A 52990-nucleotide genomic window follows, 5' to 3' on the forward strand; every position below is an offset into this window, starting at 1 on the left:
AGGGGCATCAGGTGGCGGACCACGGGCGAGCGGACCAGCCCTCCGGCACGGAGGCCGGCGTACTGGCGGATCGTCTGAAGGAGCGCATCTACGCGACCATCACGATGATCGCCGTGGTGGTCGGTCTGTCGCTCGGTGACGTGGGTTCCCTCGGCGCTGTCGCCACGGTTCTGACGACCGCACTGGGCCTGTGGCTCGCGGCGCTCGTCGCCGACCAGCAGGCGCACCGCACCGTCCACCGCCACCTCGCCACCGGCCGTGAGCTTCGCCGCATGCTGTACGTCAGCAGCCCACTGCTCTCCTGCGCCGTGGGTCCGGCCGCGCTGATCGCCCTGGCGGCGCTGGACGTGCTGTCCTTGGACGCCGCGTTGCTGGCGGCGGCGGGCGTGGGCGTCGTCTCGCTGTTCCTGTGGGGCTGTGTGGGCGGGCTGCGCATGGGAGGCGGCGCCCTGGCGGCGGTGGCGGCCGGCCTCGTCGACGCGGCGATCGGTGTGGCGGTCGCCCTCGTGAAGGTGGCTGCCGGGCACTGAGGGGGCGCGGCCGAGACCGCAGGCGGCCCGCTGCGGCTGACCGGCTCTCAGGACGCGTCGTCGTACCGGGCGGCCATCGCGGCGGCGCGGTCGCGCAGCACGGTACGCAACGACGCCGGGGCCAGGGCCTCCGCGTCCGTGCTCAGCTGCCACAGCGCCCACTCGGCGTGTCGTAGATCTTGGAACGTCACTTCGAGCCGCAACCAGCCGTCCGGGCCGGGTTCCGTCGCGCGGACGGCCACCACGCTGCTGAGCAAGTCCTCGCGCCGCTTGGGATCCACCCGTATCAGCACGGTGATGTGGCCCTCGGACAGGAACCGCGCGCAGCGTTCCCGCCAGACCCGGTCCAGATCGACCCGGTCCGGTCGCTGTGCCGGTTCGGGGAGTTCCTCGGCGGCTGACACCCGCGACAGCCGATAGGTGCGGTCCGCGCCGGATCTCGTGGCCAGCAGGTAGCCACGGTCGCGTACGGTCACCAAGCCGATCGGTTCCACCGTGCGCCATCGCGGTGGCTGGCCGGTGGCCGCGTAGTGGAGGCGTAGCTTGTGCCCGGCGAGCACCGCCCGCCGAATTTCGATCATGACCGTGCCGGGCACCTCCTCGGTGACCGGCCGACGGGAGAGCAGGTCGGTTTCCGGCTCGACGAGAAAGCGCTGGGCCGCGTCGCTCGTGGTGGCTCGATGATTTTCGGGAAGCGCGTCAACCACCTTGCGCATGGCCGAAGCGAGCGCCGAGCCGAGGCCGAATGCCTGCTCGCCGCGCTGAGATCCGGCGGTCAGCAATGCAAGGGCCTCGTCGTGATTCAGCCCGGTGAGCTCGGTGCGGAAGCCGGGCAGCAAGGCGAACCCGCCGTGCCGGCCGCGCTCGGCGTAGACCGGTACACCGGCGGCGGACAGCGCCTCGATGTCGCGCAGCACGGTGCGGGTGGACACCTCGAGCTCGCGGGCGAGGGCGCCCGCGGTCAGCCGGCCGCGCTGACGCAGCAGCAGCACCAGCGAGACCAGCCGATCGGCGCGCATGCGGGAACCGTATCGAATACATGACGAAGGGTGTCGTGCTTTGTTGGAAGGCTGCTGGACACGGACGTCGACGACGACGGCAACCCGATGCTTCGAGGAGCTGATGTGGCAGTGGAACGCACGGCAGTCAACCCGGTGACGTGGTCGGTGGAGAGGGGATTCAACCAGGGTGAGATCGTCTCCGGGCACACCCGGACCCTGTACTGCTCCGGACAGACCGCGATGAGCGGCGACGGCAAGCCGGAGCACGAGGGGGACATGGCCGCGCAGTTGGCGCTGAGCCTCGCCAATCTGGAGGCCGTGCTCGGCGAGGCCGGCCTGTCCCTCGCGAACCTGGTCCGGCTCAACGTCTACACCACCGACGTCGACCTGCTGTTTCCCCACTACGGCGTACTGGCGGGGCGATTGGCCGCGGCCGGGGTGGCGCCCACCACGACGATGCTCGGGGTGACACGGCTGGCGATCCCCGGCCAGATGGTCGAGCTGGATGGAACCGCCGTGGCCTGAGGTGACCTGGCGGCCCGACGACGGGGGGCATGGCCGGAGGCGAAGGGCCAGCCCCTCGACATAGCTGCGGTGCACGGCCGTCAGGTCGACCTGCTCGGGGTCCAGGAGCCACTGCGGATGTGCTCCCTCGATGAACGCCGCCGTCTCCGCGGCCAGAAGCGCCGGGTCCGTCCCGGCACGCGCTGAACCGTCGGCCCTGGCACGGGTGAAGAGGGAGACCAGGTGGATGCGCAGCGCCCGGCCGCGCTCACGGAACCAGGTGTGCGGCGCGGAACCGCCCTGACCCCGTGTTCCCGCCCACGCACGCCGAAGCCACCGCCGCCGCCATCCCCGATGCCCGCCTGACCATGGAGGAGGGGGCGCCCGGGGCACTTGACGGCAGGGTCTTGCGGTCGGGGAACGGGCAGCGCCGGGGCAGTCGAGCAATCACCGTTCCGTCTCCGCATCGCAGGCGTCGAGGAGCTTCCCAGCAGCCTCGGCGATCTCGGGATCCACGGAGCCGGTCAGCCCCTGGACGATCCGGCGGCCGGCCAACACGGCCTCATGTGCGTCGATTTCCCACTGCACCTGGCGGATGTAGTTGTCGGCGTACTTGGGAAGAGCCGCTGCTGCGCAGTGACTTCACTGGTTGGGTTCACCCCACGGGACACGTTGAAGGCCCTTCAAGACGGTTCCCACACCGCTCACCCGCTGCGCATGCGTGAGAGATGCCTGGCCGGCCCATGACGCATGGGCACTGACCAGGTTCGTCGGTGGCGCAGCGGCAGCTACCGAGGTGAGCTGCCGCGTTCGGCGTCAGCGGTCAGTGGTCCGCGACCTCGGTCTGCGCCTGCGTCTCGGGAGCAAGGGCCGGCTCGGAGGCCGGCGCACTGTAGAAGACTGACCTGCCCTGCTTGGTGCGCTCGGCCTGGCTCTTGGCCACGAGTCCCTCGAGCGTGACGCGTACGACCTTGGCGGCGATGTCGCGCTTGGGGTGTGCCTTGCCGAGCGCCGTGGAGATCTCCGCGGCGGATCGGGGTTCCTTCTGGTCGGTGAGGTGTCGCCGAATGAGCTCCACGAGGGTGGGCTGGGCCGCCTTCGCAGCGCCCGTCTTGGCGGTGCCCGCCTTCGCAGCGCCCGTCTTCGCGGTGCCCGTCTTCGCGGTGCCCGTCTTCGCGGTGCCCGCCTTCGCAGCGCCCGTCTTCGCGGTGCCCGCCTCCTCGACCGGGGACTTCTTGGCGGCGCTCTTGCGCGGCGCGGCGGTGGAGGTACGTGCCTTGGCCTTCCCGCCGGATGCGGCACCGGCCTTCTTGCTCCGTGGAGAAGGAACCTCGGCCCTCTGAGGCTCGGCGGCAGGCTCGGCCTGGGTCTCTGCGATGCCGAGTGCCTTCTGCACGTTCACCAGTACGCTGTGGTCGCGCTGCAGCGCGGCGAGTTGCTCCTGCAGAGCGGCGATCTCCGCACCGATGCGTTCCTGCTCCTTGACGTTCGTCTCAAGGTCGCCGGTCACCTGGTTGATGTACTGCGATGCCAGTTCAGTGGCGGGAACTGTTGTCTCGGGCATGGGGGTGAACCTTTCCTGGGCGTGTGGCCGTGCCGCGATGATGCCTGCTCTGGGGCAGGAGTCTCGTCGGCCGGCAGCGACGCCGCATGTGCCGCAAGATGCCTTGGTGTAGTGATGGTACGGACAACACGAGCCGGATGTTCCCGTCGAGTGATGTTCCTTTGCTCGGCACGATCCTCGGGGCTGCCATGTGCGGCGTCCAACGGGTCCGTTGTCGATGGGAGTTGTCTCATGTGACCGAGGCGGGAGGTGCCCGAAGATTTCATGAGACAACTGCGCACCGTTCGAAAGGGTGGTGGGACAGCCTGACGATCACCGGTCGACTCCCTGCCACGCGGGCAAGTGCGCGGCGCCGATCCGAGGCGATGGGTGGCGGCTTCACCGTGCGGTACGCGACCGTGGCAGTCACGCCGCGCGAACAGCGCGCGGCGCGAACGGAAGGACGGACATGAGCGGTCCCACCAGAAGAGCCGAACTGTGGAACGGCGCCGACAGCGCTCGCCGGTTCAGCGGCCCCACGACCGGCGACGAACGGCGCATGCTCATCGATGTCCTGAGTGCCCAGCGCGCCACGCTTCAGTTGAAGTGCGCCGGGCTGGAATCGGAGTTGTCCCTGAGGTCCGTGGAACCTTCCACGCTCTCGCTTCTCGGACTGGTCCGGCATCTCGCGGATGTGGAACGCCGCTGGTTCCGGCGGGTTCTGGCCGCGCAGGAGGCGCCGGCCCTCTTCTCCTCGGCCGCAGACCCCGATGGAGACTTCGACGGCGCCACGGACGACCCCGGCGTGGTCGCGGCGGCATGGAAGACGTGGCGGACCGAGGTGGCCTTCGCCGAACGGTTCGCCGCCGAGGCCCCCGACCTGGACGTCGAGGGTCAGGACTCCTGGCGCGGGACGGTGTCGTTGCGGTGGGTGCTCATTCACATGATCGAGGAGTACGCCCGCCACAACGGCCACGCCGACCTCCTCCGCGAACGCATCGACGGGGCCGCCGGCGTATGAGACCGGCTCAGGTACCGGCTGAGGCGCTCAGGAACCGGTGAAGGGAACTCGTCATGCTGGTGACGAAGGCGTCGCGGGTCCGGTCGTCGACAAGGTCCAGGGACAGGTACGGATTGAGGTCTTCCAGCTCGACCAGGAGGAGGCCGCCCTCCTGGGTACGGCAGGCGTCCACGCGCTGAATGCCGTGATCGAGGGTGTTCCAGTCGATGAACCGGCGGGCGAAGCCGAGGTCGGCGTCCGTGGCCTCGTAGGGCTCAAGGGCCCAGCGCCGGTCGGGGTCGGGGGCGTGGAGGGCGTACTGGAAGGCGTCGTCGACGTAGTAGAACGACACTTCGTAGCGGAAATCGATGCGGGGCTGGACCAGGATGCCGTCATGGATGACGCCGCCCAGCCGGTCCCTGGGGACAAAGGTCAGGCCGATGGAGTCGGCGCCTGCCTTGGGCTTGACCGCGTACTGGTCGGTCTCGGGCAGCATGCCGTGGTCTTCGGGCCTGTCGACGGTGGGAATGACCGGGTATCCCTCAGCCGTCAGGTCCAGCAGATACTGCTTGCCGGCCATGTCGGCCCGGCCGGACAGGGGGTTGTAGACCCTCGTGCCGCGCGCTGCGGCCTGGTTCCGGAAGGCGTCGTACGCCTCCTGGTAATGGAGCACGGGGCCGCTGTTGCGGACCACGACCGCGTCGAAGGCGTCCATGAGAGCGGCGGCATCCAGCGGGTGGCACAACGCGATGTCGAAGTCGTCCCGCAACCGCGACGACAGGAAGATGTCCTCGTCGCAGTAGCGCCGCCCCTGGGCCCGGTAGGCGAGGTCGGTCACGAACAGGACGCTGGGGCGGCCGGGCACGGGCATCTCCTGGGTCGGTGGCACATCTGCTTCCGCGGCCGAGCACCCATCCGCGCCGGGCCCGCCCGCCCCAACCTACGACCTGCCGCTCACCGTAGTAGGAAGGGCCCTCCACACCGAGCGCGACGAGGGGAGACGGCACACCCGGGCACGAGCCCACGGGACCGGGCACTCACCCGCGCCGATGCCGCGAAACCCGGCATACGAGGGTTCGGCACTGCGCCCTCACCCCGACCCCTCGACCCGAACCACCGAGACCAGCGCCAGAGCCTGGTTCAAGTGGTGCTCGGCGATTCCCCGCAAGAAGGCCCGGTGGGGGAAGTCGCCCTCGAGCAGCCGGAGCGGCCCGGCCGTCAGGGACAGCCGCTGGGTGAGCGTGTAGAGCGCGAGCCGGTTCTCGTCGAGGCCCTCGACGGCCAGCCGCCGGTAGTGGTCCTCGGAGTGGCGGAGCCGCAGGAAGGCGTGCTCCCACTCGGCGTCGAAGTACATCAGATCCTCGATGTCGATCAGGACGGGGTTGCCGTCCCGGTCCACCAGCACGTGGTCCAGCCCCAGCTCGCCGTGGACGACCGAGTACTCGGCACGCGGCCGGACTGATGCGGTGAGTTCTCGCAGCCGCTCCTCCAGCCGGTCGCGGGCGTCCGCGATCCTCCGGTCACGCGAAGCCGCCTGTGCCAGGCACACCATCGCGAAGTCGAACGCGGCTTCCTCGCACGACACCGCCCGCGACTCCCCGCCTCCGTCGATGAGAGCGACCTTCCCGAAGGAGGGCGCCCGATGGCGTCGCATCGCTGCCAGGGCATCGGCGAGATGTGCCATCGTCGGCTTCGCCGCGCGCGGGTCGCGGTCGAGCAGGTCCATCAGGTCTTCGCCCGGGAAGTCCTCCACAAGGGCCAGGTCAGCCGGGCAGTGGGTGTGGTCGCGGTCGACCAGATGGACTTCGGGAACCCGCAGGCCCAGCGCGTCCAGCCGCGCATGGGCAGCCTCGAACAGGTCGAGCCCGGCACCGGGCGAGAACGGGTTCGCGAGGTCACCGTCCCCCTCGCCGGTCGGCCAGTAGTTCTCCGACTCCTCCCACAGATAGGCGATAGCCGTCGCGGCGTCGTCCATGGTCAGGCGGTACACACCCTTCCTGGTGCCGCCCGCCAGCCGCTCGACCGACTCCAGCCGCCGCCCGCCCCCCAGCGCGGCCCGCGCCGCCCCGGCCAACTGGTCTCGCGTCACTTTCCGGGGTGCCACGTCTGCGACCCGCCTTTCCAGTCCGGCAACCGGGGCACCATAGCGCCCAGTTACCGGCTGCGCCGCCAACGCACCCGTACTGCCCGGCGCGGACCGCTGACCGGGCGGATATCGGTCAGGGACCACCGGCGGCCGGTGGTCGCGGGCGCAGACGACTCGGAGCCGCGGCAGCCGGGAATGCGCCGCATCGGGTGGTTGGCGAGAGGAGATCCCGCGCGTCGGGGTGGCTCTCGCGGGGTCCGGTGGTCCTACTGTCGCATCCGTTACCGAGGAGGACTGCTGATGCGCAGCGTGACCTATTCGATGAACGTCTCGCTGGACGGCTACATCGTCGGGCCGGACGGCGACTTCGACTGGACGACGCCGGACGACGGCGTCTTCCGCTTCTGGATCGACGAGATCCGGGACGTCGGCGTCCACCTGTTGGGGCGACGGCTGTACGAGACGATGCTGTACTGGGAGACCGCCGATCAGGATCCCTCGCTCGACGACTCCAAGCTCGAGTGGGCCGCGCTCTGGAAGCCGCTCCCGAAGGTGGTGTTCTCCACCACGTTGTCGGCGGTGCAGGGCAATGCCCGTCTGGCTTCCGGCGGTCTGGCGGAGGAGATCGAGCGGTTGCGGGCCGAACCGGGAGAGGGCGACATCGCGATCGGGGGCGCGACCCTCGCCGCCGAGGCGGCCGCACTGGATCTGATCGACGAGTACCGGACCGTGGTCCTCCCGGTGCTGGTGGGCGGTGGCATTCCGTTCTTCCCCCGGCACGGGCGCCGGGTGGATCTCGAACTCGCCGAGACCCGCACCCTCAGTCCGAAGGTGGTCCACCTCCGGTACCGCGTGGTGCGGTAGCACGGGTCCTCAAGACACCGGCCGGCTCGTTCCGACTGATGCCGCACGGAGGGCGCCGAGGACTTGGCGCCCCGTTCGGCCTATGCGTTCTTGGCGCGTTGTGGCCGTGACCTGTAGCTGTACCGGCATGAATCACAGATCAGTCAGGCGACTCGGGGTTGTCGCCGGTGTGGTGGCGCTCCTCCTGGGTTGTGCTGGACCAGGCAACGCCGCGGCGTATGGATCGGCTCGTCCGGCCGTGTCCGCACGGGACACCTATAGCGGTCAGGCCACGTACTACGACGTCGGCCTCGGCGCCTGCGGCACTTTCCACCAGAACACCGACTTCGTCGCGGCCCTCAACATGGCGCAGTACAGCTCGGACCTGTGCGGCAGAAAGATCCGTGTGACCGGCCCGGACGGCCAGGTGGACGTCATCGTCGCGGACAGCTGTCCGGGCTGTGGGCACGGCGACCTCGATCTGTCACCGGCAGCGTTCCAGAAGATCGCTCCCCTCAGCGCGGGGAGGATCGCCGTGACGTGGACCTTCCTCTGACAACCGACAGGCGGCCGGCACGGCCCCTTCACCGTAACGGGGCCGTACGCGACCGTGCACCGGCTCTCAGGGACGGTAGCCGGCGTCGTGCGCGACCGGCGCCGCTCTCGGCCGGATGCAACCCATGTCACCGCTGTGCACACCATCCGTGCGGCATGCGGGGCGGATCAGGGGGTACTGGCACGTCAAGCGGGGAGTGAGGGCGAGGCCAGTGGCATGTGCTGTTGATGGTGACGGATGTACAACGCCGGAAGGGCATCTGACGCGCGTCGGTATCGCCTTGGGCGGTGACGACGGCTGTATCGCGGACGCCCGCCAGCACGCCGTCGCCTTCCTCGACCAAGCCGGTGACGACTATGGACTGCTGGTGCCGGCGCGCGCGATGGATCTCACCCAACTGGTGGTCAGCGAACTGGTCACCAACTCCTGCAAGTACGCCTCCGGCCCGGTCCTCGTGGAGTTCGGTCTCTCCGTGCGAGCGGTGGAAGTCGTCGTGCGGGACAGCGACCCCACGGTGCCTGCGGCCCGAGCCGCGGACCCCGGCCGGATCGGCGGCCACGGGCTGGAGATCGTCGAAGCGGTGACCGACGGCCTGTCCATCGATCGGGAGGCCGTCGGCAAGCGCATCACGGCCCGCATCGCTCTGGCCGAACCCGAGGCCGTTTTTCCTGGAGGCTCGCCGCTGTAGAGGGTCATGCCCCTCGAAGGTCCAATGCAGGACGCGTGCAGGCGCTTCTGCGACGACCTCCTGCCGTCGTCGCTTCCCGCCCCCCCGGGGGTCTGAGGCTGCGGTGAGGGCGCTGCCCGGAGGCGGCACGGCCCTCCAGGACGGTGGCGAGGCCGGTCCCCGAAGGCGGCACGGCCCTCCAGGACGGCGGCGAGGGACACATCCCGTTCGCGCTCGTCTCGGGCCGGGCCGCCTCCTGCCATGGCGGAGCGGATTACCGCCAGTGACGCAGAAGCAGCGCCGGAGCATGTCGCGTGAGCCAGGCGCCGGCCAGACCGATCGCCGCGCCGGCGGCGACGTCGGTGGGGTAGTGGGCCCCCGACTGCACCCGCTCGACGGCCACCATGGCGGCCGGAACGGCGCACATCGCGCCCGCGATCGGCCAGATGGGAGCGACGGCGGCGGTGAAGGCGACTGCGGCCGCGGTGTGCCCGGAAGGGAACGAGGAGGAGTCGGGGCGGTCGGCGACCTCGTCGTGCGGGATCCACTCCGCAGGCGGCCTGGGGCGGTCGGCGAGCTGCTTGCACAGGCCGTTCGACACCAGCTGCGCCACGACCATGGCCCCCAGCCCGGCTGCCGCTGCCCTGCGGCCCCGCCATCCCCCCAGCCAGGCCATGGCCGCGGCGGCCCCGCACCAGAGCTTCGTGCTCTCCGCGCACTCTTCGACCGCGGACAGCGCCTTGGCGACGCTCGGTGGGGTGCGGGAAGCCGCCCGCTGCGTCAGAACCCGATCAGCCTCGAACAAACTCGTCAGCGACGTCATGAACTGCGGTTATCCCGAACGCTGCGAGGTAAAGCAGCCAGACCTTCCGAACCTGTCCGGCATCCGCTGGGCGACGGTCATGTCTCGTCCAGCCGGCGCAGATCCCTCTCGGTCCACTTCCTGGTGTCGCGCGGCTGGGTGTAGGGCTCCTCGTCCGGGCGCAGACCCCCGGCGATCGCCCGCTGCCGGACGATCTCCGCGTCGAATTCCAGGCCGAGGAGAATCGCCAGATTGCTGATCCACAGCCAGACGAGAAAGACGATGACACCGGCCATGGTGCCGTACGTCTTGTTGTACGAGGCGAAGTTGGCGACGTAGAAGGCGAAGGCGCCGGACGCGATCATCCAGATGACCAGGGCGAGGAAGCTGCCCGGCGTGATCCACCTGAACCCCTTCACCCTGGCGTTCGGGCTGGCCCAGTACAACAGCGCGATCATGATCGTGACCAGGACCACCAGGACGGGCCATTTGGCGATCGACCACGCCGCCAGCGCGGTGTCGCCGATCCCGAGGGCCGTGCCGACCTGGCGGGCCAGGGCGCCGGTGAAGACGACGATCAGAGCGCTGACGACGGCGATCACCATCAGCACGACCGTCAGCCCCACCCGGACAGGAAGGATCTTCCACACCGGGCGGCCCTCCGGCATGTCGTAGACACGGTTGGCCGCGCGGATGAAGGCGGCCACGTATCCGGAAGCCGACCACACCGCCAGGACGATGCCGACGATGGCCATGATCGACCCGATACCCGCGTTGCCCTGCAACTGGGTGACGGCGCCGGTGATGATGTCGCGCGCGGAGCCGGGAGTGAACTGCTTGAGATTGTCCAGCACCGCGTCCGTGGCGGACTTGCCGGTGAGCCCGAGCAGCGACACCAGGACCAGCAGCGCGGGGAACATCGACAACAGGCCGTAGTAGGTCAGCGCCGCAGCCCGGTCGGACAGCTCGTCGTCCTTGAACTCACGCAGGCTGCCTTTCAGCACCGCCGCCCACGCCGTCTTCGGCAGCTTCGTGGGCTTGTCCGGGGCGCGCCGCTCCACCGCGGGCCCGGGACCCACTTCCTCAGGCGGAGGGATCTCGCGTTCGGGTGCGTCGTCGCTGCCGTAGTGCTCTTTCCGCCTGGGAAGATGCGGCTTCATGCCCGCCGAGTACCCGCGGGCGACGGCTCAATCGGATGCCGGTGCGGCTGGGGGACAGAGGACGCATGCCTTCAGGACGCACCTCATGCCGTGAGGGGCGCCCCGGGCCGTCCAGTCCTGTGGCTGCGTCAGGCTGCCTCGTCGCGTCGTGCGGAATGCCTGGCCGGACTCCGCTCGGTACGGGACGGACCGGCGCTGTGCACCAGTCGAAGGTGACGCTTACGCGCGTGACGGGCCGCCGACGGGCGGGCCGACAGGCGGTCCTCGACACGATCCATGACATACAGCAGCACACCCAGAGCCGGCAGCAGCAGCACGGCGACAGTGATCACAGCCCAGTTCCCTCCGGTCGGTGACACCCGGGTTCCCGCCCAGGCTCCGTCGGCAGCGGACAAACGTGAAGGTCTGGTGACCGCATGGTGCAGGTGGCGCGTGGCCCCTGAGCTCTGTGTGCCGCCCGCGCATGGAACGCGGCAGCGGAAGCATCCGAGGGGGCATGGAGTGCGCGATCTACCGAGAGCAGACGGGCGAGTGCGAAACGATCGAGTGCCGGCCGAAGGGCGAAGGATGCCAGGTCGTCCTCGACCGCCTGGCCGTGCTGAAGCCGGACGAGTTCGCCTGGATCAGGATGGACGAACCTGACCAGGACGAGCTGCAACGGCTGGGCGAGCACCTGGACCTGCATCCCCTGGCGATCGAGGATGCCGTCCAAGCGCACCAGCGACCCAAGCAGGAGCGCTACGGCGACGTACTGGCAGTCGCCGTGAGGACACTGTGGTTCGTCGAGCAGACCGCAGATGTGGAAACCGGCGAGGTGATGATCTTCCTCGGGCCGTCCTTCGCCCTGACCGTCCGGCACGGTGAGGCCGACCCGACCGTGGAGGCTGCCGACCGGCTGGCAGACGCACCGCAGATGGCGCGGCTCGGACCGGTGAGCGTCCTGCACGCGGTCACCGACGTGATCGTCGACGCCTACGCACAGGCGGCGGCACAGGTCCGCTCGGACCTCACCGACCTGGAACGGTGCGTGTTCTCGCCCGCCCGCGACGACCTGACGGAGCAGATCTACTCACTCAAGCGGGAGGTGGTGGAGTTCCGCGACGCCGTCCAGCCCCTGGTGCCCGTGGTGCACGACTTCACCACACCGCGGGACACCTGGCCGCGGCAGATGGTGCCGTACTTCCGCGACGTCGCGGACCACCTCACCCGCACCGACACCGAGGTTCGCGCCTTGGACGACCTGCTCGGCTCCGTCCTGGACGCCCATCTGGCGAAGGTGAGCACCTGGCAGAACGACGACATGCGCCGCATCAGCGCGTGGGCGGCCATCCTGGCCGTCCCCACTCTGGTCGCAGGGGTCTACGGCATGAACTTCGCCGACATGCCTGAGCTGGACTGGCGCTACGGCTATCCGTGCGCGCTGGCCGTGATGGCCCTCGGGGCCGGACTGCTGTACCGGGCCTTCCGCCGCAACGGCTGGCTGTGACACGCGACCCTCTCCGCACGCCACGGGCCGGTGGAGTTCGGCGCACCGGCACGCCGGCGGCAGCGCCGCCGGCGGCCCCTCCGCCGTGGCGAACGAAGGTCGATATCTCGTCGGCCCGACCCGCCTGACCTCGAAGTCCTCGAACAAGGGCCGAACCTCCCATTCGCGCCGACTTGTTGTCGGCAGCACAACCCTGTGGGTGTGTGGTGAGTCTTCTGACCGATCACGTTGTGATCGGAGCCACGAGGAGACCATCATCAACCCCATACGCAAGACCCTGACCGCCACCGCAGTCGTCGGTGCTGTTCTCGCGGGCGCGGCCGCCTGCGGAACGGTGGAGCAACTGTCCGCCGGCAAGAAGCTCGACCGGGCCTTCGACAAGCTCGGCAAGAAGAACACACTCTCCTTCGAGCTCGATCTGGACACCGATGTCGCGTCCCTGAAGGCCCTGGACGCCAAGTCCGACCCCGCGCCCGGAGAGGAGATCCCGGACGAGGTCGCCGAGCTGCTCAGCGGCGCGAAGATCACTGTGACGGTGCAGTCGAAGAAGCCGCTCGACGAGTCCGGTGAGAAGGACCTCGTCGGCACGGCCATGAAGGTCAGCACCCCGGATGGCGACCTCGCCGAGTACCGGGTGATCGGCGACTCCGCCTACATCCGCGCCGACCTGGACGCCATGGGCAAGGTGATGGGCAGCCCCCTGCCGGACGCCGACGACCTGCCCCCGGAGGCCGGGGCGCTGAAGGACGTCATCGAGGGCAAGTGGGTGCAGTTCAGCACCAAGGAGATGAACGAGGCCGTCGCCGAGGACCAAGAGGCCGAAGGCGGTCCCGCGCCCGCGCCGTCCCTCGATGCCGCAACGCAGAAGAAGCTCGTGAAGGCGCTCCGCGAGGTCGTCGCCCGTGATGTGAAGTTCAAGACGGCCGGCGGCAGTGACGGCACCGAGCACGTCACCGCCACGGCCCCCTTCCGTACGCTGATCACCGACCTGTTCGGCGAGATCCGCCCGCTGGTGAAGGACCTGCCGCCGGGCATGGGCCTGCCGACGGACAAGGACCTGAAGGAAGCCCCCGACGCCAAGGTGACGGCGGACTTCACGCTCAAGAACGGCGAGCTGTCCCAAGTGGACGTGGACCTCGCCAAGTTGGCCGAGAGCGCCAAGGTCAAGAAACTGGGTCTGACCGTGCGGCTGCGCGAGGGCGCCAAGCCCACCGCTCCGGCCGGTGCCACGAAGCTGGATCTGAACGAGCTCATGAACGGCTTCTTCGGGGCGCCGGTGTTGAACGACGCCGAGTTCGGTGAGAGCGGTCCCCGTGACGAGGACTTCCCGATGGACGAGATCTGATCGAGCAGAGCGCGGGTTTCCGCTGCTCGCCCGAGAGGTGAGGACGGAGCGGACCCGTGAGGCGAGGACTCCTGCCGGGCCGACTGCCTGGCAGGAGTCCTCGCCGCGTTTCGGTGTCGTCGCCGCAGGCACTTCTCTGGAGGTCAGCCGGGTCACCTCCGTCGGCGGGGCCGCTTCCCCAGCTGAACAGCAGGCACCCTGGGCCACGCCAACGGTCAGAGCTGCGACAACAGCCCCCGGGCCGACGGTGACGATGATGCAGGTGGGCGCGTGCGGGAGGGGCGTCCTCCTGTCCGTCGGCCTCGAAGCCGCCGACGACCTGACCGCCGACCTCGCCCAAGCACTCGACGCACGCTGACCCACCCCGAGCACCGGCCCGAGCGCTTCCACCCGGCGCCGGGCCGGTGCAACGGCCGCCCCCTCCTGCCGAGACCGGCCAGGCCCTCCCCGCCGGTCCCGCACCGCTGACCGCGCTCCGGGAATGGGACATGACCAGCCCGCGCCCACCAGCACGACGTTCCCCATCCCGACCCCGCCCAGGCCCGGTCCCGGATCCTGCGCACAGGTCACAGGTCACAGGTCACAGGTCACAGGGAGACGGGCCCGAGGTCGACGACGTGGTTGTCGGCGAGGTCCTCCCGGGACGCGGTCATGCGCTCGGCCAGCGGATGGTTCGCCGCCACGGCCAGCACACGGCTTCCGGTCAGCACGGTGGGGCCGACCGTGAGGTCCGGTTCGGCAACGGGCAGCCAGAGCACGTGCGCGTCGTGCTCTCCGGTGCGCAGGGCGGTGAACGGGTCGCTGCCGTTGACCTCGCCGAACTGGACATCGCTGCCGGGGTAGCGGGTGCCCAATGCGTCCACGAGGGGACGTAGTTTGTGTCCGGCATGGCCGAACACACCCAGCCGCACAGACCTCTACCTTCCACCCGGATCAGGAGTACCTCGCGGACCTCGCGTCGTGGATCACGGCTGGGCTGCTGGCCGCCGTCGCCCTGGCCGGCGGCATCACCAAGATGTTCATCCCCAAGGAGAAGCCGGCCGCGCAGCATGGCGGCGAGTGGACCGCACATGCCGGCGTCGGCTTCGTCAAGGCTCTCGGGGTCCTTGAGTCGCTCGCCGCGGTGGGGCTGATCCTGTCCGCCGCCCTCGGCACCGCACCGGTCATGGTGCCGGTGACCGCCCTGTGCTGGATCCTTCTGATGGTCGGCGCCATGGTCGCCCATGGCCGCCTTGGCCAGTACAAGCTCGTCATGGTGAACGTGGTCTGTCTCGGGCTCGCGGCCTTCCTCACCGGGGGACACCTCGCCGCCTGAGCACGGCGCGAGCGATCGGTGGACCTCTTCCCCACTCGCTGACGGCAGCAGCCCCTGGCGACGCCGGCGACCGTGAAGTGAACGCCGATAAAAGGAATGGGGACCAGTTCCCGCGAAGGGAGTGAAGAAACCAGGAAGATCGGTCGTGTTTTCTTCGAATCGCCGGGCACAAGGTGCGACGGAGGTTGATAACTATGGTTCCCCTGCTTCTCGTTCTGCTTCTGGCCCTGATCCTCTTCGGCGCGGGATTCGCGCTGAAGGCACTGTGGTGGATCGCCGTCATCGTGCTGGTCGTCTGGCTGCTGGGCTTCGTGCTGCGCAGCGCGGACACAGGCGGCCGCAAGGGCCGCTGGTATCGCTGGTAACCCACCACACCGCTGTCGGCCTGTGGGCCCCGGGATCACCCGGGGCCCACAGGCATGTCTCGTCCCACCTCATGGCAGGGCCCGGTGAAGCAGCGGAACCCGTGTCTGCGACGACACCGTCCGCAGGCGTTGCAGAGGCGCCCCGAAGGGGCGGGCTCCTTCGGCTGTCCGCACGGCGCGGTCGGCGAATACCACCCGTTCCTGTGGCTGCTGGTTGCGGCCGGCCGTCGTGGTGCACGCCGACGGAGGGACGGCGTCGGTGTGCGGCACGGGTCGCTTCGACGACAGTGTCGGGGTCCGTGGGTTGGTCATGTCCCACAGCCGCAGCGCCCGGTCGCCGCCCGCGCCGCGACCCAGGCGGGTGAAGCCTGAGCCACCGTCACCTTCGCGGGGCATGCATGAGGATCTCCGCCGTATCCGGCTGGGTCGGCGGCATCGATGCGCTGGAGGCGAGAGTGATGAACGAACGAGCCGGACGGACGGGCCCCCACACCATCAGCGTCCCGGTCCTCATCGTGGGCGGCTCCCTGGTCGGCCTGTCGACCTCGCTGTTCCTCGGACGGCTGGGAGTACCGCACGTGCTGGTGGAGCGCCACGCAGGCACCTCCATCCACCCGCGAGGCCGAGGCAACAACGTCCGCACGATGGAACTGTTCCGGGTGGCGGGAGTCGAGAAGGCGATCCAGGAGGCGGCCGCCACCCTGGCCGTCAACCACGGCATTCTGCAGACGCCCACCCTGGTCGGCGACGCGGGCGAGTGGCTGTTCAGGGACATCGACCCGGGTGGTGGCCTGGCCCGCTTCAGCCCGAGCGCCTGGTGCCTGTGCAGCCAGAACGACCTCGAACCGGTCCTGCTCGACCATGCCCGCAAGCACGGGGGTGACCTGCGGTTCTCCACGGAGCTGATGTCGTTCGACAGTGACCGAGCCGGTGTGACCGCGGTGGTCAAGAGCCGGGAGACGGGTGAGCACACCACCATCCGTGCGGACTACCTCGTCGCCGCGGACGGCCCGCGCAGCCCCGTGCGCGAGCAACTCGGTATCGGGCAGAGCGGACCCGGCGACCTGTTCCACAACGTCAGCCTCACGTTCCGCTCCCGCCGTCTCGCCGATGTCGTGGGCGACCGTCACTTCATCGTCTGCTACCTGACGAATCCGGAGGCCGACGGCGCCCTGCTGCCGGTGGACAACCGCGAGAACTGGGTCTTCCACGCCCCCTGGCACCCTGAGCGCGGGCAGGCCTTGGAGGAATTCACCGACGAGCGGTGCGTCGAGCACATCCGCCGGGCGGTCGGGGTCGCCGACCTCGATGTGGAGATCACCGGCAGGGCCCCCTGGCACGCCGCTCAGCGGGTCGCCCGCAGCTATCGGTCGGGACGGGTGTTCCTGGCCGGTGACTCGGCCCATGAGATGTCCCCCACCGGGGCCTTCGGTTCCAACACCGGTATCCAGGACGCCCACAACCTCGCCTGGAAGCTGGCCGCGGTGCTCGACGGCTGGGCGGGGGAGGAACTGCTGGACACCTACGACGCCGAGCGCCGTCCCGTCGCCGAGGCCACCAGCGCGCGGGCCGCGGCCCGGTCCGCCGAGCACAGCCACCCCGGGTTCGCAGCGCCCCCCGCAGCGGGCGGCGGTGGCCCTCAGAAGGGCATCCTCAACGTCGCCCTCGGCTACCGCTACCCGCAGGGTGCCGTCGTCGGCGCCGACCCCGAAGTCCCGGTGGTGCCGGAGCGCCTCGACCTGACCGGCGGCCCCGGCAGCCGGGCCCCCCACCTGTGGGTACGCCGAGGGGACGAACGGATCTCGACGCTCGACCTCTACGAGCGCTCCCTCGTGCTGCTCAGTGACGCCACTGAGCCGAACGAGTGGCACGAGGCCGCCCTGCGCCTCGCCGACAAGCTGTCCCTCCCGCTCAGGTCGTACCGGGTGGGCACCGGAGCTCAGGCCGACCTGGTGCCGGAGGACGCCGCCGACTGGGCGGACCGCCACGGCACGGGTCCCGGGGGCGCCGTACTCGTCCGGCCCGACGGGTTCGTCGTGTGGCGGTCGCAGGGGCCGGACGCGGATGCCGAGGCGGTGCTGCACGAGGTTCTGCGGACCGCACTGGCAGTCGCCTGATCACCCCAGGCATCTGATCGCACGGCCGGGGCCGGCTGCGGCGAGATCGGGTCCCGGTCAGGGCGAGTCGACGGGCGGGATGCCGGCTGCCCCGACCGGGACAGAAGACCAGCGATGCCGTCTCCCGAGATCGGTGTGTGACGAAACCACCGGGACGCGGACAGGTGCTCGTCACCTGTGCGGGGGAGTGCGACCGGCAGTCCGAGGACCGCGCGGATCACCCGCTCCGTCTGGGCACTTCTCGCTCCGGCCGCCCCCGTTCCGTCACTCACCTACTTCATCCGAGTCGCGCGATGTGCGGGGACGGCAACAAGATCGAGGAACGCTGACGTCGCACCACTGCGACCGGCGCTCACTTTCCCCTCCGCGAAGGAGATGTGCGCAGGATGACCACCACGTCCGAACAGGTGGCAGGTTCGCGGGCGCGTCAGGCGTCGCACCATGTCTCCCAGTCCGTGTTCGACGGTTCCCGGCTCCGAGTCGTCCTCCTGGTCGACGTCCACGACGGAGCCCAGCAGGAGTTCCTCGAGGCCTACGAACAGTTGTGCAATCAGGTCGCGTCCGTCCCCGGTCACGTCAGCGACCAGCTGTGCCAGTCGATCGAGAACCCCTCCCAGTGGCTCATCACCAGTGAGTGGGAGAGTGCCCCGCCGTTCCTCGCCTGGGTCAACAGCGAGGAACACGTGCGGATGGTGGAGCCGCTGCACAGCTGTGTGCGCGACACCCGGTCGTTGCGCTTCCACGTCGTCCGCGAGACCGGCGGCCCCGCGGCGGACGCCGACCAGGCGGACCGCCGGCTCCAGACCGCCCCCAGGATCGGCGACGGGGTGATCCGGCACGCGCTCACCTTCACCGTCAAGCCGGGCAGCGAGGAGATCGTCGCCAAGATCCTCGCCGACTACGAGTCGCCCGAGCCGAGGGTCGACGACACCACCCGGCTGTGCCGCACCTCGCTGTTCATGCACGGCAACCGGGTGGTGCGGGCCGTCGAGGTCCGGGGCGACCTGCTGGCCGCGCTGCGTCACGTCGCCCGGCAGCCCGAGGTGCGGGCCGTCGAGGAGGCCATCAATCCCCATCTCGAGCAGGACCGGGACCTCAACGACCCCGAGTCGGCCCGGGTCTTCTTCACCAGGGCCGCGCTGCCGGCCGTCCACCATGTGACAGCGGGAGAGCAGAACCCGCAGGCCGAGCGGTACGCCCTGTACTACCCGGCGCGGCCGGAGCGCGGAATGCAGTTGGCCGAACTCCTGGCCCGTCGTGACGAGACGGCGGCGGACGACCCGCGCAGCCCGGTGCTGCGCAGCACGATCTTCCAGCGTGACGACGTCGTCGTACGGCTGATCGACGTACGCGGCCGACTCCAGGACGCCGACCCCGGCCTCCTCCTCGGACTGTCCGACTCGGCACAGGTGGCCGAGCTGACGACGCTCCTGGAGGACGCCGCGGGCATGGACGCGCCCGTGTCGAAGGGCGGCGACCTCGACCGCCTCCTCGAACTGGCGCGCATGGATCTCGTCACCGACCGCCGGTCGCCCGACGCCTGACTCGTCATCCAGCGGGAGGGGCGCTGCCTGCCTCTCCCGCGTCGGTGCAGCACCCCAACGGAGGAACGCGTGATCACATCTCGTCCCAACATCGTGAGCCTGAGCGACGTCGAGCCCAACCGCCGGCGAGGCGGTGACCTGCGCGCCATGCTCACTCCGGCCGCGGTGGGAGCCACCAGTGGATTCATGGGCGTGGCCCTCATCGAACCCGGTGACCGCATCGGTGAGCACTACCACCCGTACTCCGAGGAGTTCGTGTACGTGGTGTGCGGACAGCTCGAGGTGGACCTGGACGGGGAGCCGCATCCCCTCCAGCCCGAGCAGGGGTTGCTGATTCCCGTCAACATGCGCCACCGCTTCCGCAACGTCGGCAAGGTGGAGGCCCGGCTGGTCTTCCACCTCGGCCCCCTGGCCCCGAGCCCGCCGCTGGGCCACGTCGACACCGAGGAGACGGAAGCCGAGGCCGCGGTGGTGGGAGCGGAGGCGGCCGAGCGACGTCAGGTCCGGTCATGACGAGGCGGGTGGTGGTCACCGGCATAGGCATCGTCGCTCCCGGCGGTATAGGCGTGCCGGCCTTCTGGGACCTCCTGTCGGCCGGGCGCACGGCGACACGGGCCATCACGTTCTTCGACCCGTCAGGGCTGCGTTCGCGGATCGCCGCCGAGTGCGACTTCGACCCCGTGGCCCACGGCCTGGATGTGCGGGACGTGGAACGGTGCGACCGCTACATCCAGTTCGCCCTGGTCGCGGGGGACGAAGCGGTGCGGGACGCAGGTCTCGACCTCGGCGCCGAGGACCCGTGGCGTGTCGGCGTCTCGCTGGGCACCGCGGTCGGCGGCACGACCCGGCTGGAGAACGACTACGTCCTGGTCAGCCACGGCGGGCAGCGCTGGGACGTGGACCATCGGGAAGCGGGCCCGCACCTGCAGCGCGCGTTCACACCCAGCACCCTCGCCTCCACCGTGGCGGAGCGGTTCGGAGCGCGTGGCCCGGTGCAGACCGTCTCCACGGGCTGCACGTCCGGGCTCGACGCGGTCGGGTACGCCTTCCACACCGTGGAGGAGGGCCGGGCCGACGTCTGCATCGCCGGCGCCTCGGACTCGCCGATCTCCCCGATCACCATGGCCTGCTTCGACGCGATCAAAGCCACCTCCTCGAACAACGACGACCCGGCGCACGCCTCGCGTCCCTTCGACGCCGACCGCGACGGGTTCGTCATGGGCGAGGGCGGCGCGGTGCTCGTCCTGGAGGAGCTCGAGCACGCCAGGGCCCGCGGCGCCCATGTGTACTGCGAGCTCGGCGGCTACGCCACGTTCGGCAACGCCTACCACATGACCGGCCTCACCAGCGAGGGCCTGGAGATGGCCCGCGCCATCGAGGACGCCCTCGACCACGCACGACTCGACCCCACCGCGATCGACTACGTCAACGCGCACGGGTCGGGCACCAAGCAGAACGACCGCCATGAGACGGCCGCGGTGAAGCGGGTGCTGGGCCTGCACGCCTACGAGACGCCCATGAGTTCCATCAAGTCGATGGTGGGCCACTCCCTGGGCGCCATCGGAGCGATCGAACTCGTCGCCTGTGTGCTGGCCCTGACCCACCAGGTGGTACCGCCGACCGCGAACTACCAGACACCCGACCCCGAGTGCGACCTGGACTACGTCCCGCGCGTCGCCCGCGAGCGCAAGCTCGACAGCGTGCTCTCGGTGGGCAGCGGATTCGGCGGCTTCCAGTCCGCGGTGGTCATGAACCGGCCGAGGGAGAAGACACGATGAGCGAACCTCGCCCAGGGCGCGCGGTGGTCACGGGAATCGGTGTGATCGCGCCCAACGGAGCCAGTACCGAGACCTTCTGGAAGTCCACCAGGGAAGGCATCAACGTCCTGGACCGGGTCACGCGGGAGGGCTGCGAGCATCTGCCGCTGCGGGTCGCGGGCCAGGTGCGCGACTTCGATCCGTCGGCAGCGATCGAGGAACGCTTCCTGGTCCAGACCGACCGGTTCACACACTTCGCGATGGGTGCGGCCGACCTCGCGCTGGACGATGCCCAGCTCCACCGGTCCGAGACCGACGGCGCTCCGTACTCCGTCGGCGTGGTCACCGCGGCCGGCTCCGGCGGCGGTGAGTTCGGGCAGCGTGAGCTCCAGCAGTTGTGGGGCAAGGGCAGCCGCTTCGTCGGCCCCTACCAGTCCATCGCCTGGTTCTACGCCGCCAGCACGGGCCAGATCTCCATCCGCCGCGGCTTCAAGGGCCCCTGCTCGGTCGTCGCCGCCGACGAGGCCGGCGGCCTGGACGCCCTCGCCCACGCGGCGCGCGCCGTGCGGCGCGGCACCGATGTGATCGTGGCCGGGGCGACCGAGGCACCGATCGCGCCCTACTCGGTCGTCTGCCAACTCGGCTACGAGGAACTCAGCACGCTCGACGACCCGGCCTGCGCCTACCGCCCGTTCACGTCCGCGGCCTGCGGGTTCGTGCCCGCGGAGGGCGGAGCCATGGTCGTGGTGGAGGCGCAGAGCATGGCCCGGGAACGGGGCGCGCGGGTGCGGGCCCACCTGGCCGGGCACGCCGCGACCTTCACGGGCGCCTCCCGCTGGGAGGAGTCCAGGGAAGGGCTCGCCCAGGCCGTCCGGGGAGCTCTCGCGGAGGCCGACTGCGCCCCCGAGGAGATCGACGTGGTCTTCGCCGACGCCCTCGGCGTGCCGGAGGCGGACCGTGCCGAGGCCCTGGCCATCGCCGATGCGCTCGGGGCCCATGGCACCCGTGTACCCGTCACGGCGCCGAAGACCGGGATCGGCCGGGGCTACTGCGCGGCGCCGCTGATGGACACCGCGGCGGCGGTGCTGTCGATGGAGCACGGCCTGATCCCGCCCACCCCCAACGTCTTCGACATCTGCCACGACCTCGACCTCGTGACCGGCCGGGCCCGTACCGCCGAGGTACGCACGGCGCTGGTGCTGAGCCGCGGACTCATGGGGTCGAACTCGGCGCTGGTGCTGCGGCACGGCGCCACCGACGCCTCGTCGTGAGGCGCCGCGGAACAACGAAGGAAGGGAATGGCATGACGGACCGCATCACTGTGGAAGAGCTGGCCGAACTCATGAAGAAGTGCGCCGGTGCCAACGTCACCCCGGAGGAACTCCGCCGCGACGGGGCGGCCTTCGAATCCATGGGTGTCGACTCACTGGGCCTGCTGGGCATCGTGGGCGAGCTGGAGAACCGGTACGGCACGCCGATGCCCACCGACGCCGAACGCTCCAAGACGCCCCGGCAGTTCCTCGACCTCGTCAACAGTGCGCTTATGGCAGGAGCATGAGATGGCCGGACACACACAGAACGAGATCACCATCGCGGCACCCGTGGACCTGGTCTGGGACGTGACCAACGACCTGGAGAACTGGCCGCAGCTGTTCAGCGAGTACGCCTCCGTCGAGATCCTCTCCCGGGAGGGCCGCAGGACGACCTTCCGGCTGACGATGCACCCGGACGAGAACGGCACCGTGTGGAGCTGGGTCTCCGAGCGTGAGCCGGACCGCGAGACACTCACCGTCAAGGCCCGCCGGGTCGAGACGGGTCCCTTCGCCCACATGGACATCCACTGGCGGTACGAGGAGGTACCGGCCGGCACGCGCATGGTCTGGACGCAGGACTTCGCGATGAAGCCGGATGCGCCGGTCGACGACGAGTGGATGACGGACAACATCAACCGGAACTCCAAGGTGCAGATGGGCCTGATCCGCGACCGTATCGAGAAGATCGCCGCCGAGCGCGGTGCGAGCCCCGGTCTGACCGACTGAGCCGGACGGAGAACAGCCCCATGCACCAAGCTCTGATCGTCGCCCGGATGGCACCGGGATCGGCGCCCGACATCGCCAAGGTGTTCGAGGAGTCCGACCGCGGGGAACTGCCGCACCTCGTCGGCGTGACCCGGCGCAGTCTCTTCCAGTTCGGCGATGTGTACATGCACCTGATCGAGTCCGAGCGCGAGCCCGGGCCCGCCATCGCCAGGATCACCGGGCATCCCGAGTTCCGGGACGTCAGCGAGCGGCTGTCCGCGTACGTCAGCGCGTACGACCCCGACACCTGGCGTTCCCCGAAGGACGCCATGGCACAGCGCTTCTACCTCTGGGAGCGCGAGCCGGCCGGCTGACCACCGCCGGCACTCGACGGCCGCCGGGTCCGCAGCGTCGCGGACCCGGCGGCCGTCGCTCTGCCCGCATCGGGAGCCCCGGGATCACCGGGTCCCGCGGGACGCGGTCCGATCAGCCGGGGATGTGGCAGTCGAACGCGTGCAGATACGGGTTCACCGGGCTGATGTCGTCGATGACCAGGCCCGCCTCGGTGAGCCGGTCCACCATGCTCTGGGTCGTGTGCTTCGCCCCGCCGACGTTGAGGAGCAGCAGCAGGTCCATCGCGGTGCTGAACCGCATCGAGGGCGAGTCGTCGACGAGGTTCTCGATGACCACCACCCGCGTCCCGGGGCCGCCGGCCTCGCGGACGTTGCGCAGGGTGCGGGCTGTGCTCTCGTCGTCCCACTCCAGGATGTTCTTGATGACGTAGACGTCGGCCTTCACCGGGACGGCCGTCCGGACGTCGCCGGGGACCACGTGCGCACGGTCCGCGAGGTCGCCGCCCGCGCGCAGTCGCGGCACGGCGTTCTCCACCACCCGGGGGAGGTCGAGCAGCGTCCCGTGCATGTCCGGGTACTTGTCCAGCAGGCTCGCCACCACGTGCCCCTGGCCGCCGCCGATGTCGGCGACCGACGCGTACCCCGTCAGGTCGAGGAATTCCGCGACGTCGCGAGCCGACTGCACGCTGGAGGTCGTCATGGCGCGGTTGAAGACGTCGGCCGACTCAGGGGCGTCCTCGTTCAGGTAGGGGAAGAACTCCTTGCCGTACAGGTCCTCCACCACGTTGCGGCCGGTGCGCACCGCCTCGTCCAGCTTCGGCCAGACGTCCCAGGTCCACGGCTCGGTGCACCACAGCGAGATGGCGCGCAGGCTGTTGGGGTCGTCCTCGCGCAGCAGCCGGGAGACGTCCGTGTGCGCGAACGTCCCGTCCGGGCGTTCGGTGAACACGCCGTAACAGGACAGGGCCCGCAGGAGCCGTCGCAACGGGCCGGGTTCGGTCTTCACCGTGGCCGCGATGTCCTCCACGGCCATCGGACTGTCACCGAGGGCGTCGGCGACGCCCAGCCGGGCGGCCGCGCGGAGGGCGGCGGCACAGGCCGCCCCGAACGCGAGCTCCCGCAGCCGCATGGACGGCGGAGGAGCGGGCTGAGTGGTCGTCATGTGCCGCCTTTCTACTTGCATTCCACGTGGGTCATGTGAAGCACGAGGGTTTCCGCACGGTCGTGCGGACCCTCAGGTTCGCGAAGCTCGACGGTGGGCGTTCAGCACAGGCCGGCGGGCTGGGACGACAGGCAGGAATTGCCCTGGAACGTGTTGCCCTTGCCGGGGTCGGTGTTGACCAGGTCCGCCGGGGAGTTGCCCTGCAGCAGGTTGTCGCTGATCCGGTTCCGCTCGCTGGTCGTGCCGACGAAGCTCTTGAACACGACGACGCCGCCCGACAGCGGGGACGAACCGATGTTGTCCCGGATCACGTTGCGGGTGATCAGGTTGTCCTCGGTGCCCGTCAGGACGATGCCCGATCCCTGCAGGGCGTCCAGCCGGGCGGTCTTCGGGCAGGACTTGTTGTTGCGCTCGATGCGGTTCTCGCGCACGGTCACCAGGCCTGCCTTCGGCTTGTTCTCGTCGCCGACGACGAAGACCCCCGCGCAGTTGCCGGTGAGGTGGTTGCCCGCGACGGTCAGGTTGCGCAGCCGGCGGACGGTGACGCCGATCCGGTTGCCCTCCAGCCGGTTGCGCTCCACCACCGTGCCCCCGGTGTCCGTGGCGCCCTCCTCCTCCGTCACCGTGTTGGCGAGGAAGAGGCCGGCGTCGCCGTTGTCCCGGGCGGTGTTGCCGCGGAACACACCACGGGCCGAGCGCTCCGAGGCGATGCCCCACACCCCGTTCCCGACCGCGGTGACGTTCCGCACGGTCAGCCCGTCGGCCGCGTGGGCGTGCACGCCGGTCTTGCGGAAGCCGGTCACCGTCAGGGAGGCGATGGTGACGCCGTCGACGGTGCGGTCCTTCGTGCCCGTGACGCAGATGCCGTTCCCGGCCGCGGCGCAGCTGTCGGCGGCCTGCCCGGCGCCCGATCCGCTGCGGGCGGCGCTCGTGCCCGCCTCGGGCCGGAGCACCGTGCCGTGCCCCATGCCGCGCAGGGTGAGTCCGGGCGTGGTCACGGTGACGCTTCCGCGGTGGGTGCCGTACGCCAGCAGCACGGTGTCTCCCGGCCGGGCGGCGTCCACCGCCTTCTGGATCGATTGCCCGGGTCTCACCAGATGGAGCGTGTGGGCGGCGGTCGACGGAACGGCGCCGAGGCCCGTCCCGAGCAGCGCAGCCGCGCACGACAGGTATGCGATATGGCATTTGTTCATACCGCGCAGGTTATGTCTGTAAAGGGCGTGAACCGGTGATATGGGCCATCCGGTGGCGTGGCCCTACGAGGACGTACCGGGCCGGGCCGTGTGGTCGGGGTGTCCACCGGTGCGGCGCTCTTCCTTCAGCTCGGCCTCGTACAGGTGGTCCTTTCCGCCGGCCAGTTCCTGACGTGCCTCCCTTTCCGCGGCCTTGAACGGCTCGTAGTACGTGTCGTTGTAGGCCTCGATGATCTGGAAGGTCCAGTGCCCCGGAATGGCATTTCGGCCGAGGATGTCGTGCCGGATCCGTTCCGCCCATTCGGGGTGTCCGGCCTCGTTCAGAAGGTCCACCGCGCGGTCCAGCTCGAAGTCGGCCCCGCCTGTCAGTTGGTGGAAGGCGTACAGGTGGCCTCGCGCGCGCTCGGTCGTCTCCAGAGCCTTGGACAGGGCACCCAGGGCTCGCACGGTGGTGTCGGTCATGCCGGGCGGGCGGCGGTGGGCAGCGTCGGGTCTCTCGTGGTGATCACTCATGTAGGACTGCATGCCCTGTCGGTGGCTGCTCGCATCACCCGCATTCGGGCGATGCCCTCTCCGCGCCCCCGGACACCGGCTGCCCCGTGGGTGCATCCGGCGTACGAGGTGGCCCCGAACGATGGGTGAGGGTTCGGGACGACGTCCCGTTCGAGTGCCTGCCGACGCGAGGGATACGGGAGGCGGCGCACTCCCGGGCCCCCGCGCGGCGGCGCGGAGGGCCCGGTCCGCGACGCGCCACGGCAGGCACCGTCGACGCCGGGCCGCCGTGACGCGCACGCGGCGCACCCTTGCCCGCGCGTCGCCGGGCCCGGCGTCCGCTCAGCGGCGCTGCCCGCCGAGCAGAGTGCACACCGCGTGCTCCTCGACCGCGCGGAGCTGTTCCAGGAGGGCCGGGTCGAGTGTCCTGTTCACCTGCGTGGTGAGCGAGAAGGTGAGGGAGTCGCGGCCGTCGGGGGTCGCGGCGATCAGCTGGGTGTAGCCCGGGAAGTTGCCGGTGTGGCCGAGTACGGTCCCGCAGCGGGTGTCGTAGCGGAAGATGCCGAGCCCAGCCCTGTTGCGGCCGGGGCCGGCCGGTTCGGAAGCGCCCTCGCTCCAGCGGCGCTGCTCGCGCAGAACGGCCCCCGACGTCAGCCGTCCGGCCGCGTAACCGCGGATGAAGCGCGTCATGTCCCGCGGAGTGGAGACGATCCCGCCCGAGGCCCACACGCCGGATGCGCTGAGCGCCTCACTGACGTCCTCCGGCGGTGCGGGCGGCTCGACGGCGTAACCGTGCATGTACGGTTCCGGCATCTCGTAGCCCAGGGGAAGGCTCGTGTCGCGCAGGCCGAGCGGCCGGTAGACGATCCGGCGCAGGAGTTCCTCGTACGGCCACCGGGTCGCGGCCTCCGCCATCAGCGCGACGGCGATGTTGTCGGAGTTGGAGTACCTGTAGCGCGACCCGGGGCGGAAGCGCAGCGGTTCGTCCGCGACGAAGTCCAGCAGCCGCCGGGGGTCGAAGGTGCGGCGCGGGTTTTCCTGCAGCAGTTTTAGGAAATCGGGGTCCTCGCTGTAGTCGGGCAGCCCGCTGGTGTGGTTCAGCAACTGCCGCAGAGTGACCGAGCGCCAGGCGCGTGGTAGCCGGGGCAGCGTACGGCCGAGGGTGCTGTCGAGGCCGAGCGCGCCCTCCTGCACCAGACGCAATGCCACGGCGCCGCTGAACGCCTTCGCCGTACTGGCGATCCGCATGTGGTCGGTCGGCTCGATCGGGCGGCCGGTCTCCAGGTCTGCGACACCGGCGCGCAGAACACGCGGCGCGCGGCCCCGGCGCAGTACGGCGATCACCCCTGGTGGCCCTCCGGGCGTGGCGACGAGCTCTTCGAGCTGCCGTTGCAGGGCGTCTTCACCGCTGCCGCCGGAGCCGCCGGCAACGGCGCCCGCAGACGGGGCGAGGAGCAGCCCGCCGAGGCAGGAGGCGCCGAGCAGGGCCACGAGGGACAGACGCAGGAGGCGCGGACGCGGACGGGCACCGGTACGGATACGGGCGCGCGGGCGGGGGAGGGGCATGAGTGGCATGAGGGTCCCGGGAGGGTCGCAGGGCAGGAGCTCCCTCAGCATCGGCCGGGACCACGCTCACGCGCTCGGCGAGCTTGCTCTGTCCGGCCGCGCGACCGCTCTCGTCGGGCAGGTCCGGCAGATCCCTGAAGCGCTCACCGATGCGGGGTCCTCCCGGCGCTCAGAAGGCATAACGCACGCGCAGCCACGGCGCGTGGCGGTCGATCAGGGTGCGCAGGGTCTGCACCGCCTCACCCTTGACCGTGTTGCGGTAGCGGAGGTTCAGGGCACCGTTCTCGGAGCGCTTGGCCTGCTGGAGTTCCGGCCGCCACAGCACCTCCTCGGCGCGGGGGTGCCAGCCGAGGTTGACCTCGTGCAGCTCCCGGTTGTGGGTGAGCATGATCACCTCGGCGGCGGCCTGCCGCTTCACCCGTTGGGGCAGGACGTCGTCGAGGTGGACGAGCAGCTCGGCCCAGGCCTCTTGCCAGCCGGGGCGGACGACCACGGGGGAGAGGTTGAAGTGGACCTCGTACCCCGCGTCCAGGAAGTCCGCCGCGGCGCCGATACGCTCCGCGACGGGCGAGGTGCGCACATCGAGCAGCCGGGCGTCGTCCGGCGGCATGAGCGAGAAGCGGATGCGGGTGCGGCCCCGCGGGTCGAGGGACAGCAGGTCGGGATTGACGAACTTGGTGGCGAAGGACGCCTTGGCCGTGGGCCACTGCCGGAACGCGTGCACAAGATCCGCGGTGTTGTCGCAGATCAGCGCGTCCACCGAGCAGTCGCCGTTCTCCCCGATGTCGTACACCCACGCCTTCGCGTCGCACTGGTTCGGCTCGGGCTTGCGGCCCTGCCGTGCCACGTGCCGGGCGAGCCGGGCGATGATCCGGTCGATGTTGGTGAAGACGGTGACGGGGTTGGCGTACCCCTTGCGCCGGGGCACATAGCAGTAGGCGCAGGCCATGGCGCAGCCGTTGGAGGTGCCGGGAGCGATCCAGTCCGCCGACCGGCCGTTGGGGCGTGTGGTGAGGGTCTTCTTCTCACCCAGGACCAGCGTCTCCCCCTTGATGCGCACCCAGCGCTCGATGTTCCCCTCGTTGCCGTGCAGCCCGGGGACGCGCCAGTGGGACTCCACCATCGTCACCCGCGCGTCGGGGAACCGGGCCCTCACCTGCCTCCCCCGCGGGGACGCGGCAGCGGCGGGCTCGGCGTAGATCTCACGCACGGGCAGCAGACGGCGGGCCGTGGCGGAGGTGCGGAAGGACGGCCGCTGGTCGGTCACGGCGGGTCCAGGGGCGAGGGCGTCGAGCCCGAACAGTGCGCCGGAGTCGTCGTCCGGGCTGCCGGACGGGTGGTGCATGAGTGCTCTTCCGTATGGATCGGTGCGAGGGGTGAGGGGATTCCCGTCACTCAACTGTACGAGGGGGGCGTGACTGAGGGCTGGGAACAGGAGGGCGCGTGGGTTCCGCGCCCGAGGGAACCCGTCGCTGCGACAGACCCATGACGAGAGCGGGGTGACCGCAGATGTCGAATCCACAGCAGCCGGAACAGCGACGCAGCAACAAGGGCGGCGCGACACCGCAGGAGAGCGCCGACCTCAAGGCCGGGCAGGACCGGACCGAAGGCGGCCAGGCCCATGGCCAGGACAAGGGCAACAAGGGCGGTGGCGAAGGCGGAGGCGTGCCGCCGGACCAGCGTCCGGAGCACCCTTGATGACAGGGCATGGAGCCGTTCGGATCAGCGCCGAGTCCGGCTGACCGGCCTCAGCCGCTCTGCTGCGGCCCCACCGACCGAAGGGCCGCCAGGGGTGTCCTGGCGGCCCTTCGGCGTAGGTGCTGCTCGCTGTGCGGGACGGAGAAGGCACCGTGGCCGGCGAAGGGGACGCGCACGTACTCGGTGTGGGTGCCGCGCAGTCCGCCCATGGTGTGCGAGCGGCCGAAGAGGCCGCCGGTGTCGGCGCGGAACAGGACCTGACCGATGCCCGGGTTGGTGTGCGTGCCGTCGCACAGGGACCGCAGGTCGTGGGTGCAGTACCGGCAGCGGCCGCAGCCGATGAACGAGCCCGGTGCGCCGGGTTCGAGGACCTCGCCCACCTCCAGCATGGCTTTGGCGTCACACAGGGCGCGGCGCGGGTCCTGACCTGCGGCACAGTGTTCTCCGGTGAACCGTCGTCGACATCCTCCAGGAGGTTGCCGTATGCCGGGTGAGCAGCGCTCCGGCGACCGTCATGCCGTGGCCATGACGCACGGCTCCACCGGGCCGCACCCCGGTAGGGACTGCGTTTCCGGCCGGTGCCGGCGGGCACTCGCCGCGCCATGAATCAGAGTCGTCCACCGATCGCTGACAGCTCACTCGCTCTCCTGGCCAAGGGATACGCATGGCTGCCCGACCGGAGGCGCCGCACCGACGCCCCACTCGTGCGCACTCGGCTCATGGGACGGCAGGCGGTCGTCCTGCACGGCCCTGAGGCGGTGCGGTTCTTCTACGACGAGCGGCATGTGGAGCGCCGGACAGCGCTGCCCGGGCCGGTGCTGAGCACGCTGTTCGGGCACGGAGCCGTGCACACCCTGGACGGGCGGGACCACAGCGTGCGCAAGGAGATGTTCCTGTCCCTCCTGACCGGGGCGGAGGCGGTCGCCGGTCTGGTGGACCGCGTCGCGGCGGAGTGGGACGAGGCGGTGGAGTCGTGGTGCGGCCGTCGGGTCGTGCTGTTCGACGAGACGAGCCGCGTGCTCACCAGGGGCGTGTGCCAGTGGGCCGGAGTCGTCGTCGAGGACGCCGGCCCGCTGGCCCGGGACCTGGTCGCCATGGTCGACGGTTTCGCCACGCCCGGGCCGCGCCACTGGCGGGCCCGCCGGGCCCGGGCCCGCTGCGAAGCCTGGCTGGGACGTCTGGTCGAGGACGTACGGGCGGGCGCCGTCGCGGCGCCGGCCGGGTCGGTACTGGAAGGGATCGTCCGGCACCGGGACGCCGACGGCAGGCTCCTCGACCCGCACACGGCCGCGGTCGAACTGCTCAACGTCATCCGCCCGACCGTCGCCGTGTGCTGGTTCGTCACCTACGCCGGTCACGCGCTGCGCCGCAGGCCGGACCTTCGGGAACGCCTGCTCGGCGACGACCCCGCCTACGCCGTGGCATTCGCCCACGAGCTGCGGCGCTTCTACCCCTTCGCACCCTTCGTCGGCGGCCGGGCCGTCACCGACCTCGACTGGCAGGGCGAACCGATCCGGTCCGGCACGCTGGTTCTGCTCGACCTCTACGGGCAGAACCACGACCCCGGCCTCTGGAGCGATCCGTACGCCTTCGAACCGCAGCGCTTCCTGGCGCGGCCGCCCGAGGGCGATGAACTGATTCCGCAGGGAGGCGGCGACCGCGGCACCGGTCACCGCTGTCCCGGTGAGGACGTCACGATCGCGCTGTTGCGGGCCCTCGGGCCACGGCTGGCCCGCCTGGAGTACGACGTGCCCGAACAGGACTTGCGTATCCCGCTGAACCGCATGCCGGCCCGCGTCCGCAGCGGCTTCGTCATGGACTCCGTCCGGGTGCCGGTGCCCGCGCACGGGGCTGTGCGGGCGGCATCATGAGGACGAACCGGCCCTGGCCCTGGCGGCAGCCCTGGCCGAACGGCCCGGCCCCTACGGCCGCGGGCGGGGGGATTCGCGTGGCGCGAGGCGGCTGAGACGGGGCAGACGCACGGCGCGGGCACCGTGTGGAGCAGCCCTCCGGCTCGGGCCTCGACCCGCTCACGCCCAGCACGTGCCCCCGTCGGGCCCGTCCGCGGCGCCCGCGCCCGCGCGGCTCCCTTCAGGCCCCCGCCCGCTCTCGCTCAGCCGTGCCTCGCAGATCCGGACCCGTGCCCATCAGGGCCCGGGGCGCACCAGCAGGGTGCACGGCCGGGCGATTCGTCCCCGTGGAAGTCCTCCGCGCGCTTCAATATCTGTGTCCGCCGGGTCAGAATTTGACGAACCGGGCGGGCAGCTTTATTGCGGCATTGATCCGGCGGCGATCTTTACATGTACTCGGGCCGTTTCGGCGTGCTACTGTCGTTGTCAGTTGCAGTTGTGGTTCCCGAATTTCACATGCTCCTGACCGGCCTTCGGGCCGCTGGAAGCGCATTTGTTTTCCGGTCTTTTTCCGGGCGGGGTCATCATCGCGGCGACACGGTGTCCGTACAGTGCGGGCACCGATGCACTGCCCCAAAGGAGATTGACATGGCTACTGGTACCGTGAAGTGGTTCAACGCGGAAAAGGGCTTCGGCTTCATCGAGCAGGAGGGTGGCGGCGCTGACGTGTTCGCCCACTACTCGAACATCGCCGCCCAGGGCTTCCGCGAGCTGCTGGAGGGCCAGAAGGTGAACTTCGACATCACGCAGGGCCAGAAGGGTCCGCAGGCCGAGAACATCGTTCCCGCCTGACGCTGACTGTCGCGTACGTGCAGCTGGGGCCCGCATCCTTCGGGGTGCGGGCCCCAGCTGCGTGCTTTTCACCGCGCTCCCTTACCGGTCACCCCGGAATCGGAGACACGCCGTTACCGAGGACCACTCGGTTTCGATTACGCAGTTCGGTCATTCTTGCGTTTCTCCGTGCTCATCGCTGCGGAAATTCCTTGACTGCGCCGCATCGAGGAAGGTTCCGCATGAACCGCACACGCACGAATGACCGCTTCACCCATACCCGTGGCGAAGGTGCCACCCCCGGGAAAAGCAGCGGACGCTTCGCCACCGCAGCTCCGAGCCGCCGCCCGGTCCGCGCCGGTGCCCCTGGCCGCCGTCCCGCCCCGGCGCAGGGCGAGTTCGCCCTCCCCACGACGATCACCCCGGGGATGCCCGCCGCGGCGAACTTCGCCGATCTCGACATGCCCACGGAGTTGCTGGCCGAGCTCGGCCGGCAGGGCGTGACCGTGCCGTTCCCGATCCAGGGTGCGACCCTTCCGAACTCCCTCGCCGGACGCGACGTCCTCGGCCGGGGGCGTACCGGTTCCGGCAAGACCCTCGCGTTCGGGCTGGCCCTGCTCGCCCGCACGGCTCGGCGGCGTGCCGAGCCCCGGCAGCCGCTGGGGCTGGTCCTCGTGCCGACACGAGAACTGGCGCAGCAGGTCACCGACGCGCTCACGCCGTACGCCCGAGCGCTGAAGCTACGTCTGGCCACGGTCGTGGGCGGCGTGTCGATCGGCCGCCAGGCGAGCGCGCTGCGCGGCGGTGTCGAGGTCGTCGTCGCCACCCCGGGACGTCTCAAGGACCTCATCGAGCGCGGTGACTGCCGACTGGACCAGGTCAGCGCCACCGTGCTCGACGAGGCGGACCAGATGGCCGACATGGGCTTCATGCCCCAGGTCACCGCCCTCCTCGACCAGGTGCGCCCGGAAGGGCAGCGCATGTTGTTCTCCGCCACGCTCGACCGCAACGTCGACCTGCTGGTGCGCCGTTACCTGAGCGACCCGGTCGTACACTCCGTCGATCCGTCCGCCGGCGCGGTCACGACGATGGAGCACCACGTGCTCCACGTCCACGGCGCCGACAAGCACGCGGCCAGCACCGAGATCGCCGCACGCGACGGCCGGGTGCTCATGTTCCTCGACACCAAGCACGCCGTCGACCGCCTCACCGAACACCTTCTGGCCAGTGGGGTGCGGGCCGCCGCCCTGCACGGCGGGAAGTCGCAGCCGCAGCGCACCCGCACGCTGACGCAGTTCAAGAGCGGACACGTCAGCGTGTTGGTCGCCACGAACGTCGCCGCACGCGGCATCCATGTCGACCACCTCGACCTCGTCGTCAACGTCGATCCCCCGACCGACCACAAGGACTACCTCCACCGCGGTGGCCGCACGGCCCGCGCCGGTGAGTCCGGCCGTGTCGTCACCCTCGTCATTCCGCATCAGCGCCGCGCCATGGCCCGCCTCATGGCCACCGCCGGCATCGTCCCGCAGATCACCCAGGTCCGCGCCGGCGATGAAGCCCTGCACCGCATCACCGGCTCCCGGACGCCCTCCGGCGTCCCCGTCGTCATCGCCGCACCGGTCGTCGAACGCCCCAAGCGCCGCGCCGCCACCCGCGGTCGGCGCAGCCCCGCCTCCGCAGCACGGCGTGCGTCCGCACAGCGGTCCACCGGGGTCGCGGCAGCGTAGAACCGTCCAGATCAGGAAGCCGACGCCCCCAGGAGGCACCTCTTGACGCCGACCCGAACGCAGCACCACGCGATCAACGCCGATCTGCCGCACAGGACGGTGGCCGACGCCATGGAGGCGGCCGGCCCGCAGGTCTGGGACGACATGACCGTGGAGGTGGCGCTGTCCGTCATGGCAGCCGCCCGCTCGGGTCACCTCGTCGTCTGTGACGAGGACGGCCAGTGCACCGGCATGGTCACCCATGCCCGGCTGACCGCCGTCTGCGACGGCCTCGGATACAGCGACCGGGTTCGCCTGCGCGACATCGTCGGGGACGACGAGTCCTTCGCGACGCCGCTGACCACCATCGCCGACGCCGAGCGCACGATGCGCCACCGGCGGCTCGGGGCCCTGCCCGTGGTCGACGAACACGGCAACGCCCTGGGCGTGCTCGCCCTCTCACACTGACCCGCCTGACCCGCCTGACCCGCCTGACCCGCGGCCGGCTCCGGCCCCTCTCCCTTCCCTCCTTCTCCCTGTGAGGCATCATGCGCTGCGTCATCGCCCGTTTTCCGTTCGACCTGACCAAGAACGGCGTGCTGGAAACGATGAAGGGCGTCAAGCCCGAGCCGATCGTCGGCGCCTCCGTCATCGTCGGGCGGCGGCACTACCCCGCCAAGCAGGTCGGCCAGGTGATCACTCGCCAGGACCCCCGCGACTTCAGCGCGGGCGAGGTGCTGCGGGCCATGACGCAACTCGGCTTCACCTGCCGCACCCTTCCCAAGGCCGCACCCGCGAGGATCGTCGATCCGCTCCAGCGGGCTTCCGCGATGCTCGGCGGCTCCGAGCCGGCCTGACACCACGCCTGTGGCCCCCGTCGTCGTTCATCAGGTGAACCGACATGCCGCCGAACGGGGAAACTCCTTCGCCGGCTCTGACGCAGGAGAGGGTCGTCCATGACACGGCGGGTGATCCGTCCGGTGGGAGGTCCCCGTCTTCTGCCTGTCGTCCCCATAGCGTGGGCGGCAGCCATCGAAGGGAGGCCGCCATGTCGGACGAGCCGACGCGCCCGCTGGGTACGGAGATGCGGGAGGTCACGTTCCCGGACCAGTCCCGCGGGATCATCCTGGTGAAGGCGGGAACGCCGCAGGACGAGGCCGATGTCATGGCCGCGCTCGTGTGGGCCGAGCTGCCGAAGGGCTAGAGACGACGGTGGCGCCTTACCCGTCGGACGGGTAAGGCGCCACCGCTCGCGGCGGTGGCTCTTGGTCCGCCGGGGTCGACCGGGTCGCTCACATCAGCCGGCCCGCCGGGTGCCCGCCGGGATCGTCGGCCAGCACGATGGTGGCTTTCACACGTTTGCCGACCGGCTCGCGGCGGATCTCGAAGCTGCGGCACACGGCCATCACGATCTCCAGGCCGTGTTTGCCGACCCGGTGCGGATCGGCCTCCTGGGGCACCGGCAGGGCGGGATCACTGTCCCAGACGCTGATTTCCACGGCGCCGTCGCAGATCTCCAGATCGAGCAGGCACGGGCCGGGGGCGTACTTGTGCGCGTTGGTCACCAGTTCGCTGACCACCAGCTGCGCCATGCCCATCGCACGTTCCGAGACAGGGATCCCGTGAACGGCCTGCACCTCGGTCATGAAACGGCGGGCCGCATCCCGTGCTTCACCGATCCGCTCGCCGCTCTCCAGTGCGATCGAGGACCGGAGAAGACTGCCCAACGGCTGATCCTCGTTTTCGCGCACCACTGACCCCATACCGCCACCCTCGTCCTGAGCAACCCGGCTAAGGCGTTCAACTACCCCCGAAACCCGGCCACACACAACTGACAGATCCCGGTTGTCCCTGCGGGACACGTGCGGGCCGTCAGCCAAGGTCCGGAAGGGCTCATGGTGTCGTCGTGGTGCACGTAGGCTCGCGATGCGCGCGGTCGACCGGGGCGCGCCGGGCCGGTGCCCGAAGGGGTGACGAAGGAGCGTTCCGCTGTGACGCATGCGCACGAGGAGGTCCTGGCCAGGATCGCCAAGGGGCTCGTCTACACCGAGTCGGAAGCGGCCTTCCAGGCCCCTCGGCGGCGCACCGAGCAGATCTTCGAGTACAACCACACCCCACCGAGCGAAGTGGAGAGGCGTCGGTCGCTGCTCGTGGCCATCTTCGGCTCGGTCGGTGAACGCACCGTGCTGCTGCCGCCGTTCCACGCCGGGTTCGGCAGCAACGTCCATATCGGTGATGACTTCTTCGGGAACGTGAACCTCACGTTCGTCGACGACGTGGACATCCGCATAGGCAACGGTGTCATGATCGCGCCCAGCGTCACGCTGACCACGACAGGGCACCCGGTGCATCCCTCGCGACGCACTGACTTCGGGCGGTTCTCGGAACCGATCGTGATCGAGGACAAGGTGTGGATCGGCAGCAATGTGGTGGTGCTGCCCGGCGTCCGTATCGGCTACGGATCCGTCATCGGCGCCGGGAGTGTCGTCAGCCGCGACATCCCCCCGATGACGGTCGCGGTCGGAACTCCCTGCCGGGTGGTCCGCCCCATCACGGACGAGGACCTCACCGCACGGACAGCCGGGCGAGAGGGGGAGCCCGAAGGGGAGTAGCCGGTGTGGACGACCGCATTCCCCGGTCGGTTACACGGCCGGATCGGCAGGCTTCTCGGGCTCGGCGGGGCGGGCGGCGACCCGTATCCGAGGCGCGACGATACGCACCGCCCGCACCAGCGGGTGAAGAGGATGCGCGGCATGGACGCAAGGCGACCCATGTACCAGTGTCGTGACTGCGGAAGGATCGTCGACGATCGCCCGTAGCGCTCAGAGGCAGGCCGTGATCTTCATGTCTGATTCCAGCGTGGTCGGTGGGCCAGGCGCAGCGCCTGGTTCAGGTAACGCCCTCTGCGGGCATCTTGGCGGCCTGCCTATCAGGGCAACGGGACGAAGTCCCCGGCCGCGGCAGGGTTCAATGGCACGATGATGCGTAGAGGAGTGTCATCCGCTGCCATTGTCGCCGTTGTTGTCGCTGTCGTGTTCGCGGCACTCACGTCGTGCTCCGCCGGTTCTTCTGACGGAACGTCCTCTCAGGGCCGTCCCAGCGGGGCCGGATCCGGGGCATCGGCGTCCGATCCCGCGGAGCCTGCCACACCGTCGCCCTCGCCGACCGGGCCGTGCGCCGACGGAACGTGCGAGATCAAGGTCGCCGTGGGGGACGTCGTGACCGTGCCGGAAAGGTACGGGCTCGGGCCGATCGAGGTGACGGCGATCGGCGGTGGCGAGGTCGAGATGGTCGCGCAGCTCACGGGGTCGGGATTCAGCGTTTCCGGCTGTTCCGGCGGGGGCGGCACGTCGTCGGAGGGGGGAGGCGGTGTTCGGCTCAGCTGCGGCGAGGGGCCCGCCGCGACCATCAACGACGCCATGAGCCTGAAGGTCGCCGACATTCTCGGCAAGGCCGCCGTTCTCCGCATCGAACCCGTCGGGTGACGGCTCAGAAGGACGGGGCGTCGTTCGGTCCGGGTGGGCCCGGGCTTCCGCATGCTTCGGGTCATGGCCGCTCGTACTGCGGGCGTCCGGTGGTGCGGTAGGTCTGGATCGGATCCCCTTCGGGGTGGACTGCAAGTTCGCGCCGGTGTCTGGGGTATGACCGGATCGGGATGACGCTCTCATCGGTCGTGCGCGCATCCGTCCCGCAGGAGTGGCGGGCGACGGCGCACTCGATCCGCTAAGAAGGCCGTGGTCGGCGAGGCCTCGGTTCGTGAGCTGCGTGGCGCGGAGGGTGTGCAGGGCGGCCAGGGCGGCGCGGGGCCACGACCGGTCCCCTGCTCCGGTCGCGGCCCCGCGAGTGGGTTGCCCGGGTCGGTCACGAGCCGCAGCAGCCGCCTGCCGGGGCGTCCTCGGCAGGCACCCCGACCGCGCCGGGGCCCACGAGCCGGAGGGACTGCGGTGCCGGGGCGCAGCAGCCGCCGCTGTCGGCCTGAGCGGTGTCGGGGGCGTCGAAGAGCCCGGCGCCGCCGCATACTCCGGTCTCCGGGAGGGTGAGTTCCACGCGGTCGGCCGCGTCGAGGTCGCCGGCGATCGCGGCGGCGACGGAGCGGACCCGCTCGTAGCCGCGGGCAGGGCGTAGCGCTTCTCGTAATCGGTGAGGTAGTCCACCACGTGCCCGGCGTCCGGGTCCGTCTCGCCTCTCCGGGCGGGCATGAGCCGGCCTGGCAGGGAGGAGTGCTCCGCCGGGGAGAAGAGGTGCAGCGAGTCCCACAAGTGCTGCCAGGACCCGCCCGGCGACGCGGCGGCGTCCAGGATGACGAAGGATAGGCCTCGGCGGCGCAGGTGGTAACCGGCGGCGAGCCCTGCCTGGCCGCCGCCGGTCACCACCACGCCCGAGTGCCGCGTCACGGGACCGTGGTCACGGAGGTGGCGACGAAGTTCCTGCGCCAGGCCAGCGCCACGTACACCAGCCCGATGAGGACCGGGACTTCGATGAGCGGGCCGACGACTCCGGACAGGGCCTGGCCGGAGGTGACGCCGAAGGTGGCGATGGCGACCGCGATGGCCAGCTCGAAGTTGTTGCCCGCCGCGGTGAACGCCAGCGTCGCCGTGCGGTCGTAGGCGAGACCCAGGCTCTTGCCGAGGAGGAAGCTGCCGAAGAACATGATCGCGAAGTAGACCAGCAGCGGCAGCGCGATCCGGGCGACGTCCAGCGGCTGCGAGGTGATGGTCCTGCCCTGCAGGGCGAAGAGGATGACGATCGTGAACAACAGCCCGTACAGCGCCCACGGGCCGACCTTGGGCAGGAACTTCGCCTCGTAGGCGGTGCGGCCCATCTTCTGTTCGCCGATGCGGCGGGTGAGGAAGCCGGCGAGCAGCGGGATGCCGAGGAAGACGATGACGTTCAGGGCGATGTGCCAGACGGACACGTCCAGCCCCTGGCCGTCGCCGAGGTTCATCCAACGGGGCAGCAGGTCGAGGTAGAACCAGCCCAGCAGGCCGAACGCGAGGACCTGGAAGACCGAGTTCAGCGCGACGAGCACGGCGGCGGCCTCGCGGTCGCCGCACGCGAGGTCGTTCCAGATGATGACCATGGCGATGCAGCGGGCCAGTCCGACGATGATCAGGCCGGTGCGGTACTCGGGCAGGTCGGGCAGGAAGATCCACGCCAGGGCGAACATGACCGCCGGGCCGACGATCCAGTTGATGACCAGCGAGGCGGCCATCAGCTTCGTGTCGCCGGTCACGCGGTCGAGCCGGTCGTAGCGGACCTTGGCCAGGACCGGGTACATCATGACCAGCAGGCCGAGCGCGATCGGCAGGGAGATCCCGCCGATCTCGATCTTCGCCAGCGCGTCGTTCATCCCCGGGACGAGCCGGCCCAGGCCCAGGCCGACGGCCATGGCGAGCAGGATCCACACCGCGAGGTAGCGGTCGAGGGTGGAGAGCTTCTTGACGATCGAGCCGTCCCCGGCCGGGCCGGCGCCTTCGGCGGAGGTGGTGGTGGGCTCGGCGGAGGTCACGGGCAGGCCCTCTTCTTCTCGGCAGCGGTAAGGGCGGAGGCGGCCAGCTCGGCGAACTGCTCGGACAGGCCGGCCAGGATCTCGGGCTTGAGCCTGTAATAGGTGAAGCGGCCGCACGGCTCGGTCTCCACGAGCCCGGCCTCGCGCAGCACCTTCATGTGGTTGGACAGATTCGTCTGCTTGGCTCCCGTCTCCTCGACCAGGTGCGTCGTGCAGAGCGTCTCGCGCGCCAGCAGGGTCACGATCTGCAGGCGGAGCGGATCACCCAGCACCCGGATCACATCAGCGTCGACTGAAGTCAGCATGCGCTGATACTGTCACATCACCATCCGCTGATATCAGCGGGGGCTGAAGTCAGCGGCGGCTGGGTTCCGTCCTGCGACGAGAGAGAACGATCATCATGGCCGACAAGCCGTCCGTCCTGTTCGTCTGCGTCCACAACGCCGGACGCTCCCAGATGGCCGCCGCGTGGCTGACCCACCTGGCAGGGGACCGCGTCGAGGTCCGTTCGGCCGGCTCCGACCCGGGCAGTGTCGTCAACCCGGCCGCTGTCGAGGCCATGGCAGAGGTCGGCATCGACATCTCCGGGCGGACGCCGAAGGTCCTCACCGTGGACGCGGTGAAGGAGTCGGACGTCTGCATCACCATGGGCTGCGGTGACACCTGCCCCGTCTTCCCCGGCAAGCGCTACCTGGACTGGAAGCTCGAGGACCCGGCCGGCCAGGGAGTCGAGGCCGTCCGGCCGATCCGCGACGAGATCAGGACCCTCGTCGAGGGCCTGATCGCCGAGATCGCCCCGGAGCGGACGGCATGAGCGAGACGCGTGACGCCGTCACCATCGGTCCCGGCCCCGCCCGTTGCTCCGCCGCCTCCGCACGGCCCGCACGCGGCTGAGCCGCCCGGACGGGGCGCGACGGCCGAACCTGCGCGCCGTGTCACGAGGAAGCCGCCCACGAGCGAGGATCTCGGCGTCTGAGTGAGTCGTCCACCGCCGACTCCGCTCACCGGTAAGGCGATGAACATGCCTGCCGTTGTGCTGGGAACGCGGTGCGGGAACGAACGGCGTGTCCGCTCCGGCGCGGCCCGCCGTGGACGAACCGGCGAAAGGGTAGCCGTGCAGCCCGTAGAAGGAACAGTCCGCACCCCAGGTCGTCTCCGAACCGGCCCCGCCCTACGACTCCGACAAGCAGCAGCGGCCCGGCCTCGAAGCCGACATGCGCACGTCGCCGCACTACCGGGCGAGTCGGTACCGGGCCTGCGGAAAGCTGGAGGGCAAAGCCGCGTTGATCACCGGTGGCGACTCGGGGATCGGCAGGGCCGTGGCGCTGCTGTACGCGGGAGGGCGCCGACGTGGCCGTCGTGTACCTGCCCGAGGAGCAGGTGGACGCGGAGCGGGTGCGCAGTGAGGTGGAGGATCAGGGGCGGCGTTGTCTGCTGCTGCCCGGCGATCTCACCGATCCGGAGTTCTGCCGTACGGCGGTCGAGCGGACGGTGGCTGAGCTCGGTGGGCTGAACATCCTGGTGAGCAACGCCGCGTACCTCAACAGCAAGCTGGAACTGGAGCAGTTGACCGCGGAGGACTTCGACCTGACGTTCAAGACGAACGTCTACGCGTACTTCCACCTGCTCATGGCGGCCCTGCCTCACCTGGACCCCGGCGACGCGGTCATCGCCACCGCGACCGAGGAAGCCCTCAAGGGCAGTACCACGATGATCGATTACGCGGCGTCCAAGGCCGCCTTGATCACCCTCAACAAGTCCGTCGCCGTGCACCTCGCCAAGCGGGGTGTACGTGCCAACGTGGTCGCGCCCGGCCCGACTTGGACCCCGCTGAACGAGGCGGACCCGCACATGCCGCCGGACGGGCTCGCCCGGATCGGCAGCGAGGCCCCGCTCGAACGCGCGGCCCAGCCGGAGGAGATCGCGCCGACGTACGTCTACCTCGCCTCGGACGCCGACTCCAGCTACACGGTCGGTGAGGTCATCGCGGTGACCGGCGGCATCGTCGACACACGGTAGGTGCCGGCTCGGGGGCCGAGGACCCGCGAGGTGGTCCCCCTCGGGAGGGAGGCCGCCGCCGACCGATGCGCGGGCCGGCCTCGCTCGTGCCCGGCCTCCGGGGGCCGGTCCCTGCCACCGTTCCGGCGTGGACGACCCGGGCGGGGTCGGCCGGCAGGACGAGGCCGACCCCGCCCGGAGACGGCTTCAGCACTGTGCTCTTCGCAGGGCGGTGTTGAGGGCCTGTTGAACATCGTCGGGCATGCGTTCGCTGCTGGCCCAGTCGACGATGTGGTCGGCGATCGTGCGGAGTTTGATGTTGGTGTGCTGGGAGATCTCCTTGAGGACATTGAAGCCCTGCGGGGGCCGCAGTCCGCCGAGAGCGATGACGACGCCGATCGCCTGATCGATCACGGCGTGTGAGGTGATGGCCGCCTGCAGGTGGTCGTTGTCCCGTTCCAAGATCTCGATCTTGGTCGCGGGATCGTCCGGCTTCGCAGGCTGGCGCACTTCAGCCGTCTCGGTGTGGCTGTTGTGCGGGCGATCCATCGTTCTCACGCTCCCGTCGGTCGGCATGTGACTGCGGCTGCGGCGCCAGGGGCCCGGTGAAGGCGGCGCCGCCTCTATCGCTTACCCCCAGACCTGCACATCGTGCTGGTCTTGTGGAGGGCAGCCGCCGAGCGCGACGACGGTCCGGCAGGGCTGCCTCCCGAGGCGAGTGGGGGAGTAGCCTCGTTGGCAAGCGGAGGTAGGTTCCCGGGAGCCCATCAGCGCCAGGCTCCCTCGGTTCGACCCACGAGCCGAGGGAGCTGCCCCCGGCCCGTGCAGCCGGTCGGGCGAGGTGGGCTGCTCGTCCTGGGCGTTTTCACACCACCGTGTCGACGCCTCGGGGCGGTGACGTGACCACCGGAGCCGCCGACGCGGCAGGGCCTCACTGCCATGCGCTCATGAACCGTCGGGTCCGCTTCCGTATCACCCAGCTCGTGTTGTTCCCCTGCCTGGCCGGTGCCGTCCTGGCGGCGTCGGGCCGGTACACGGCCCGCTCGGCGGAAACGGGACGCGGCGGCCTCAGTTTCCCGTGCCGAGGCCTTCTCCGACCAGCCCGCGTACGGCCTCCATCGCCTCGGCCCGGTCCGCCGGTACCAGCCCGATGCGCGTGCGCCGGTCGAGCAGGTCGGCCTCGTCCAGGGCGCCCTCGTGCCGGAGTGCCCACAGCACTTCGGCGCCGGTGACGGGATGGCCCGGGACGACGGGCTCGCCCAGTCGCGGTTCCCGCACGGCCAGGGCGTGCACCGCCGGTGCCTCGGTGCCGTAGCGCTGGACGAGGCGGCGAGGAGCGCGCAGCGCCGCGAGGGTCCGGGGGGCCGCGGCGCCGACCAAGGGGAGCGTGGCGGTGGGGGAGGGGCCGGCGGCCAGGCCGTGTGCGTCGATCGCGGCGTTCACGGCGTCCTCGGCCATGCGGCGGTACGTGGTGAGTTTGCCGCCGACCACGCTGACCACGCCGTCGGGTGAGGTCAGTACCGCGTGCCGGCGGGAGATGTCGGCCGTGCGGGAAGCGCCGGGTGTTGCCGTGCCGGTGGTGTCCAGCAGGGGGCGCAGGCCGGCGAACGCGCCGACGATGTCGCTGCGGCGGACGGGGACGTCGAGTACGGAACCGAGAACGTCGAGCAGGAAGCCGATGTCGGTCTCGGGTGCCTCGGGGACGTCGGGGACGGCCCCGTCGAGGGGTTCGTCGGTGAGTCCGACGTAGACGCGGCCGTCGTCCTGCGGCAGGACGAGGACGAAGCGGTTGGTCTCGCCGGGGATGGGGATGTGCAGGCCGGCGGGGAGCGGGCCGATGTGCTCCGAGCGCAGGACGAGGTGGGTGCCGCGGGAGGGCCGGATCCGGATGCCGTCCACGAGCTCGCCGGCCCACACGCCCGATGCGTTGATCACCGTGCGGGCTCGGATCTCGCCTTCCTCGCCGGTGAGTTCGTCGCGTATGCGGGCGCCGCTCGTGGTGAGTTCCAGGGCACGGGCGCGGGTCAGGACGCGGGCGCCGTGTGCGGCGGCGGTGCGGGCGAGGGCGGTCACCAGGCGGGCGTCGTCGGTGACTTTTCCGTCCCAGGACAGCAGGCCGCCGCGCAGCCCGTCGGGGCGCAGTGCCGGGGCCAGGTGCCGGGTCTCGACCGGGGAGAGCCGGCGAGGGGCGGGCAGTGTGGCGCGAGCCGTGCGGGCCGACAGCCGCAGGGCGTCGCCGGCCCGGAAGCCGGCCCAGGCCAGCGCGGCTTGGCCGCGCGAGACGAGACCGGTCAGGGGCAGGACGAACGGCTGGGCGCGCACCAGGTGGGGGGCCGTACGCTCCATCAGCACACCGCGTTCGACGGCGCTCTCGTGGGCGACGTCGAACTGCGCCGAGGCCAGGTAACGCAGCCCTCCGTGGATGAGCTTGGAACTCCAGCGGGAGGTGCCGAAGGCCAGGTCGTGGGCGTCCACGGCGACGACGTCGAGTCCGCGGGCGGCGGCGTCCAGGGCCGCTCCGGCGCCTGTGGCGCCGAGGCCGACGACCAGCACATCCACTACACGGCCGTCGGTCGCCTCGGACAGTTCGCGGGCGCGCCGGGCTGCGGACAGGGACGCCCCGGGGGCCGGGACGGCGGTCTGGCTCATGGGGTGAGGGTCCTCTCCAGGACGGTGCGCAGTTCGGCCAGGAACGCCTCGGTGGTGAGCTCTTCGTCGTCCTCGTCGGTCATGGTGCGCAGGGACAGGGCGAAGGACTGGAGGATCAGCAGCACGGTCCGGGCCTGGCGTTCGGCGTGGGCTTCCCGCACCGAGCCGTCCGCGTGCCCCTCGCGCAGGGCCGCCGCGAGCAGTTCCAGCAGGGCTTCCTGGCTGGCGCCGCGCCGGTCCAGTACGTAGGGCAGGAGGAGTTCGGGGTCCACGTCGACGATCTTCTGGAAGAGCGGGTGGGCGCGGAACGCCTTCACCCCCGCGACCAGGCCGTCGATGAGCGGCGGGCGCGTGCCCACCTCGGGCCGGCTCTCGGGCATGGCTCCGGTCGCTGCGGCGATCCACTCGCGGGTCATCAGATCACCGACGAGGGAGCGGACGTCGGGCCAGCGGCGGTAGAGCGTCATACGGGAGACGCCCGCGCGGCGGGCCACGTCGGTCATGGTCGTCCGGCGCACCCCGACCGCGAGGACGCAGTCGCGGACGGCGTCGAGCACCACGTCGCTGTCGGAGGTCTTCTGCTGAGCCGGGCTGTTGTGACGATTAGGCGTCATGTGTAACAGTGTAACGGCTAGAGCCGCTCCAGCGGCAACCCCCGACGACCGGCGAGGACGACAGGCATGGACATGCTGTGGAACGGCTGGGGTGACCCGGCCAGGGCGACGCCGCTGCCCGACACCGTGACAGGGCTGCTGCGCGACTGGCTCGGCGTCAAGCCGCGGCCCACGGCATCAGCGCGGCTGGAGGACATCAAGGTCTCCACGCCCGCCCTGGAGGGCGCCGCCCTCCACGCGCTGCGCGCCGCACTCGGCGATCGGGCGGAGGACGTCCGCACCGACACCGAGAGCCGCGTCCGGCACACCCGCGGCAAGTCCACCCCGGACCTGTTGCGCATCCGCGCCGGCGACACCGCCGACGCACCCGCGGCGGTCGTCCTTCCGCAGAGCCACGACGAGGTGCTCGCCGTGCTCCGCGTCTGTGCCGAACACCGCCTCGCCCTCGTCCCGTTCGGCGGCGGAACGTCCGTCGTGGGAGGACTCGCACCCACCGGCCGGACGCCCGTGGCCGCCCTGGACCTGCGGCACCTGAACCGCCTGCTCGACCTCGACCCCGTCTCCCGGACCGCCACCCTGCAGGCCGGTCTGCGCGCACCCGAGGCCGAGGCGCTCCTGGCCGAACACGGTTTCACCCTCGGCCACTTCCCCCAGTCCTACGAGTGGGCGACCATCGGCGGCTTCGCCGCGACCCGCTCCAGCGGACAGGCCTCGGCCGGCTACGGCCGCTTCGACGAGATGGTCCTCGGCCTCACCCTCGCCACGCCCGAAGGCACCCTCGACACAGGCCGTGCACCCCGCTCGGCCGCCGGCCCCGACCTGCGACAGCTGCTGCTCGGTTCGGAGGGCGCCTTCGGCGTCATCACCTCCGTCACCGTCCGCGTCCGGCCCGTCCCGCAGACCCGCCGCTACGAAGGGTGGCGCTTCGCCTCGTTCGACGCGGGCGCCGCCGCTCTGCGCCGGCTCGCCCAGGACGGCCCGCGCCCCACCGTCCTCAGGCTGTCCGACGAGACCGAGACGCTGATCGGCCTGGCCCAGCCCGACGCCATCGGCTCCGGCGTCGAGCAGCGGAGCGCGGGATGCCTCGCCGTGGTCGGCTTCGAGGGAACCGAGGAGGACACCGCGCGGCGCCGGGCAGCGGCCGCCGCCGTACTCACCGACTGCGACGGCGAGTTCGCGGGCGACGAACCGGGCCGGCGCTGGGCGCACGGCCGCTATGCGGCACCGTACCTGCGGGACTCGCTCCTCGAGGCGGGCGCGTTCGCCGAGACATTGGAGACCGCCGCCTACTGGTCGCGGCTGCCCGGCCTGTACGCGGCCGTCCGCGACGCACTGACCGCCACGCTCACCGAGAACGGCACCCCGCCGCTGGTCATGTGCCACATCTCACACGTCTACGAGAACGGTGCCTCGCTGTACTTCACCGTCGTCTCGGCGCAGGGCGAGGACCCGGTGGCGCACTGGACGCGCGCCAAGCACGCCGCGAACGAGGCGATCCTCGCGGCAGGCGGCACGATCACCCACCACCACGCGGTCGGCACCGATCACCGCGACTGGTACGTACGGGAGGCCACCGACCTGGGTGTCGCGGCGCTGCGGGCCGTCAAACGACGCCTGGACCCGGACGGTCTGCTGAACCCCGGCGTCCTGCTGCCGACCGACTGACCACAGCCCCACCGCCACGCCCCCCCCCGCTTGAGCGCGCACCACCCCATCAGACGACAGACCGGCACCACCGTCAGCCCGGAGGCACATCGATGCGACAGTTCACCGCCGTCGTCAACCCCACCGCGGGCGGAGCCACCAGCGCTGCGGCGCTGCTGAAGGTGGCCCGACTGCTGCGGGAGGCGGGCGCCGGGCTGGAGACCGAGTACAGCCGTAGCCTCGCCCACGCCCGCGAACTCGCCCGCAGCGCCGGGGAACGCGGCCGGGTGGTGCTCGCCGTCGGCGGCGACGGGATCACCGGAAGCATCGGCGGAGCCCTCAGCGGCACCGGCGCACTGTTCGGCATGGTCCCGGCCGGGCGCGGCAACGACTTCGCCCGGGCCCTGGGCCTGCCCGGCGACCCCGACGGCGTGGCCCGGGTGCTGCTCCACGGCACACCGCGTGCCGTGGACACCATCGAGGTCACCTCGTCCGTCCACGCCGGTACCGTCGTACTCGGCAGCGTCTACGCGGGCGTGGACGCGCTGGCCAACCTGCACGCCAACCGATCCCGGATGCTGCGCGGTTCGGCCTCCTACTACGCCGGTGCCCTGCGCGCGATCAGCACCTGGCGGCCCGCCCGCTACCGGATCACCGTCGACGGCAAGGATCACGCCTGCACCGGCTACACCGTCGTGGCGGCGAACTCCAGCTACTACGGCTCCGCGCGCCGTATCGCTCCCGAGGCCCGGCTGGACGACGGCCTGCTGGACGTCGTGATGATCCGTGACGCGCCGCGCCGGCTGTTCTTCGCGCTGATGAAGGAACTCGACACCGGCGCCCACATCCACCGCCCTCAAGTGCGGGTCGTACGCGGCCGGGAGATACGCATCGAGGCCGACAGGGAGCTCCCCTACGGCGCGGACGGCGAGATCGAGGCCGTCCTCCCCGTCACGGCCAGAGTGCTGCCCGGCGCACTGCGCGTGCTGTGCTGAGGCGGGGCCGCGCATGCCGCGTCGAGTCCGGTCGCGGCGCTCGCCCCCTCGTACTGGCCTGTCTTGTTCAGTAGTTGCCTCGCGACGGCGGCCCTCGGCTTTCTTCGAGCAGACCGGTGTTTCGGCACCCTGATATCTGCGTATTCTCTCCGGGACCTCTGAGTACGCCGACGGAAGGGACTCGGAGATGAGCGGGGGCGGTAGCGGGGCGCCATGGGATCCGTACGGAGCAGGACGGCATCCCGAACCGGCTTGGCCGCCCGCATCTGCGACGGGCCCGCGGCCGCCGGATCCGGCGCGCGGACTGAGCTTCGGACGTCTCTTCAATCCGATCGCCGTGGGACGCGCGGTGTTCACGCCGTCCCGGCCGGACCGTGTCCACGACCCGGCCGTCAAGAGGGTGCAGGTCCTGCGGACGATCCTCGGCCTCGTCGCCATCACCTGGATGCTGCTGTCCTACGGAGTGGCCCCGGACGCAGACGCCGTGGTGGACGACCGCTTCGCTCAGATCCGCACCACCCTCATCGTGCTGGCGGTGACTTTCCCGATCGCTGTCGCCGCCTTCATCGCGGCGGCCCGCCCACCCAACCGGCGTGTGTTCCTGCGCCGCGTGGCCAAGCCCGCCGGGGCCCTGCTCGCCCTGGTCGTCACGCTCGCTGTGCCGAGACTGATCACGGGGCTGGGCTACGTGGACGAGAAGACGGACTGGACGGCGTCGGCAGGGCGTGTGGTGCTGCTGTTCGCCCTGGGCGCGTTCCTGTTGTGGCTCGCCCCCTTCGCTCTCTACGGCATCGCGCTGTCGCTCGTGCACGTCTTCAGGACGGCGGATCTGCACGAGACGGTTCCGCCGCTGCTGGCCACGTTGCTGGTCTGGGAAGTCGCCTTGTTCGACGTATTCCGAGGCACCTACGACACCGTGCCGTTCGGGGTGCGGGTGGCATTCGTCCTGGGAGCTCCCCTGTCCGTCACCGTCGTAGCGATGTGGGAGCTGCGGCGGCTGCGCACGCGGCACGGCATCTCCTTGCGCGGAGCGCTGCTTCGCTGAGCCCTCACGGGGGCCTGGCCATCGGCGGAGGGAGCACGAGCGCATGGGGCGCTCCGGGTCAGTCCTCCATGTCCCGGGTGATCGTTTTGCCGGGGCTGCGCCGCCAGGGCGCGAAGGCGGCGGGCGCTCCGGAGAGTGGTCGCGTCGGTCTGGCCCGTCCTGGGACGGCCGTGGTCGAACAGGCCTTGCCTCGCGGTGGTTCAGGAGAGCGGCAGTTCGCGCCCGCCGTTCGGCTCACGACGGCCGGCACGCAGCCGGAGCCCGAACACCCGCTGGCCCACCGTGAGTCCGGTCGTTCCGTGGCCCAGTTCCACGACGATGCCCGACAGTTCGTGCCCGGGAAGCTCGGGGTACGGTCGCGCCCGGCGCCGCCTCGGTCCGGCCACGCCCCCCCGAACACCCACCGCGCGAAGTTGGCCCGGCCGTCGTCCGCGGTGAGGCGCGGAAACAGTTCGTCGGCTGCCTGGTTGCGGCTGAACACGTCGTAGTTGCCGTCGATGATGTACGCCGGATGCGGCTGGAGCAGGAATGGGACAGCCGCCACGTCGGCGGCCAGGGGCGCGGGTCCGTCGGGCTCGGTCGCAGGCCAGTGACCGGCGAGCTGGAAGAGGTGACCGCGCTCGTACCGGTCGAGCCGCAGCGCCGAGGCGAGGGCATCGACCCGGTGCAGGAGCATGACTAGGTCCGGTCTGGTCCGTCCTCACCGGACGATGGGTAAAACACGTGGTGCTTCTGGGCGGTAAGCACCATAGTCGGCGGGATGATCGGACAGCTGTACGCCATCGTCATCGACTGCCCCGAGCCTTCCGAGCTCGCCGACTTCTACGGGAAACTGCTGTCACTCCCACGGCTGGAGGACACCGGGGAGTTCGTCGTGCTCGGCACTGCGACCGGCACTCCCCTCGTGGCATTCCAACGGGTGCACGACTTCCGGCCGCCACAGTGGTCCGCCCCTGACCACCCTCAGCAGATGCATGTCGACGTCATGGTCGCGGATCTCGACGTGGCCGAGCCGCACGTGCTCGCGTTGGGCGCAACCCTGCTCGACGGGTCGGACAAGCCAGTCGGATACCGGGTGTACGCCGACCCCGTCGGCCACCCCTTCTGTCTCGTCACTCCACTGACATAGAGGGCAAGGGACTGTGTCACCGAATCCCACGGGAGTACGGGACCCACCGTCGGCAGATCCGTCACGTCACCGGCCAGGGCGCCGGTCCGGGAGGGCGGCGGCTCGCACTCGCGGCGGTCACGGGATCAGGAACTCCAGCTCGGGACGGTCCCAGGCCACTGCCGGCGGGTTCGCGGGGGCGGTCCCCGTAAGCTGCGCCCCCACGCTGCGGTAGAAACCCTCGGCCGGAGGATGCGACACCACCCGGACACGGTCCAGCCCCGCCGCGTGCGCCTCGGACTTCATGTGGTCGACGAGCAGTCGCCCGATGCCGCGGCCCTGTATCCCGTCCTCGACGAAGAGCAGGTCCAGCTCCGGCGGCGCGAGGACCAGCGAGTAGAAACCGAGCACCCGGCCCGCGACCTCATCGCCCTCGACCGCCACGAAGACCCGGTGAGCTTCGATGTAGTCGGGTCCGACGCGGTAGTCCGCCACCATGGCCGCGTACTGCCCCTCGTAGGCACGCGAGCCGCGCACGAGTCGCGTCAGCCGCTTGGCGTCCCGGGCGACAGCCCGTCGTACGACGGTTCCCCGCACGGACGTAATACTCGATTTCATGTTGAGCATGTTACGCATCCGGAGGGGGACCCGGGGTCCCCGGTCCGCGCCGGAAAGTCGATGCGCCTGCGGTATCCGCACGTCAGAGCTCCTCGGCGGGCCAGTCCAGCAGCCGTGCGCCGATCACCGCGGTCTGCAGCCGGTAGCGATGGGCCGGATCGGCCGGGTCGGCGCCGGTGAGCTTGTGGATGCGTTCCAGCCGGTAGGTCAGGGCCCGCACGCTGAGGGTGAGACGGCGGGCTGCCTCGGCGGCCACGCAGCCGGAGTCGAAGTAGGCGGTGAGGGTGTCCAGGAGGGGCTGGGCGCCGCCGCGGGCCGTCGTGAGGGGGCCGAGGGTGTCGAGGACGAGGTCGGCCATGGCCTGCCGGTCGCGGGTGAGGACGGGGTAGACGAGCAGGTCGGCGGCGCGCAAAACCGGGTCCTCCAGCTCCAGGCGCTCGGCGAGTTCCAGGGTGTTGAGCGCTTCCTCGTAGGAGTGGACGACCCCGCCGGGGCCGGGCTGCGGGCGGCCGATGGCGACCCGGCCGCCGTCGGTGGCGGCATGGGCCTGCTTCGCGAAGTGGGCGAGGACCTCGTCCTGCGGGCCGGGCGCGATGCACAGCAGTCGGCCGTCCTTCGTGGTGAGCAGGATGTTGCGGTCGCCGAAGCGGGAGATGAGGGCGCGTTCCACCTGGCGGAGCACGGGGTCGCCCTCCTCGTAGGCGGCCGGGCCCTCGGCGACGGCGACGGCATGGGCGTGCGACAGGCGCAGACCGAAGCGTTCGGCGCGTTCGGCGAGGCGTCCGAGGTCGCTGCGGCCGTAGAGGAGGTCGTCGATGAACTCGCGGCGTGCGGCCTCCTCTTGTCGTACGGCCTGGCGCTGGGCTCGCTCGAAGCCCTCGGCGAAGGCGTCTATCGCCTGCTGTACGGCGGCCAGGACGCTGTCGGCCGATGTGGGACCGGCCGGCCAGGCCGCGCGCGCGGCGGCCAGATGGGCTCTGACCAGGTCTCGCAGCCCGTGGCCGGCCTCAGCCGCCTGCTCCCCGAGAGCCCGGCGCGAGGTGAGTTCCTCCCGGGTGAGGCGTCGGCCGGTGACCGCGACCTCGCCCAATATGTGGGCGTACCCCACCAGATACTCCTCGGGAATCTCCAACTCCGCCATCCTGCCTCCGAGTTCTCGACACGCCGCTACCGGTTTCCTGGCGGCTGACCGGCAGGCAGACCCTAGACAACCTTGCCGGAAACCGGCAATGCGCGGGTGTGTGCCGACGATGCAGGATGGGTCGCGGGGAGCACTACGGAGCTTTCGGTGCCGGACACCGGCAGGTGTCCGGCACCGGAAGTCACCGCGAACGGTGCGCCGCCGAGCGTGGTCGGACGGGCAGTGCGGACGGGACGGGGGGTACGGCGTGCGGACGTTGCTCTCGGTCGCCACCGGCCCGCCCACGATCCTTTTGACCACCGCCCTCGTGGTGGTGCTGTGCTTCTGGTTCCTCGTCGCCGCGGGCTTCACCTCGGCCGGCGGTTTCGACGCGGACGCGGACCTCCGTGCCTGGGGCATGGAGGGGGTACCCGTGGCGGTGGCCGTCTCGACGCTCACGGCCGTGGCCTGGTTCCTGAGCGTCGGGGGCGTCCTCCTGTCGGCCGTGTTGGCGCCGCCGTGTCCCGCCACCGGGCTGCTGGGCATGGTCCTGCCCGTCGCGGCCGTGCTCGTCGCGTGGCGACTGACCCGCCTGCTCGTACGGCCCCTGCACCGGCTCTTCCCCGACGAACCCGCTTCGCTGCCTGAAGCGGATGCGGCACTCCCAGGCCGTCAGGGCAGGGTGGCGATGTAGTAGGCGTTGAGGGGGTCGCCGTCCACGGAGGTGACCTCGACGTCCGCGAAGCCGGCTTCCCTGAGCATCCGAACCGCCGTCTCCTGACCCCAGACCGTGCCCAGCCCCGCTCCGCCGGTGCTGAGCGAGGTCGTCATGCAGTAGAAGACGGAGAATCCGAAGAGCGCGGGTCCGAAGGGATGGCCGATGTTGTCCTCCAGGTTGCTGGAGGCGGCGATGTCACCCATGAGGAACGTGCCGTCCTCGGCCAGAGCCCGCCGGATCGCCTCCAGCGTCTCGGTCGGCCGTGCCAGATCGTGGATCACGTCGAAGGCGGTGATGAGGTCGTAGGTGCCGCTGATCTCCGTCGAGTCGCCGAGGGTGTAGTGGAGGTTGCCCAGCCCGGAGAGGGCCGCCCGCGAGCGGGCGGTGCCGATCCCGGCTTCCGACTGGTCGACGCCGTGGAAGCGGCTGGCGGGGAAGGCCCGCGCCAGCACGAGAGGAGCGTGCCCTTGGCCCGTGCCGACGTCGAGGACGTCGATGCCGTCGCGCAGCCGTTCCGCGAGTCCCGGCACCAGCGGCACGATCGTGTCGACCAGTGCTTGGTCGTAGACCCGGGCGGTCTCCTCGGCCTGAAGGGCCTGGAAGCGCGGATAGGCCGAGTACGGCACGCCTCCACCCTCGTGGAAACTGCGCACGACCTGCTGCTCGACCTCGGCCATGAGCGCGATGTAGGGCATCATCCCGGCCAGGCAGTCCGGGCCGGCCGCGGTCGTCAGCGACGCGGCGTGCTCGGGCGGCAGCGTGTAGCGCCGGCTCCCCGGTTCGTACTCCACGAATCCGCCCACGACCATGCCGCCGAGCCACTCGCGCACATACCGCTCGTCCAGATCCGCCGCCTCGGCGATCTCCGCACTGGTCGACGGTGGGAGCGAGGCCATGGTGTCGAACAGGCCGCACTGGTGGCCCACGCTGGTCAGCAGGGCGAGCGCGCCCTTGTTCAGTACGTCGACGACTTCACCCGCGAAGGCCTCCTGCCTCGCACGGTCCGGGCGGGCCTCGCGTGTTTCAGGCGTGGACATGATGGCTCCTTCCGCCGGAGCGGCTGAGGCACAGGGCCGAGACGAGCCGTGTTTGTCATGCTACGCCCGCATTCAGGCGGGTTCTCGGGCGTGGTCGACCCGCGACTGCACGGTGCGCCGGACATGCTGCGCCACCACGCCGGGATCCGCGTTCACGGGACCGGGCTGCCGGGGGTCGCGGTGATGCGGTGGTGCGCTATCGGGCCACCGGTGGTGCGCGGATACGCCATCCGAGGTGACAGCGGAGCCCTAGCGTTCGGGCGGAGGCGACGAAAGCCGCTGTCGTGCTGATCGCCTTCCCTTGCCTTGCCGGAAACGCCCCGGCGCCGTCAGAACACCAGGAGTCAGTCATGTCCGATGTCGCCGAGCCGGTCCGTCCGGTTCTGGAGCCTGCCGCGCAGTCCTTCGTGGAGGCCACGGCGAATCCGCCCTACCTGTTCGA

The 52990-nt window shown here is 70.6% G+C and carries 61 protein-coding genes and 5 pseudogenes (1 of these 66 only partly in view); 37 read left to right on the forward strand and 29 right to left on the reverse strand.

Translation table 11 applies throughout. The features are described from left to right. The first annotated feature begins 11 nt into the window (after positions 1-11). Positions 12-530 (forward strand): hypothetical protein, encoded by a 519-nt coding sequence (locus ACFY9E_RS28305; protein ID WP_390988663.1) that lies wholly within the window; start codon positions 12-14, stop codon positions 528-530. Between the two features lie 47 nt (positions 531-577). Here ACFY9E_RS28305 and ACFY9E_RS28310 read toward each other — a convergent pair whose 3' ends face one another. Further along, positions 578-1549, reverse strand: a complete 972-nt coding sequence (locus tag ACFY9E_RS28310; RefSeq protein WP_390989163.1) for a WYL domain-containing protein — start codon at positions 1547-1549, stop codon at positions 578-580. Positions 1550-1660: 111 nt separating this feature from the next. On the opposite strand from ACFY9E_RS28310, the gene ACFY9E_RS28315 reads away from it, so the two are divergent. Further along, on the forward strand, positions 1661-2056 hold the full coding sequence (locus tag ACFY9E_RS28315; RefSeq protein ID WP_390989165.1) for a Rid family hydrolase: 396 nt from the start codon (positions 1661-1663) through the stop codon (positions 2054-2056). 114 nt (positions 2057-2170) lie between these two features. Here ACFY9E_RS28315 and ACFY9E_RS28320 read toward each other — a convergent pair. The 3 genes and pseudogenes from ACFY9E_RS28320 to ACFY9E_RS28330 form a co-directional block, all read right to left on the reverse strand. Continuing rightward, positions 2171-2428, reverse strand: a pseudogene (locus ACFY9E_RS28320) (hypothetical protein); the annotation flags it as partial. 54 nt (positions 2429-2482) lie between these two features. Then, positions 2483-2623, reverse strand: coding sequence for a hypothetical protein (locus ACFY9E_RS28325; RefSeq protein ID WP_390988665.1), 141 nt, complete (start codon positions 2621-2623; stop codon positions 2483-2485). 235 nt (positions 2624-2858) lie between these two features. Further along, on the reverse strand, positions 2859-3113 hold the full coding sequence (locus ACFY9E_RS28330; RefSeq protein ID WP_390988666.1) for a BlaI/MecI/CopY family transcriptional regulator: 255 nt from the start codon (positions 3111-3113) through the stop codon (positions 2859-2861). Here ACFY9E_RS28330 and ACFY9E_RS28335 point away from each other — a divergent pair. After that, positions 3093-3836 carry a pentapeptide repeat-containing protein gene (locus ACFY9E_RS28335; protein WP_390988668.1) on the forward strand — a complete coding sequence of 248 codons (744 nt, stop codon included), beginning with the start codon at positions 3093-3095 and terminating at the stop codon, positions 3834-3836. The two genes, ACFY9E_RS28330 and ACFY9E_RS28335, sit on opposite strands and share 21 nt — an antisense overlap. A 211-nt stretch (positions 3837-4047) precedes the next feature. Further along, positions 4048-4599 (forward strand): DUF664 domain-containing protein, encoded by a 552-nt coding sequence (locus ACFY9E_RS28340; protein ID WP_390988669.1) that lies wholly within the window; start codon positions 4048-4050, stop codon positions 4597-4599. Positions 4600-4606: 7 nt separating this feature from the next. Here ACFY9E_RS28340 and ACFY9E_RS28345 read toward each other — a convergent pair whose 3' ends face one another. After that, positions 4607-5449 (reverse strand): hypothetical protein, encoded by an 843-nt coding sequence (locus ACFY9E_RS28345; RefSeq protein WP_390989167.1) that lies wholly within the window; start codon positions 5447-5449, stop codon positions 4607-4609. 219 nt (positions 5450-5668) lie between these two features. Continuing rightward, positions 5669-6667, reverse strand: a complete 999-nt coding sequence (locus ACFY9E_RS28350; protein ID WP_390989169.1) for a phosphotransferase — start codon at positions 6665-6667, stop codon at positions 5669-5671. Positions 6668-6964: 297 nt separating this feature from the next. Between ACFY9E_RS28350 and ACFY9E_RS28355 the strand changes: the two genes are divergently transcribed. The 3 genes from ACFY9E_RS28355 (at position 6965) to ACFY9E_RS28365 (ending at position 8751) form a co-directional block, all read left to right on the forward strand. After that, positions 6965-7528, forward strand: a complete 564-nt coding sequence (locus tag ACFY9E_RS28355) for a dihydrofolate reductase family protein (protein ID WP_390988671.1) — start codon at positions 6965-6967, stop codon at positions 7526-7528. A 238-nt stretch (positions 7529-7766) separates the two neighbouring features. Then, positions 7767-8063 (forward strand): RlpA-like double-psi beta-barrel domain-containing protein, encoded by a 297-nt coding sequence (locus tag ACFY9E_RS28360; protein ID WP_390988673.1) that lies wholly within the window; start codon positions 7767-7769, stop codon positions 8061-8063. A gap of 280 nt (positions 8064-8343) precedes the next feature. Then, on the forward strand, positions 8344-8751 hold the full coding sequence (locus ACFY9E_RS28365) for an ATP-binding protein (RefSeq protein ID WP_390988675.1): 408 nt from the start codon (positions 8344-8346) through the stop codon (positions 8749-8751). A gap of 253 nt (positions 8752-9004) precedes the next feature. Here ACFY9E_RS28365 and ACFY9E_RS28370 read toward each other — a convergent pair whose 3' ends face one another. From ACFY9E_RS28370 to ACFY9E_RS28380, 3 genes are all read right to left on the reverse strand, one after another. Beyond that, positions 9005-9553 (reverse strand): phosphatase PAP2 family protein, encoded by a 549-nt coding sequence (locus tag ACFY9E_RS28370; protein ID WP_390988676.1) that lies wholly within the window; start codon positions 9551-9553, stop codon positions 9005-9007. 77 nt (positions 9554-9630) lie between these two features. After that, entirely contained in the window at positions 9631-10692 is a 1062-nt protein-coding gene (locus ACFY9E_RS28375) for a YhjD/YihY/BrkB family envelope integrity protein (RefSeq protein ID WP_390988678.1), read from the reverse strand. 128 nt (positions 10693-10820) lie between these two features. Next, positions 10821-11024: a hypothetical protein gene (locus tag ACFY9E_RS28380; protein WP_390988680.1), complete on the reverse strand. Its 204-nt coding sequence runs from the start codon at positions 11022-11024 to the stop codon at positions 10821-10823. A gap of 164 nt (positions 11025-11188) precedes the next feature. Between ACFY9E_RS28380 and ACFY9E_RS28385 the strand changes: the two genes are divergently transcribed. Both ACFY9E_RS28385 and ACFY9E_RS28390 read left to right on the forward strand, forming a co-directional pair. Then, positions 11189-12178 carry a CorA family divalent cation transporter gene (locus ACFY9E_RS28385; protein ID WP_390988682.1) on the forward strand — a complete coding sequence of 330 codons (990 nt, stop codon included), beginning with the start codon at positions 11189-11191 and terminating at the stop codon, positions 12176-12178. Positions 12179-12512: 334 nt separating this feature from the next. Then, the gene (locus ACFY9E_RS28390; protein WP_390988683.1) at positions 12513-13523 is read left to right on the forward strand and encodes a hypothetical protein; all 1011 of its coding nucleotides are present in this window, start codon (positions 12513-12515) and stop codon (positions 13521-13523) included. Between the two features lie 587 nt (positions 13524-14110). On the opposite strand, the gene ACFY9E_RS28395 is transcribed toward ACFY9E_RS28390, so the two are convergent. Next, positions 14111-14386: a LysR substrate-binding domain-containing protein gene (locus ACFY9E_RS28395; protein ID WP_390988685.1), complete on the reverse strand. Its 276-nt coding sequence runs from the start codon at positions 14384-14386 to the stop codon at positions 14111-14113. Here ACFY9E_RS28395 and ACFY9E_RS28400 point away from each other — a divergent pair. The 10 genes from ACFY9E_RS28400 (at position 14377) to ACFY9E_RS28445 (ending at position 23013) form a co-directional block, all read left to right on the forward strand. Beyond that, positions 14377-14838, forward strand: a complete 462-nt coding sequence (locus ACFY9E_RS28400; protein WP_390988687.1) for a DoxX family protein — start codon at positions 14377-14379, stop codon at positions 14836-14838. The two genes, ACFY9E_RS28395 and ACFY9E_RS28400, sit on opposite strands and share 10 nt — an antisense overlap. A 194-nt stretch (positions 14839-15032) precedes the next feature. Then, positions 15033-15203 carry a hypothetical protein gene (locus ACFY9E_RS28405; RefSeq protein WP_031106884.1) on the forward strand — a complete coding sequence of 57 codons (171 nt, stop codon included), beginning with the start codon at positions 15033-15035 and terminating at the stop codon, positions 15201-15203. A gap of 458 nt (positions 15204-15661) precedes the next feature. After that, positions 15662-17320 carry an FAD-dependent monooxygenase gene (locus ACFY9E_RS28410; protein ID WP_390989171.1) on the forward strand — a complete coding sequence of 553 codons (1659 nt, stop codon included), beginning with the start codon at positions 15662-15664 and terminating at the stop codon, positions 17318-17320. 386 nt (positions 17321-17706) lie between these two features. After that, positions 17707-18864, forward strand: coding sequence for a SchA/CurD-like domain-containing protein (locus ACFY9E_RS28415; RefSeq protein WP_390988688.1), 1158 nt, complete (start codon positions 17707-17709; stop codon positions 18862-18864). Positions 18865-18933: 69 nt separating this feature from the next. Continuing rightward, on the forward strand, positions 18934-19377 hold the full coding sequence (locus ACFY9E_RS28420; protein ID WP_352116983.1) for a cupin domain-containing protein: 444 nt from the start codon (positions 18934-18936) through the stop codon (positions 19375-19377). Further along, entirely contained in the window at positions 19374-20642 is a 1269-nt protein-coding gene (locus ACFY9E_RS28425; RefSeq protein ID WP_390988690.1) for a beta-ketoacyl-ACP synthase II, read from the forward strand. Before ACFY9E_RS28420 ends, ACFY9E_RS28425 begins: the two co-directional genes overlap by 4 nt. Further along, positions 20639-21892 (forward strand): beta-ketoacyl synthase N-terminal-like domain-containing protein, encoded by a 1254-nt coding sequence (locus ACFY9E_RS28430; RefSeq protein WP_390988692.1) that lies wholly within the window; start codon positions 20639-20641, stop codon positions 21890-21892. The genes ACFY9E_RS28425 and ACFY9E_RS28430 overlap by 4 nt, the downstream gene beginning before the upstream one ends. Before the next feature lie 32 nt (positions 21893-21924). Next, a complete protein-coding gene (locus ACFY9E_RS28435; RefSeq protein WP_390988693.1) occupies positions 21925-22179 on the forward strand; it encodes a phosphopantetheine-binding protein in 255 nt (84 codons plus the stop codon). A 1-nt stretch (position 22180) separates the two neighbouring features. Continuing rightward, positions 22181-22660 carry an SRPBCC family protein gene (locus ACFY9E_RS28440; protein ID WP_390988694.1) on the forward strand — a complete coding sequence of 160 codons (480 nt, stop codon included), beginning with the start codon at positions 22181-22183 and terminating at the stop codon, positions 22658-22660. 20 nt (positions 22661-22680) lie between these two features. Then, positions 22681-23013, forward strand: a complete 333-nt coding sequence (locus ACFY9E_RS28445; RefSeq protein WP_352116988.1) for a TcmI family type II polyketide cyclase — start codon at positions 22681-22683, stop codon at positions 23011-23013. Between the two features lie 112 nt (positions 23014-23125). Here the strand turns inward: ACFY9E_RS28445 and ACFY9E_RS28450 are convergent, their stop codons facing one another. The 5 genes from ACFY9E_RS28450 to ACFY9E_RS28470 all read right to left on the reverse strand — a co-directional run bounded on the left by ACFY9E_RS28450 (position 23126) and on the right by ACFY9E_RS28470 (position 28750). Further along, positions 23126-24154, reverse strand: coding sequence for a methyltransferase (locus ACFY9E_RS28450; protein ID WP_390988696.1), 1029 nt, complete (start codon positions 24152-24154; stop codon positions 23126-23128). Positions 24155-24255: 101 nt separating this feature from the next. Continuing rightward, positions 24256-25347: a right-handed parallel beta-helix repeat-containing protein gene (locus ACFY9E_RS28455; protein WP_390988698.1), complete on the reverse strand. Its 1092-nt coding sequence runs from the start codon at positions 25345-25347 to the stop codon at positions 24256-24258. Between the two features lie 63 nt (positions 25348-25410). Beyond that, positions 25411-25860: a hypothetical protein gene (locus ACFY9E_RS28460; RefSeq protein WP_390988699.1), complete on the reverse strand. Its 450-nt coding sequence runs from the start codon at positions 25858-25860 to the stop codon at positions 25411-25413. A 321-nt stretch (positions 25861-26181) separates the two neighbouring features. Continuing rightward, on the reverse strand, positions 26182-27414 hold the full coding sequence (locus tag ACFY9E_RS28465; RefSeq protein WP_390988701.1) for a serine hydrolase: 1233 nt from the start codon (positions 27412-27414) through the stop codon (positions 26182-26184). Positions 27415-27574: 160 nt separating this feature from the next. Beyond that, a complete protein-coding gene (locus ACFY9E_RS28470) occupies positions 27575-28750 on the reverse strand; it encodes a spore photoproduct lyase family protein (protein ID WP_390988703.1) in 1176 nt (391 codons plus the stop codon). Between the two features lie 164 nt (positions 28751-28914). Here ACFY9E_RS28470 and ACFY9E_RS28475 point away from each other — a divergent pair, with 164 nt between their 5' ends. Further along, positions 28915-29103 carry a hypothetical protein gene (locus tag ACFY9E_RS28475; RefSeq protein WP_390988704.1) on the forward strand — a complete coding sequence of 63 codons (189 nt, stop codon included), beginning with the start codon at positions 28915-28917 and terminating at the stop codon, positions 29101-29103. A 50-nt stretch (positions 29104-29153) separates the two neighbouring features. On the opposite strand, the gene ACFY9E_RS28480 is transcribed toward ACFY9E_RS28475, so the two are convergent. After that, positions 29154-29492: a hypothetical protein gene (locus ACFY9E_RS28480; RefSeq protein WP_390988706.1), complete on the reverse strand. Its 339-nt coding sequence runs from the start codon at positions 29490-29492 to the stop codon at positions 29154-29156. A gap of 213 nt (positions 29493-29705) precedes the next feature. Between ACFY9E_RS28480 and ACFY9E_RS28485 the strand changes: the two genes are divergently transcribed. From ACFY9E_RS28485 to ACFY9E_RS28510, 6 genes are all read left to right on the forward strand, one after another. Next, positions 29706-30974: a cytochrome P450 gene (locus ACFY9E_RS28485; RefSeq protein ID WP_390988708.1), complete on the forward strand. Its 1269-nt coding sequence runs from the start codon at positions 29706-29708 to the stop codon at positions 30972-30974. Positions 30975-31601: 627 nt separating this feature from the next. Next, on the forward strand, positions 31602-31805 hold the full coding sequence (locus ACFY9E_RS28490; protein ID WP_283974026.1) for a cold-shock protein: 204 nt from the start codon (positions 31602-31604) through the stop codon (positions 31803-31805). A gap of 221 nt (positions 31806-32026) precedes the next feature. Further along, positions 32027-33514: a DEAD/DEAH box helicase gene (locus ACFY9E_RS28495; protein ID WP_390988710.1), complete on the forward strand. Its 1488-nt coding sequence runs from the start codon at positions 32027-32029 to the stop codon at positions 33512-33514. Between the two features lie 42 nt (positions 33515-33556). Then, positions 33557-33961, forward strand: a complete 405-nt coding sequence (locus tag ACFY9E_RS28500; protein WP_390988712.1) for a CBS domain-containing protein — start codon at positions 33557-33559, stop codon at positions 33959-33961. Between the two features lie 80 nt (positions 33962-34041). Continuing rightward, complete coding sequence (locus tag ACFY9E_RS28505; protein ID WP_390988713.1) at positions 34042-34350, forward strand: SCO5918 family protein; 309 nt, start codon at positions 34042-34044, stop codon at positions 34348-34350. 191 nt (positions 34351-34541) lie between these two features. Next, positions 34542-34697 carry a hypothetical protein gene (locus ACFY9E_RS28510; protein ID WP_390988715.1) on the forward strand — a complete coding sequence of 52 codons (156 nt, stop codon included), beginning with the start codon at positions 34542-34544 and terminating at the stop codon, positions 34695-34697. Between the two features lie 88 nt (positions 34698-34785). Here the strand turns inward: ACFY9E_RS28510 and ACFY9E_RS28515 are convergent, their stop codons facing one another. Continuing rightward, a complete protein-coding gene (locus ACFY9E_RS28515; RefSeq protein ID WP_390988717.1) occupies positions 34786-35244 on the reverse strand; it encodes an ATP-binding protein in 459 nt (152 codons plus the stop codon). Between the two features lie 240 nt (positions 35245-35484). Here ACFY9E_RS28515 and ACFY9E_RS28520 point away from each other — a divergent pair, with 240 nt between their 5' ends. After that, a complete protein-coding gene (locus ACFY9E_RS28520; protein WP_390988719.1) occupies positions 35485-36105 on the forward strand; it encodes a DapH/DapD/GlmU-related protein in 621 nt (206 codons plus the stop codon). A 606-nt stretch (positions 36106-36711) separates the two neighbouring features. Beyond that, positions 36712-36978 carry a hypothetical protein gene (locus ACFY9E_RS28525; RefSeq protein WP_390988721.1) on the forward strand — a complete coding sequence of 89 codons (267 nt, stop codon included), beginning with the start codon at positions 36712-36714 and terminating at the stop codon, positions 36976-36978. 376 nt (positions 36979-37354) lie between these two features. Here the strand turns inward: ACFY9E_RS28525 and ACFY9E_RS28530 are convergent. The 4 genes and pseudogenes from ACFY9E_RS28530 to ACFY9E_RS28545 form a co-directional block, all read right to left on the reverse strand. Then, a pseudogene (locus ACFY9E_RS28530) lies at positions 37355-37603 on the reverse strand (flavoprotein); the annotation flags it as partial. A gap of 2 nt (positions 37604-37605) precedes the next feature. Then, positions 37606-37887 (reverse strand): annotated as a pseudogene (locus tag ACFY9E_RS28535) (NAD(P)-binding protein); the annotation flags it as partial. Then, entirely contained in the window at positions 37884-39002 is a 1119-nt protein-coding gene (arsB, locus tag ACFY9E_RS28540) for an ACR3 family arsenite efflux transporter (RefSeq protein ID WP_390988722.1), read from the reverse strand. The pseudogene ACFY9E_RS28535 and the gene arsB, both read right to left, overlap by 4 nt. Further along, on the reverse strand, positions 38999-39307 hold the full coding sequence (locus ACFY9E_RS28545; RefSeq protein WP_390988724.1) for a metalloregulator ArsR/SmtB family transcription factor: 309 nt from the start codon (positions 39305-39307) through the stop codon (positions 38999-39001). Before ACFY9E_RS28545 ends, arsB begins: the two co-directional genes overlap by 4 nt. 95 nt (positions 39308-39402) lie before the next feature. Here ACFY9E_RS28545 and ACFY9E_RS28550 point away from each other — a divergent pair, with 95 nt between their 5' ends. Then, entirely contained in the window at positions 39403-39816 is a 414-nt protein-coding gene (locus tag ACFY9E_RS28550; protein WP_390988725.1) for an arsenate reductase ArsC, read from the forward strand. 536 nt (positions 39817-40352) lie between these two features. Continuing rightward, positions 40353-41021: an SDR family oxidoreductase gene (locus tag ACFY9E_RS28555; protein WP_390988726.1), complete on the forward strand. Its 669-nt coding sequence runs from the start codon at positions 40353-40355 to the stop codon at positions 41019-41021. Between the two features lie 186 nt (positions 41022-41207). Here ACFY9E_RS28555 and ACFY9E_RS28560 read toward each other — a convergent pair whose 3' ends face one another. The 3 genes from ACFY9E_RS28560 to ACFY9E_RS28570 form a co-directional block, all read right to left on the reverse strand. Further along, positions 41208-41549, reverse strand: a complete 342-nt coding sequence (locus tag ACFY9E_RS28560; RefSeq protein ID WP_390988728.1) for an ANTAR domain-containing protein — start codon at positions 41547-41549, stop codon at positions 41208-41210. 519 nt (positions 41550-42068) lie between these two features. Continuing rightward, positions 42069-43649, reverse strand: a complete 1581-nt coding sequence (locus ACFY9E_RS28565; RefSeq protein ID WP_390988729.1) for an FAD-dependent oxidoreductase — start codon at positions 43647-43649, stop codon at positions 42069-42071. Next, positions 43646-44263 carry a TetR family transcriptional regulator gene (locus tag ACFY9E_RS28570; protein ID WP_390988731.1) on the reverse strand — a complete coding sequence of 206 codons (618 nt, stop codon included), beginning with the start codon at positions 44261-44263 and terminating at the stop codon, positions 43646-43648. Before ACFY9E_RS28570 ends, ACFY9E_RS28565 begins: the two co-directional genes overlap by 4 nt. A 66-nt stretch (positions 44264-44329) precedes the next feature. Between ACFY9E_RS28570 and ACFY9E_RS28575 the strand changes: the two genes are divergently transcribed. From ACFY9E_RS28575 to ACFY9E_RS28585, 3 genes are all read left to right on the forward strand, one after another. Next, positions 44330-45928 carry an FAD-linked oxidase C-terminal domain-containing protein gene (locus ACFY9E_RS28575; protein ID WP_390988733.1) on the forward strand — a complete coding sequence of 533 codons (1599 nt, stop codon included), beginning with the start codon at positions 44330-44332 and terminating at the stop codon, positions 45926-45928. Between the two features lie 92 nt (positions 45929-46020). After that, entirely contained in the window at positions 46021-46902 is an 882-nt protein-coding gene (locus ACFY9E_RS28580) for a YegS/Rv2252/BmrU family lipid kinase (RefSeq protein ID WP_390988735.1), read from the forward strand. 337 nt (positions 46903-47239) lie between these two features. Continuing rightward, a complete protein-coding gene (locus tag ACFY9E_RS28585) occupies positions 47240-47947 on the forward strand; it encodes a hypothetical protein (protein ID WP_390988737.1) in 708 nt (235 codons plus the stop codon). A 263-nt stretch (positions 47948-48210) separates the two neighbouring features. Here the strand turns inward: ACFY9E_RS28585 and ACFY9E_RS28590 are convergent. Both ACFY9E_RS28590 and ACFY9E_RS28595 read right to left on the reverse strand, forming a co-directional pair. Next, positions 48211-48338 (reverse strand): annotated as a pseudogene (locus ACFY9E_RS28590) (alcohol dehydrogenase catalytic domain-containing protein); the annotation flags it as partial. 63 nt (positions 48339-48401) lie between these two features. Beyond that, positions 48402-48491 (reverse strand): annotated as a pseudogene (locus ACFY9E_RS28595) (transcriptional regulator); the annotation flags it as partial. Between ACFY9E_RS28595 and ACFY9E_RS28600 the strand changes: the two are divergent. Both ACFY9E_RS28600 and ACFY9E_RS28605 read left to right on the forward strand, forming a co-directional pair. Continuing rightward, entirely contained in the window at positions 48459-48629 is a 171-nt protein-coding gene (locus ACFY9E_RS28600; protein ID WP_390989191.1) for a hypothetical protein, read from the forward strand. The pseudogene ACFY9E_RS28595 and the gene ACFY9E_RS28600 overlap by 33 nt on opposite strands. Positions 48630-48707: 78 nt before the next feature. After that, a complete protein-coding gene (locus ACFY9E_RS28605) occupies positions 48708-49076 on the forward strand; it encodes a VOC family protein (RefSeq protein WP_390988738.1) in 369 nt (122 codons plus the stop codon). Between the two features lie 117 nt (positions 49077-49193). On the opposite strand, the gene ACFY9E_RS28610 is transcribed toward ACFY9E_RS28605, so the two are convergent. Both ACFY9E_RS28610 and ACFY9E_RS28615 read right to left on the reverse strand, forming a co-directional pair. After that, a complete protein-coding gene (locus ACFY9E_RS28610) occupies positions 49194-49673 on the reverse strand; it encodes a GNAT family N-acetyltransferase (protein WP_390988740.1) in 480 nt (159 codons plus the stop codon). An 82-nt stretch (positions 49674-49755) separates the two neighbouring features. Beyond that, complete coding sequence (locus ACFY9E_RS28615) at positions 49756-50814, reverse strand: helix-turn-helix domain-containing protein (RefSeq protein WP_390988741.1); 1059 nt, start codon at positions 50812-50814, stop codon at positions 49756-49758. Between the two features lie 247 nt (positions 50815-51061). Between ACFY9E_RS28615 and ACFY9E_RS28620 the strand changes: the two genes are divergently transcribed. Beyond that, positions 51062-51487 (forward strand): hypothetical protein, encoded by a 426-nt coding sequence (locus ACFY9E_RS28620; protein WP_390988743.1) that lies wholly within the window; start codon positions 51062-51064, stop codon positions 51485-51487. Here ACFY9E_RS28620 and ACFY9E_RS28625 read toward each other — a convergent pair. After that, positions 51466-52548, reverse strand: a complete 1083-nt coding sequence (locus tag ACFY9E_RS28625) for a methyltransferase domain-containing protein (protein ID WP_390988745.1) — start codon at positions 52546-52548, stop codon at positions 51466-51468. The genes ACFY9E_RS28620 and ACFY9E_RS28625 overlap by 22 nt on opposite strands. A gap of 350 nt (positions 52549-52898) precedes the next feature. On the opposite strand from ACFY9E_RS28625, the gene ACFY9E_RS28630 reads away from it, so the two are divergent. Continuing rightward, positions 52899-52990, forward strand: the start of a protein-coding gene (locus tag ACFY9E_RS28630; RefSeq protein ID WP_390988747.1) for an alpha/beta hydrolase fold domain-containing protein. Its footprint extends 880 nt past the window's final position; 92 of the gene's 972 nt are visible here — the first part of the coding sequence; it begins with the start codon at positions 52899-52901; its stop codon lies off the right edge, out of view.

The organism is Streptomyces sp. NPDC012466 (assembly GCF_042955215.1).
Classification (GTDB): Bacteria; Actinomycetota; Actinomycetes; order Streptomycetales; family Streptomycetaceae; genus Streptomyces.

What these genes read in the sequence shown, in the direction of transcription:
- ACFY9E_RS28400 (WP_390988687.1), top strand. Translation starts at nt 14,377, where the DNA reads ATGCGTCCACGAGGGGACGTAGTTTGTGTCCGGCATGGCCGAACACAC.
- ACFY9E_RS28435 (WP_390988693.1), top strand. Translation starts at nt 21,925, where the DNA reads ATGACGGACCGCATCACTGTGGAAGAGCTGGCCGAACTCATGAAGAAG.
- ACFY9E_RS28495 (WP_390988710.1), top strand. Translation starts at nt 32,027, where the DNA reads ATGAACCGCACACGCACGAATGACCGCTTCACCCATACCCGTGGCGAA.
- ACFY9E_RS28565 (WP_390988729.1), bottom strand. Translation starts at nt 43,649, where the DNA reads ATGAGCCAGACCGCCGTCCCGGCCCCCGGGGCGTCCCTGTCCGCAGCC.
- ACFY9E_RS28445 (WP_352116988.1), top strand. Translation starts at nt 22,681, where the DNA reads ATGCACCAAGCTCTGATCGTCGCCCGGATGGCACCGGGATCGGCGCCC.
- ACFY9E_RS28615 (WP_390988741.1), bottom strand. Translation starts at nt 50,814, where the DNA reads ATGGCGGAGTTGGAGATTCCCGAGGAGTATCTGGTGGGGTACGCCCAC.
- ACFY9E_RS28310 (WP_390989163.1), bottom strand. Translation starts at nt 1,549, where the DNA reads ATGCGCGCCGATCGGCTGGTCTCGCTGGTGCTGCTGCTGCGTCAGCGC.
- ACFY9E_RS28580 (WP_390988735.1), top strand. Translation starts at nt 46,021, where the DNA reads ATGCGACAGTTCACCGCCGTCGTCAACCCCACCGCGGGCGGAGCCACC.
- ACFY9E_RS28430 (WP_390988692.1), top strand. Translation starts at nt 20,639, where the DNA reads ATGAGCGAACCTCGCCCAGGGCGCGCGGTGGTCACGGGAATCGGTGTG.
- ACFY9E_RS28415 (WP_390988688.1), top strand. Translation starts at nt 17,707, where the DNA reads ATGACCACCACGTCCGAACAGGTGGCAGGTTCGCGGGCGCGTCAGGCG.
- ACFY9E_RS28345 (WP_390989167.1), bottom strand. Translation starts at nt 5,449, where the DNA reads ATGCCCGTGCCCGGCCGCCCCAGCGTCCTGTTCGTGACCGACCTCGCC.
- ACFY9E_RS28375 (WP_390988678.1), bottom strand. Translation starts at nt 10,692, where the DNA reads ATGAAGCCGCATCTTCCCAGGCGGAAAGAGCACTACGGCAGCGACGAC.
- ACFY9E_RS28605 (WP_390988738.1), top strand. Translation starts at nt 48,708, where the DNA reads ATGATCGGACAGCTGTACGCCATCGTCATCGACTGCCCCGAGCCTTCC.
- ACFY9E_RS28600 (WP_390989191.1), top strand. Translation starts at nt 48,459, where the DNA reads ATGCGGCTGGAGCAGGAATGGGACAGCCGCCACGTCGGCGGCCAGGGG.
- ACFY9E_RS28480 (WP_390988706.1), bottom strand. Translation starts at nt 29,492, where the DNA reads ATGCTGGAGGTGGGCGAGGTCCTCGAACCCGGCGCACCGGGCTCGTTC.
- ACFY9E_RS28550 (WP_390988725.1), top strand. Translation starts at nt 39,403, where the DNA reads ATGGCCGACAAGCCGTCCGTCCTGTTCGTCTGCGTCCACAACGCCGGA.
- ACFY9E_RS28465 (WP_390988701.1), bottom strand. Translation starts at nt 27,414, where the DNA reads ATGCCACTCATGCCCCTCCCCCGCCCGCGCGCCCGTATCCGTACCGGT.
- ACFY9E_RS28610 (WP_390988740.1), bottom strand. Translation starts at nt 49,673, where the DNA reads ATGAAATCGAGTATTACGTCCGTGCGGGGAACCGTCGTACGACGGGCT.
- ACFY9E_RS28385 (WP_390988682.1), top strand. Translation starts at nt 11,189, where the DNA reads ATGGAGTGCGCGATCTACCGAGAGCAGACGGGCGAGTGCGAAACGATC.
- ACFY9E_RS28575 (WP_390988733.1), top strand. Translation starts at nt 44,330, where the DNA reads ATGGACATGCTGTGGAACGGCTGGGGTGACCCGGCCAGGGCGACGCCG.
- ACFY9E_RS28355 (WP_390988671.1), top strand. Translation starts at nt 6,965, where the DNA reads ATGCGCAGCGTGACCTATTCGATGAACGTCTCGCTGGACGGCTACATC.
- ACFY9E_RS28505 (WP_390988713.1), top strand. Translation starts at nt 34,042, where the DNA reads ATGCGCTGCGTCATCGCCCGTTTTCCGTTCGACCTGACCAAGAACGGC.
- ACFY9E_RS28545 (WP_390988724.1), bottom strand. Translation starts at nt 39,307, where the DNA reads ATGCTGACTTCAGTCGACGCTGATGTGATCCGGGTGCTGGGTGATCCG.
- ACFY9E_RS28440 (WP_390988694.1), top strand. Translation starts at nt 22,181, where the DNA reads ATGGCCGGACACACACAGAACGAGATCACCATCGCGGCACCCGTGGAC.
- ACFY9E_RS28370 (WP_390988676.1), bottom strand. Translation starts at nt 9,553, where the DNA reads ATGACGTCGCTGACGAGTTTGTTCGAGGCTGATCGGGTTCTGACGCAG.
- ACFY9E_RS28625 (WP_390988745.1), bottom strand. Translation starts at nt 52,548, where the DNA reads ATGTCCACGCCTGAAACACGCGAGGCCCGCCCGGACCGTGCGAGGCAG.
- ACFY9E_RS28405 (WP_031106884.1), top strand. Translation starts at nt 15,033, where the DNA reads ATGGTTCCCCTGCTTCTCGTTCTGCTTCTGGCCCTGATCCTCTTCGGC.
- ACFY9E_RS28460 (WP_390988699.1), bottom strand. Translation starts at nt 25,860, where the DNA reads ATGAGTGATCACCACGAGAGACCCGACGCTGCCCACCGCCGCCCGCCC.
- ACFY9E_RS28475 (WP_390988704.1), top strand. Translation starts at nt 28,915, where the DNA reads ATGTCGAATCCACAGCAGCCGGAACAGCGACGCAGCAACAAGGGCGGC.
- ACFY9E_RS28490 (WP_283974026.1), top strand. Translation starts at nt 31,602, where the DNA reads ATGGCTACTGGTACCGTGAAGTGGTTCAACGCGGAAAAGGGCTTCGGC.
- ACFY9E_RS28570 (WP_390988731.1), bottom strand. Translation starts at nt 44,263, where the DNA reads ATGACGCCTAATCGTCACAACAGCCCGGCTCAGCAGAAGACCTCCGAC.
- ACFY9E_RS28510 (WP_390988715.1), top strand. Translation starts at nt 34,542, where the DNA reads ATGTCGGACGAGCCGACGCGCCCGCTGGGTACGGAGATGCGGGAGGTC.
- ACFY9E_RS28410 (WP_390989171.1), top strand. Translation starts at nt 15,662, where the DNA reads ATGAACGAACGAGCCGGACGGACGGGCCCCCACACCATCAGCGTCCCG.
- ACFY9E_RS28340 (WP_390988669.1), top strand. Translation starts at nt 4,048, where the DNA reads ATGAGCGGTCCCACCAGAAGAGCCGAACTGTGGAACGGCGCCGACAGC.
- ACFY9E_RS28455 (WP_390988698.1), bottom strand. Translation starts at nt 25,347, where the DNA reads ATGAACAAATGCCATATCGCATACCTGTCGTGCGCGGCTGCGCTGCTC.
- ACFY9E_RS28450 (WP_390988696.1), bottom strand. Translation starts at nt 24,154, where the DNA reads ATGACGACCACTCAGCCCGCTCCTCCGCCGTCCATGCGGCTGCGGGAG.
- ACFY9E_RS28470 (WP_390988703.1), bottom strand. Translation starts at nt 28,750, where the DNA reads ATGCACCACCCGTCCGGCAGCCCGGACGACGACTCCGGCGCACTGTTC.
- ACFY9E_RS28560 (WP_390988728.1), bottom strand. Translation starts at nt 41,549, where the DNA reads ATGGATCGCCCGCACAACAGCCACACCGAGACGGCTGAAGTGCGCCAG.
- ACFY9E_RS28425 (WP_390988690.1), top strand. Translation starts at nt 19,374, where the DNA reads ATGACGAGGCGGGTGGTGGTCACCGGCATAGGCATCGTCGCTCCCGGC.
- ACFY9E_RS28485 (WP_390988708.1), top strand. Translation starts at nt 29,706, where the DNA reads ATGAATCAGAGTCGTCCACCGATCGCTGACAGCTCACTCGCTCTCCTG.